Genomic DNA, 55281 nt, shown 5'->3' on the forward strand with positions numbered 1-55281 from the left:
TTCATCCACCATCCGCAGTGCAAGAAACTGCTGCCGCTCATCCTGGAAGAGGTGGGCTGCTCGTTGGACAAGACCTACTTCGACGTTCCGCGGTTGCGGACGTCCACCTCCCACGACTACCTGACCTCCGGCATCTCCTACGCTTTCCACCCGCATCGCGACTGCTGGTACTCGGCGCCCTTCAACCAGATCAACTGGTGGATGCCGATCTATCCGGTGGTGCCGGAGAACGTCATGGCCTTTCACACCCGCTACTTCGACCAGCCCGTCGCCAACGGCAGTACCCGCTACGACTACGCGAAATGGAACGCTACAAGCAGGCATACGGCCGCCCGGCACATCCACAGCGACTCCCGCGAGCAGCCCAAACCCGAGGAAGAGGTGGAGCTCGACCCTCAGGTGCGGATCGTGCCGGAGGCAGGCGGCTTCATGCTCTTCTCCGGCGCCCACCTGCATTCCACGGTGCCCAACACCTCGGGCCGCACCCGATTCAGCATCGACTTCCGCACGGTGCACATCGACGACGTGCGGGCGCGCCGGGGCGCGGTCAACGTGGACGCGGCGTGCACCGGCACGACGCTGCGGGATTTCAGGCGCTGTGCCGACCTCGCCCCCATGCCCGAGGAGCTGGCTCTGGAGTACGAGGCCGAGGCCCTGACCCGGGCGCGCCAGGCATCGGAACCGCTCAGGAGCTGATCTGAACCTTGCTGTGGTCCCCCAGCACCAGACGATGAGCCTTCGGGGTGTCGGGTGCTGGGGTGACCTCGACGTCGTGCCCGATCAGTGACGCCTCGATCCGGCGGACCCCCTCGATGGACGCGCGGGACAGCACGATCGAATACTCGATCTCGCTCCCGCTCACCACGCAGTCGGCGCCGATCGAGGTGAACGGGCCGACGTACGAACCGCTGATGACGGTCCCGGCGCCGATGACCACCGGGCCGACGATACGGGAGCGGCGCACCGAGGCGCCGGCCTCCACCACGACCCGGCCGATGAGCTCGCAGTCCTCGACGTCACCCTCGATCCGGGGCTCCAGGGACTCGAGCACGAGCCGGTTCACCTCAAGCATGTCGGTGACGTTCCCGGTGTCCTTCCAGTAGCCCGAGATGATTGACGGCTCGACGTCGTGGCCCGCGTCGATGAGCCACTGGATTGCGTCGGTGATCTCCAATTCCCCCCGCCAGGACGGCTTGAGCTCCGCCACCGCCGCGTGCACGGCCGGGGTGAAGAGGTAGACCCCCGCCAGGGCCAGGTCGCTCTTCGGCTCGCGCGGCTTCTCCTCCAGGCGCACGACCCGGCCGTCCGCGTCCAGTTCCGCGACGCCGAACTGGCGGGGGTCGCTCACCCGGGTCAGCATGATCTGCGCGCTGGGCCGCCGCGTGCGGAAGCGTTCGACCAGGCTCTCGATGCCGCCCACGATGAAGTTGTCGCCCAGGTACATGACGAAGTCGTCGTCGCCGAGGTAGTCGCGGGCGATCAGCACGGCGTGCGCCAGCCCCAGCGGCGCCTCCTGCCGGAGGTAGTCGGCCTGCAGGCCGAACCGGGACCCGTCGCCCACCGCCGCCTCGATCTCGTCCTGGGTGTCTCCCACGACGATGCCGACCTCGCTGATGCCGGCGGCCGCGATCGACTCCAGGCCGTAGAACAGGACGGGTTTGTTGGCCACCGGGACCAGTTGCTTGGCCCGGGTGTGGGTGATGGGCCGCAACCGGGTGCCGGACCCGCCGGCGAGCACGAGGGCCTTCATGTCAGTAGGCCCCCCTGCCGCCGGTGACCGCGGACCACGTCTTCCACAGGATCTGCAGGTCCAGCATGAGCGACCAGTTGTCCACGTACCGCAGGTCGAGCCGGACCGACTCCTCCCAGGACAGGTCCGATCTGCCGCTCACCTGCCACAGTCCGGTCATGCCCGGCCGTACGACCAGGCGGCGGTGCACGTCCGTGCCGTACCGCTCGACTTCGGCGGGCAGCGGCGGGCGCGGCCCCACGAGCGACATCTCCCCCCGCAGCACGTTGAGGAGCTGGGGCAACTCGTCCAGCGAGTAGCGGCGCAGCAGATGGCCCACGCGGGTGATCCGTGGATCGTTCCGAATTTTGAACAAGAGGCCGTCCGATTCGTTGGACGCGGCCAGGACCGGCTTGAGCCGCTCCGCGTCCACGACCATCGTGCGGAACTTGAGCATGTGGAACTCGCGGCCGTACCTGCCGATCCTGGTCTGCCGGAACAGTGCGGGGCCGGGACTGGTGGCGCGGACGACCGCCGCGATGGCGAGCATCGGGATGACCAGGACCAGAAGGAACGCGCCCGCCACGATCCTGTCGAAGGCGTTCTTGACGAGGCGCCGGGAGCCCTGGAGGTCGGGGTGCTCGACGTGCAGCAGCGGCATCCCCGCGACCGGGCGGACGCTGATGCGCGGCCCCGCGACGTCCATCAGCGCCGGGGCGACGAACAGGTCGGTCCCCCGCGACTCGATCCCCCAGGCGAGGCGGCGCAGGGCGGCGCCGTGGAGTTCGGGACACGCGAGGACCGCGACCGCCTCGGCGTCGACCTTGTCGACCACGGCGGGCACGTCCCTGAAGTCCCCGAGCACGGGCACGCCGTCGACGTCGGAGCGTTGCCTCCGGTACTGCGCGCTCGGCAGGCAGGCCGCCACCACCCGCATGCCGTGGTACGGCTGCCGCCTGAGCTGCAGCACCAGTTCGTGGATGGACTGCCGGTGCCCCACGGCCACGATCGGCCGCATGTGATGTCCCTTGGAGCGCAGGCGGTGCAGCCGTTTGCGCATGCGGTGCCGGAACAGCAGCGTCAGCACGGTGGCGAGCGGCAGCATCGCCATGACATAGCTGCGCGCCACGTTGGTCTGGGTGAGGTACGCCCCGATCGCGACGGCCGCGACGAGCCCCAGCCCCGCCTGGGTGACCGAGCGGAACTCCTCCGTGCCCTCGCCGTAGGCGCGTCTGCGGTAGCCGCCGGCGACGCCCACGACCGCCGGCCAGAAGATCGCCAGAGTCACGCCGAACGCGATGTCGTACACCGGGATGAAGGCGCCGAACCACAGCCGGGTCAGCTCGACGCAGGCGAGGGCGAGAACCGCGCAGAGCAGGTCTCCCACCAGGAGGATTCTCGAATAGGAACGCGTCGGCACGCCCATCGGCAGCCGTACATGGACTTCATGGGGAAAAGACCCCGATTCCGCCAACTCCGCCTGCGATTCCATCTCACCGCGCCTAGGTAGCCGGACCGTCCAGGTGATTGACGCCCCTCAGGTCACAATGGTTGACCCACGCCTCAGTCAATTTGGGGCGCGCCCGCACGAAGATGATGTTAGACAGCGACCGCCCGGTAGGGAACGTACGCCTCCTGTCCACAATTGGTCGCAATGAGCCCACCTGAAGGACTTGACGGGAACGGTCCAAGATGCCGCCCCCGACCACCATCAGGTCATATACCAGTATTATTCACTCGATCGTAAGGGTTAAGCCAGACCTTCTCCGCCACTCCCACGGGGAGTATTGCCATATTCGTGCTTTTATGTCACCGATGCGCCGAAAACTCCCTTTGGTCGAATCGACTCTGAAATCGCACTCGACATTGCCGGTGCCGTCAATGACGTGGATTAGGGCGGGCGGACGCGGAGAGCGCGTGCGACCCGAGGGTGGCCGCCGAGGACGGAGGAGCCGACGTCGAGCGCTTCCGACGCCGACCTGCACGCGGTGGACTTCTAGTCGTATTCCAGGTCCGGTAACGGGGACGGCGGCTCCGGGCTGCGCCACACGACGACGTAGTCGGAACGCGCGCTCGCGACCGCCGTGCTCAGCCGGTCGAGGTCGAAGTCCGGCAGGTAGCGCAACCGGGCCAGGAAGCTCGCGTCGGTCGCCGAGTGCGGAACGACGCAGCCCTCGCCCTCACGGTCCAGCAGGACGATGAAGACGTCCTCCGGCTGGCCGGGAGGATCCTGGTCGGCATGGGCGCCGACGCGGACCTCGACCACGTCCTCCCAAGCGAGGGCCTCGACGCTGCCGTCGGCGTAGTGACGTGTCACGCCTTCTTCGGTGACGTACACATAGGTGTCCGGCACTGGGTTGCCGTGCATGGCCGCGATTGTGACGACTTGAAGCGGCGGCGTGCAAGAGAATCCGCAACCAAGAGAAACCCTGAAAGGCAATCCGCGCCCAAGACAGAACGTGCGAGACGAATCGCCCGGATCTCCTGCGGGTCAGGGGTGCCGCCACCGCAGATGCTCGCGCACCGCGTGGACGGCGGCGTCCGCCGGCCCCTCGGCGATGACGCGCAGCAGCGCGGCGTGCTCCGCCGCGAGCTCATGAGGATCCTCGTACGCGTGCCTGAGCCCGACCAGCCCGAGCCGCGTCTCGGCCGCGAGCGTGGCGTACAGGCGCTCCAGGCGGGGGCTGCCGGCCGCGGCGACGAGCGCCTCGTGCAGCGCCATGTGCTCGGCCACCACGGCCGCCCAGGGCGCGCCCGGCGGCAGGGCGGACAGGCGGTCCAGCGCCTCCTCCGCCGCCGTCACCCGGCGTCCCGCGACGGCCTGCGCCATCAGTTCCTCCAGCGGCCCGCGCACGTACATGAGGTCGGCCAGGTCGGCGGAGGTGATCACCGGGACGTACGCGCTGCGGTTGCGCTCGCGCCGCAGCAGTCCTTCGTGGACGAGCAGCGCCAGCGCCTCCCGCACGGTGGGGCGAGCCACGCCGTACCGGGCGGACAGCTCCTGCTCGGGCAGCGCGGCTCCCGGCTCGATGTCCCCGGACAGCACCCGCTCGCGCAGCGCGGCGGCGAGCGCCTCGACGGTGGAGACGGGCCTCAGCGTGGTCACGGTGCCGAGCCTAGTGGCGGCTTCCAGCCGCCGCTTTCGGCGTCTCGGGTGCGGAGGAGTCCGGCGTGCGCGCCCTGGCGGGCAGCGCCACCACGACCAGCCCCAGGGCGAGCAGCACCAGACCGGCCCACGAGACGAGGGACAGGTGCTCGCGCAACGCCACGACGCCCAGCAGGGCCGCGACGGCCGGCTCCGCCAGCGCGAGCGTGGCCGCCGTGGCGACGGGGGTCGTCCGCAGGCCCCGGCCGTACAGGAGGTAGGCCAGCCCGGTCGTGGCGCAGCCCAGGTAGAGCGCGGTCAGCAGGCCGCCCGGCCGCGCGAGCCAGCCCGGTCCGGTCAGCACGAGGACCGGCAGCATGAGCACCGCCGCGCCGCCGAACAGAACGCCCATGACGATCCCCGACTCCATGCCCCTGCCGATGGCCCGGGCCGCCACGACCGCGTAGAAGGCGTACAGGAGCCCGCCGAGGAGGGCGAGCGCGACGCCCCCCGCGTCCGCGCCACCGTTTCCCCCTCCTCCGCCGGTTCCCCCGCCGGTGACGAGCACCGCGCATCCGGCGACGGCGGCGGCCGTGGCCAGCGCCCAGCGCCCGCTCGGCCGCTCGTGTCCGACGATCCAGGACAGGATCCCGGTGAAGACCGGGCCGCTGCCGATGGCCACCACCGTGCCGATCGCCACGCCCGTCCTGCCGACCGCGGCGAAGAAGCACAGCTGGTAGGCCGCGACGGCGGCGGCGCCCAGGACCAGTGCCCAGCGCGTCGGAACGTTCCCATGGGAGGCGCGGCGGGTCCGGCAGTGCGTGACCAGCGCCAACGCGCCCAGCAGGGCCCCGCCGAGCACGAGGCGGGCCGCGGCCAGCGAGACGGAGCCGGCGGCGGCGAGGGTGCCCACGGTGCCCGCGGTCCCCCACAGGACGGCCGCCGCGACGACCGCGAGCGGGCCCGATCTGGAGTTCATGGAAGGATTGTCTGACAACTAGACAACCATAGGCAAGAGCTTTCTTCCGGAACGTCGAGACTGTCCTGATATGGGGCTGTGGCCCAAGTCGTTAGGAACGATCCCTGGTGGCCCAGCTTACGGATTGCTATGGTTTCGCCACTGTTAACACATGTGTAACCGACGGGCAGGTCTGATGGCTGGTCGGAAACGGTCCATCCGCTTCAAGATATTCGCGATCCTGCTGGTGCCTGTGACCGCCCTGGTGGTGATCTGGGGGTTCGCCGCCACCCTGACCATCGAGCAGGGGCAGCAGCTCCTGCGCATTCAGAAGGTCTACGACAACATCGTCTATCCCGTCAGTGAGGCCATCAACGAGCTGCAGAGCGAGCGGTTCGTGTCGGTGAGCTACCTCGCCTGGCGCACCTCGACGCTGCGTACCGACCTCCAGGTGCAACGCCGCAAGACCGACGCCACCGCGGTCCTGCTGACCCGCCTGTCGGAGCAGGCCCGGAACGAGACGCCTCCCGCCATGTGGGACCGGGTCCAGGACCTGATCAGGCAGATGGACCGGCTCGACGTCCTGCGCGGCCAGGTCGACGACCAGCGGCTCACCCGCCTCGACGTGATCGAGGAGTACAGCGCGGTCGTCGAGACCGCCCACCAGGTCTACGACCGGCTGATGATCTCCCCGGACATCGACATCATCGAGCAGACCAAGGCGCTCATCCTGATCACCCGCAGCCGCGAGCTGGTGAGCCAGCAGTCCGCGCTCGTGCTGGGCGCGCAGGCGTCCGGGCGGATGACGCAGGACGAGCGGGACGCCTTCTCCGGGATGGTCGGCAAGCGCCGCCTGCTCTACCAGCTCGGCACGAGTCAGCTCGACGCCGGCCTGCTCAAGCAGTACGGCACGCTGAACTCCACCCCGGTCTACACGGCGTTCGTCTCCCTCGAGGACGACGTGATCGCCAGGGTGCGGCCGGGCCAGCCGCTCCCGCCGGAGGCGATCGCCTGGCCGACGACGGCCCAGGCCCTGACCCGCCAGCTCACCGAGACGACCAACGCGGCCGCCGACGCCACCGCCGCCCGCGCCGTGCCACTGGCCCAGGGCGTGCTCTGGAACATCGGCGTCGTCGGCGCGCTCGGCCTGGCGGCCGTGCTCGCGACCGCGTTCATCTCCTTCCGGTTCGCCCGTACGGTGACCGGCGAGCTGAGCACCCTGCACCGCGCCGCGGCCGACCTGGCCGGGCGGCGGCTGCCCGACCTCGTACGGCGGCTGCGGCGCGGCGAGGACGTCGACGTGGCGGCGGAGACGCCGCCGGTGGCCCAGGCCAGCGACACCGTCGAGATCGAGAACGTCGGTCGCGCCTTCACCTCGGTGCAGCACACCGCGATCGAGGCGGCCGTCGGCCAGGCCGAGCTGCGCAAGGGCGTCAACAAGGTCTTCCTGAACCTGGCCCGGCGCAGCCAGTCGCTGCTGCAGCGCCAGCTCGGCATGCTGGACGGCCTGGAGAAGGAGATCACCGACCCCGACCTGCTGGAACGGCTGTTCGGCGTCGACCACCTCACCACCCGCATGCGCCGCCACGCGGAGGGCCTGATCATCCTGTCCGGCGCCGTGCCCGGCCGCGGCTGGCGCAACCCGGTCCGGCTGTACGACGTGGCCCGCGCCGCCACCGAGGAGGTGGAGGACTACCTGCGGGTGGACGTGAACATGCCGCACGGGTACTCGCTCGTGGGCAGCAGCGTCACCGACGTCGTCCACCTGCTCGCCGAGCTGATCGAGAACGCCACGGTCTTCTCCCCGCCGCAGACCCGCGTGCTGGTCAGGGGGGAGATGGTCGCCCGGGGCTTCGCCATCGAGGTCGAGGACCGCGGGCTCGGCATCCCCCCGGAGGAGCTGGCGCACCTCAACGCGCGGCTCGCCGACCCGCCGGAGTTCGACCTGGCCGACAGCGACAGGCTCGGGCTGTTCGTGGTCGGGCTGCTGGCCCGGCGGCACAACATCCGCGTCTCCCTGCGCACCTCGCCGTACGGCGGGACGAGCGCCGTGCTCCTGCTCCCGCAGGAGATCGTGGTGGAGAACGAGAACAGGGAACCGGTGGTCGAGCGCCTCGCCCAGCCGGAGACCTCGCCCCCAGCCCTGGCCCTCACGCCGCCCATCGGCGGCGCCGGGGACTCCCTCCCCCGCCGGGTGCGGCAGGCCAACCTGGCACCGCAGCTCAAGGAGGAGCGGGGCGACCTGTTCTCCTCCTTCCAGGCGGGCTGGCAACGCGCTCAGGAGGACTCGTGACCGAGCACGAGGACGGGCCGCTGCTGCGTCCCTACACGCTCACCCGTGGCCGTACGCGCCCGAGCGGGCCGGACTTCGACCTGATGACCATCATCAGGACGGCTCCCGCGGCGTACAGCGGGATCTCCGGGCTGGCCCCCGAGCACTGGCGGATCCTGCAGCTGTGCCGGATCCCCCTTTCCGTGGCCGACCTGGCCTCGGAGCTCGGCCTGTCGCTGAACGTCGTGCGCATCCTGCTGAGCGACCTGCGCGACCAGGGGCTGATCACCGCGCGGCCACAGGCCACGGTCGCCCAGCTGCCCGAGGAACGCATCCTCCGTGAGGTGATCCAGGGACTCCAGGCGCTGTGAGGCGTCAGGAGTCCGCTTCGCAGGACTCGAGAAGCCTCTGCACGTGCCAGCGGGCCGGTGTCGTCAGCTCGTCGACGTACCGGTCCAGCATGGCCGCGCACGCAACCGGGTCGGCGGTCTCGACGGACGGCAGGACCAGGATCTGCTCCTCGCCGTCCAGCACGAGGTCGCCCCGCACGCTGAACGTCCCCTCGGCGACCGCGACGGCGGTCTCGAACACGAGGTCGTGCCCCGGGAGCGCCAGCGCGGCGCCGAGCCGTACGGCGGGCCCGGCCAGGTCGGAGACGGGCTCGACGCGGACGTGGGGGAAGAAGTCGCGGGAGACGGACCGCCCCATCTCGCTGAACCGCGCCGCCGTTCGCATCAACGCTTCCAGGAGTTCGGCGGCACCCTGACTGTTGGCGTCCACCCCCGCAGGGTAGATCACGGAAAGTTGCGGTTTGGCCAAATATTTAGGTTGGACCGGAGATTTCGCCGAAAAGGGCGACCTCAGCGGAAGGCGTAGCACTCCACCTCGGCCCGCCGGCGGGTCAGCCCGCCGCTCACCGACTCCTCGACGCAGGAGCGCTGCGCGGCGCTGAGTTCGAGCACGCCGCACACGCTGACCCCGGAGTACGTGCGGCAGTCGAGGTTCGGGTTGAACGCGCCCACCTTGTACTGCTCGCGCACCTGCGTGCGGCAGCGTTGCCGCGCCTCCGGCGTCTTCGGGTAGCGGCATTGGCCGATGAGGATGTCGTACTGCTTCTGGCTCACCTCCTGCCGCTTCACGCCCCCCTTGGGCGGCACGGGCGCCTGCGGCGGACTCCCGGCCCACGGGCCGGTCCTCGGGTGGCCGCCGGTCCCGGCGGCCACCGAGGCGACCGCGGAGACCGTGCCGAGCATGGTCATCGCAGCGAGCACGGCGACAGCGACGATCTTTCTCATGGCGATCCTCCCGAGCAGGAACGTACCCACGGGCGAACGGCCGCCCCCGGCGCCGCGCCGAGCCCCGCATGGACGGTCGTGACCTTGTGTCATACCGACGTCGACACATTCAATACGAGGAGTAAATACAACATTGCGGAGTGTGATGGAAGACGATCAAGGGTAGGTGTGGCCACGGAACCGACGGGGACGGCGTTCGCGCCATTCACACCCGATTCTTCGGTTCGAAATCCGGTCATTTCCGACACAACGGAGCTTTTACGTGCGATTTGTTCACGCAATCACGACGGGCGCGCTGGTCATCACCGGGCTCACGATCACCGGCGCGGGCGCGACCGCGCTGGCCGACGCGGGCCCGCAGACCACGTCCCGCGCCGTCGTCGACGGCTACCAGGTCGTGACGCTGTCGAACGCGAACGTGCCGAACTTCACCCGGCGCACCGTGTACTGCCCCGCGGGCAAGCGCGCGGTGGGCGGCGGCGGCGAGGCGCAGGGCAACGACGCGGTCCTCGTGGGCAGCTTCCCCACCCCGGACGGCACCGGATGGATCGCACTCGGCCGGCAGAACTACTACAACACCGTCGGTATCAGCGTCTACGCCATCTGCGCCAACGCCTGATCGGATCACGCGAATCGCTTCACCCGGGGGGAACGGGCAGGCCCGCTCCCTCCGGGTGCGCGTCCGCGCCCGTACGGCCACGCGTACGGCGACGACCAGGACCGCCGCGCAGAGCAGGACCGCGAGCAGCACCGCGACGCCGTCGTCGTCGGGCAGGCCCGCACTCCAGCCCAGGAACGGCAGGAAGACGGCGGCGAACGCGGCGGGCGCCGCCACCGTCCCGACACGTCGCGTAGGGCGACCCCGTCGGTTCCGTTCGCCACGGCGACGACATGGCCGCCGGGCACCGCCTGGACGGCGACGGCCAGGGAGGCGGCCGGGCCGCTTCGCTCGCCCAGAGGATCGGGATTCTCGTAGACCCGGTCGAGCCAGCCCTGCCCGCCCCTGGAGATCTCCCAGGCGACCGTCCAGGTCGCTCCCCCGTCCGTGGTCTGCTCGACCCCGAGCCGGCCCGGTATGACCCGATAACAGCGCCTCGGCTCGGCGGGGACGCAGGCCCGGGTCGCCGGAGACGAGGACGGGGACGGCGAATCCTTCCACTCGTGCCAGGACCTCCCGCCGTCCTCGCTGGCGATCGCGGACCGGTCCCGCACCATGACCACGATCTCCCCGTCGCGCACCTCGACCGCCTGGGCGGACGTCGAGGCGGGCACCGCGCTGGTCGCGGTCACGGCGAAGACCGCAGCGGGCAGCACCGCCAACACGCGGGCCCGTGCGACGTCGCGGCGCGCGATCCCGGCCGCGTACGCCGCGAGCAGGGCCGGCAGCGGGGGTGCGACGAGCATGCCGGCGAGGTCGCTGAGCTTGCCGGTGAGCACGCCCGGCCACTGGGGTTTCAGCACCCGGTCGTTGACGATCAGCACGCCGATCGCCGCCACGGTCGCCGGGTGGCCGAGCCAGGCCGCCTGCGGGGCGCTCGGAACCATATCCAGGTGATTGCGGTCGCTCTGAAGACGATCACGCATTCGCCGATCGAAAGCGGCATTTACCCGCATGGCAGTAACTTTTCGGATAAGCCGCCCCGGCTCTGAAACAGGGCGTTTGTCGAACAATCCCCCGGTGCGCCTAGGGGGTGCTGACGGGCGACGGCGCCGGGCTCGCGGCCGGCTCCTTACTGATGAAGGGGGAGGATGTCCCGCCCAGGGCCAGACGCGCCGGCAACCCCGTCGTCCAGCTCTGACGCGCGCGCGCCAGCCCGCTCACCGTCAGCGTCCCGTCGCACGGCCACTCGTCGGCCCGCTCGCCCGACCGGTCCCATACGGCCAGCGGGCCGTCCAGGCGCGCGGTGAGCAGATACTGCAGCGGGGTGCGCGGCAGGAACAGGTCGACGTCGGGCGTCGCGCGCCGTACGGCCCGGGGAAGCACCGGCTCGCGCAGCCGCACCAGCGTGGCTGGCTCGGCACGCTCGACCAGCGCGCGCATGTCGGGCGCGGACAGGTTCGCCACCTCCCGGGCCATCGAGACGTTCCTGACCAGCACGCGTACCGGTCCGGACGCGCCGTCCATACGGGCCAGCGCCTGCTCGGATCTGGCGTCGCAGACGACCTGGTCGGCGAACAGGTCGCGCAGGCCGGCCACTCCCCCGGCCCCGATCGCGGCGACGGCCGCCGTCAGCGCGTCCGCACCCGTGATCGCCTCCCAGCGGAGGGCGGGGCCGCAGGCCGCGCAGCCCGCCGCGACGGATCCGGACCTGCGGACGTCCGGCTCCCGGCTCTCCCGTCCGCAGTCCTCGCACAGGACGACGGAGGGCACCTCGGCCGCGGGCGGCCGGCAGTCGTCGCAGCAGACGAGCGGATACAAGTACCTGCGGCCGGCCCGGTCGAACAGCTCACGCACGCAGGCCGAACAGAGCCCCCGCTCGTTTCGCCGAGCGGCGGGGGAAGCCGAGTTGACCATGGAAGCGGCACTGCCCCCGGCCGGTCGCTCTAATCACAGCCGCCACATGATTCTCAGAAGTGCCCTACCTGCGGTCATGCCGTACGGGGCCCGCTCAGCCGTCCGCGAGGGCGCGCAGGGACGGGCGGAGGGTCTCGGCGATCCGTTCTGGGGACGCGTCGCGCAGGGCCGTGAGGCCGAGCAGCTGATGGGCGATCGTCACGCCCAGCATCGTGCTGACCATCAGGGCGGCCCGTAGTTCGGCGTCGCCGGAGCCGATCGCGTCCGCCAGTTGCGCCACCTGGCCGTCGAGCTTGCCACGCACCTCCTCGGCGGCGTCGGGGTGGGTGAGCATGGAGCGCATCATCGCCAGCGTCGCCTGGGGCAGCGGCCCCATCTTCATGCCGATCCTGCCCAGCAGTTCCTCGACCGGCTCCAGCTCGCCGTCCAGCGGCGGGATCGACGGGATCCGCACGGCCTGCTCGAACAGCTCCTGCTTCGACCCGAAGTACTGCATGACCAGGGCCGGATCGACCTCCGCGGCCGCCGCTACGGCCCGGATCGTCGTGCGCTGGAAGCCACGCTCGGCGAAGATCGCCCGCGCCGCGGACAGGATGCGCTCCTCGGTGCGGCGCCGGCGCTCTGCCCGGCTCGTCGGCGTCCCCTCCACGTGACGACTCTACCGGCGTTGACCACATCGCCCCGTTCGCTCTACAGTCGTTGAGTCAACAATCGTTGAGCGAAAGCGTTTTTCGAGTGATTGGAGCGAACGCATGCAGCTCACCCCGCGCGAGGTCCTGGCCCGCTATCACCGGGCGATGGTCGACAGGTCGGCCGACGACCTCGCCGACCTCTACGCCGCCGATGCCCTGCACACGTTCCCGTTCCGGGCGCCGCTGTTCCCCGCCCGCCTGGAGGGACGGGAGGAGATCCGCGCCCTCTACCGCGCGACGTGGGGCGCGAGCCCCGTACGGCTCGCCGAGATCCACGACGTCGTCGTCCACGACGCGGCCGATCCCGAGGTCGTCACCGGGGAGTGGGAGGGCACCGGCACGGTCGAACCGGACGGCCGGCCGTTCCGGGCCACGGGCCTGCTGACCCTGCGCGTACGGAACGGCGAGATCGTGGAGACGCGCGACTACATGGACGTGTTCGGCACCTACCTTGCGATGGGCCGGCTGAAGGACGTCGTGGCCGCCGCGGAGAACGGCGCCGCGGAGAACGCCGCCGGGGAGAACGCCGCCGCCACGGCCTGATCGGGATCGCGCGCCTGCCCGCGGGCGCGGTCACAGTGACTCCTCCGCTCCCTGAAGGGAGCGGCTTCTCGCTAGGCCGCTTCCGCAGCGTCGCGAAGGGCAAGCCCTGCCCTGAGAATGTTGGTGGCCGCGTTCACGTCGGCGTGCGCCTCGTGGTCGCACGCCTGGCATCGGAACCGGGCTTGGGTGAGGCGGTTGTCCTTCGCGCGGTGCCCGCACCGCGAGCAGGTGCGGGAGGTGCCGGCGGGGTTGACTGCGATCAGCTCGCGACCGGCGCTTTCAGCCTTGTGCGCGAGTACACGCAGGAACACCCCTCAACCCGCGTCCAGGATGCTCCGGTTCAGCCCCGACTTGGCCGCGACATTCCGCGCAGGCTGGACGATCGTGCCCGACGCGGACCGGGTCATGTTCGCGATCCGCAGGTCCTCGTGCACGATCACGTCATACGCGCGGACCAGCGTGAGCGCCTGCTTGTGCGCGTAGTCCAGGCGCTGCCTTCGCACCTTCGCGTCCAGCGCCGCCACCCTCGCCGCCGCCGTGCGCCGCCGCCTGGACCCCCGTTTCTTGCGAGCGAGATCCCGCTGGACCGCCGCCAGACGGCCGGCGAACGCGGCCAGATGGCGCGGGTTGTCCAGAGGGTCACCGTCACTAGTGGTGACCAGCGAGGCCACGCCCATGTCGATCCCGACGGCCGCGCCCCGCGTGAAGAACGCCGCGAACGCCTTGTCCAACCGCCGCAGCGTGGCCTGCCGAGAGGAGAACGACCACCGGCCCTGACCCTCGGCGTCATCGGCCCGGATGTGCTTCAGCTCTGCGGACTGGTCACCGTACCGAACCGTGACGCCAGCCTTACGATAGGCCGTGCGGCGGTGCTCCAACGCCGCGTTGTAGAGCTGCCGATGATCGTCAAGACACGTGGCGAGCGAGATCTGCTGATGCCGGGTGGGACGCAGCAAGAACGTGAACGACCGCCGCACGCCCACCCCCTACGCTCAGTAGCCAGATCACCACAGTACTGGAAGGCGCCGACAAAACCCGGAGAGGGAGGAATCACCGGTCAGCAACAGCAGGCCGTCTCCTCCGCGCGACATGGATAGACGTGACCTCCTGGTATCTCGACCAGACCAGCCCCGCCGGCCTGCGGCCGGAACGGCCGCCCGCGCTCCCCGCACCACGTTGCACCCGAGGTCATACGCCGCCCCAGGGAGACGCGCACCTGACGAGTCACACGATCATCATGAAAGCGTCGTCCATCCAATCCATCGGTGAAAGGCATCCGCGATGAGCCCAGAGAGAAAACCAGACAGGGACGGCATTCCCCCGTCGCCTGAAGGCGACGGTCCCCTGCCGAGGTTCTGATGGTGACCATGACGATCTCGGGGATCGTGGTCCGGCGTGCGGGAGCGGCGGACGCCGCGGCCCTCGTCCGCCTGCGCGCCGTGATGCTGGAGGACATGGGGGCGGAGGTCGGGGACGAGAGCGCGCCGTGGCGGGCGTCGGCCGAGGCGTGGTTCACCCGGCGGCTGCGCGATCCGGGGGACTTCGCCGCTTTCGTGGTCGACGACCCGGAGCTCGGCGTCGTGAGCTGCGCGGCGGGCACCTGCGACCCCCACGCGCCGGGGCCGACGAACCCGAGCGGCCTGCAGGGCCACGTCTTCAACATCTGCACCGACCGGCGGCGCCGCCGGCTCGGCCTCGCGCGCGCCTGCCTCGACGCGCTGCTCGTCTGGTACCGCACCGAGACCGAGGTCCGGACGATCGACCTCAACGCGACGTCGTACGGGATCGAGCTGTATCAGTCCTTCGGATTCGACGCGCCGCGCTATCCGGCGCTCCAACTGCGGCTCGGCCCGCCGCTCGGTCACGGTTTCACGAGTAGCCGTTGATCCGCTCACGGATCAACGGGATTCACCGGAAGTCCTGCGCGGGCAGGGCCGACAGGACCCGCAGCGCCCGCAGGAACGCCTCCCTGTCGCCGTCCGGCAGCCGGGCGAGCACCCGCTCCTCCATCCGGCGGATGCCCGTCTGAGCCGCGTCCCGCACGCGGCGGCCCTCCGGCGTGATGGACAGGAGCCGGACGCGGCGGTCGGCCGGGTCCGGGCTCCGCTCGATCAGCCCTCTGCGCTGGAGGTCGTCCAGGACGCGGATGATGCGCGTCTTGTCCGCGCCGATCGACTCCGCCAGCGCGGCCTGGGTGCGCACCGGCCGCTCGTCAAGGCCGAGCAGCACGGCGTACGCCCACATCGACAGGTCGTGCTCCCGCAGGATCGGCGTCTCGGCGGCCATCAGCGCCCTGGTCAGGGGGGCCGCCATCGCGGCGAGATCGGGGCGGTCGGGCATGCCCACAGCTTAGGCATTGACATAGAAATAAGCATACACATATCGTCTGCAGGCGCTTACGATATTGGAGGAGAGATGGACATCAGGGAACTGGACCGGCGGGCCGTGCAGGCGAGCGTCGAAGTGGTGGCCGAGGTGCGCCCCGGCGACCTGGAGCGCCCGACACCCTGCGCGGGCTGGACCCTGGCCGACCTGCTCGCGCACATGACCGCCCAGCACCTCGGCTTCGCCGCCGCGGCGGAGGGCCGCGGGGCCGACCCCGACGCGTGGCGGGAGCGGCCCGCCCCCGACCCCGTCTGGGCCTATGCCGCCGCGGCCGAGCGCGTCACCGCCGCGTTCGCGGCCGAGGGGGTGCTCGACCGCGGGTTCGTCCTCCCCCCGCTGGGGGTGGACGCGCCGTTCCCGGCCGTGCACGCCATCGGCTTCCACTTCATCGACTACCTGGTCCACGGGTGGGACGTCGCCCGCGCGCTGGGGATCGCCTACGATCCCGACTCCGACCTGGCCGAGGCCGCCTGGCCGATCGCCCTGGCGGTGCCGGATGGCGACTACCGCGAGAGCCCGGGCGCCGCGTTCGCGCCGAGCGTGCCCGCCGCCCCGGAGGCCTCCCGCTTCGACCAGATCCTCGCCCGCCTCGGCCGGACCCCCGCTCACGGGAGCAGCAGGCCCCAGTAGAGAGACCATGGGAGGAACACGGCGCCGCCGGCGAGCAGGAGCCCGAGACGCGCCCGTTCGGTCCTCGTCCCGGCCCGCCGCCACGCCCGGACGGTTCGTACGAAGGCGGCCATCGTCGTCAGCGCCAGGATCTGCAGGGCCAGCCAGACGACCGGACGGCCGAGCAGCACCGGCCCCGGCGCGGCCAGCTTGCCTCCCGTCATGAGCAGGTAGAACAGGAAGGCGAACGACCCGAGCACCGCCACCAGCCCGGCGGCGCTGAGCACGCGCGGCGCCGCGGGCAGGACCGTACGGGATCGTTTCCGCAGCCGGCGGACGAGGGCGGTCACCGGGTAGGCGGCGAACGCCACGATCAGCAGCAGCATCACGGCCGACTGCACCGGGGCCGACTCCCACGGCGCCGGACGGTCCACCGGCACGGTGGGCGTCGCCTGCTCGGGCGCGGGGCCCGAGGTGCTCGCCAGCGGCGGCCGCCCCGCGCCCACCTCGCGAACCCAGGAGCCGACGAGGTCGGCGTACCCGGGAGCGAGGGCGGGAAGCCGGGTGACGCCGCCGTCGGGCGTGAGGTGGGCGGCGTGGTCGGCCCCGGGGAAGAACCGGAACGTGTAGTGCCGGTTGCCGCCCTTCTCCAGCGCCCGCGCGAAGATCGGCGGTGTCTCCTCCGGCGGCGTCAGCAGGTCGTGGACACCCCAGATGGCGAGCACCGGCTGCCGCACCGCGGCGAGGGTCGGCTCGGGGTCATACCAGGGCTCGGGGAACATGCCGCCGTCCGCGATCACCCGGTAGAGGTTCGGCTCGGCCCGTTCGACCAGCGATCCCGCCACCCCCACCTTGCGCAGGCCCGCGGCGACGGCCCAGGTCTGCTGCCGCAGCGGCGCGAGCGCGTTGGCACCGACGACCACGACGAACGCGACGTCCCGCGAGCGGGAGGCCGCGAGGGGCGCGACCCAGCCGCCCTCACTCAGCCCCCAGACACCCACCTTCGCCGGGTCCACACCCGGCTGCGACCGCAGCGCGGCCACCGCGCCCAGCGCGTCGTCCGCGAGCGCCGAGTAGGACCGGTGGAAGGTCGAGTAACCCTCCGATCTCTTGTCGTAGACGAGCACGGACACGCCCCTGCGGGCGAACTCCACGGCCTCGCCCATGAGCTTGGTGCGCGGCGTGCCGGTGCCCGCTCCGTGGACGAGCACCATGCCGGGCCGTCCGGACGGCACCTTCGCGGGTGACAACACCGTGCCGTGCAGGGTGAGGCCGCCGCTGCCGGGGAAGCTCACCTCCCTTCCGGTCAGGTCGGCGGGAACGGCGACCGCCTCTCCGGCGGCGGGGGGTGGCGGCGCGGCGGCGGCCGCAGCGGGGGCCGCCGTCAGGGCGAGAGCGAGGCCGAGGGCCAGGGCGATTCGACGCATGTGCCGACACTAATCTGCAGAGAACTATCGGCAAAGCGATCTCTGCAGATATCGTTCTGGAGGACTAGGGTGATCCTCATGAAGGACGAGGAGCCGTTCCTGCTCGACGATCCGGCCCGTCTCAAGGCGCTGGCCCACCCCATGCGGCGGCTCATCCTGCGCCACCTCGACATCCACGGGCCCGCGACCTCCACGACGATCGGCGAGCTGCTCGGCGCGAAGACCGGCACAACCAGCTACCACCTGCGCCAGCTCGAGAAGTACGGCTTCATCGAGGAGATCCCCGAGCGCTCGGGCGGCAGGGAACGCTGGTGGCGCAGGGCCGAGACCCCACGCGACATGCGCGCGCCGGCCCCCGCGCAGCTCGCCCCCGAGCACCGTCCGGTGCTGGAGGAGTTCCACCGCGTCGGCTTCGAGGAGGATCGGGCGCTCCTGGAGCGCTTCCCCGAGGCCTACCGGCGCGATCCCGACTGGGCCAAGGGCTCCCGCGGTCTCGGCCGGATGACGAAGGAGGAGTTCGCCGAGTTCTTCGACGCCTACGTCGCGCTGCTGCTCAAGTACAGCCACCGGGCGCAGGACGCCCCGCCCGGCGCGCGACCCCTCTACATCCGGATGTTCGCCCTCCCCGCCGACGAGTCCTGAGCCCCCTCGCACTCACACGGCCCAGCCTGTGAGCTGGGTTATCGTGAAAATGCCGCCGATGTCCGGACGCCGCCCTGCCGGTCACGGCGCACGCGCCATACGGCCGCTCTCGTCGGGGGAAGGGAACGTCCGATGTCCGAAGTGCTCCGTGCCGTCGACAGGCTGAGACAGGCCATCAACCGTCATGACCTCGACGCCTTGGCACAGTGCTTCGACGAGCGGGCCGTTCTGGTGGCCCCCGACGGCGTCGCCGAGAACAGGGAGGAGATCGCCTCCTACTACGGCGAGTGGATGGAGGCGTTCCCCAACATGGTGATCACACCGCAGTCGGTGACCATGTTCGGGGACACGATTGCGGCGGAGTTCACGATCAGCGGCACGCACAAGGGGCCGCTGCTCGTCCCCGGCGGGGACGTGCTGGAGGGCACCGGGCGCTCCATCCTCGTGCGCTCGTGCAGCTTCTCCACCGTGGAGGACGGGCTGATCCTCAGCCATCGGCTCTTCTACGACCAGCTGGAGATGGCGGCCCAGATCGGCGGCTGCCTCTGGTTCGGCGACGCCTCGTAACGGGCCACCGCGCGGGAAGGCTCCAACCGGCCGCGAACTCATTCCCCCTCATCGGGTGAAAGCGGGTAGCCGGATGGATGGAGCCCCCACGTGATCCCCGAAGCACCACCCAACCACGTCCACGACGCCGAGCTGATCAGGCGGTCCCGGCGCGACCCCGAGGCCTTCGCGGACCTGTTCGACCGGCACGCCTCCGCCCTGCACCGGTACGTCGCCCGCCGTCTGGGCGCGTCCCTCGCCGACGACGTCGTCTCCGACACGTTCCTGACCGCCTTCCGCAAGCGCGACCGCTACGACCTGACTCAGCCGGACGCGCGCCCGTGGCTGTACGGCATCGCCGCGAACCTCATCGGACGGCACCGCCGCACGGAGATCCGGTTGTACCGGGCGCTGGCGAGGACCGGGGTGGACGAGGTCGCCGAGCCGTACGCCGACCGCGTCGACCAGCGGGTGTCCGCGCAGGGCACGCAGCGCGGCCTGGCCGAGGCGCTGGCCGGGCTGTCGGCGGGTGACCGGGACGTGCTGCTGCTCGTCGCTTGGGCCGACCTCACCTACGAGGAGATCTCCAGGGCGCTGGACATACCGATCGGGACCGTGCGCTCGCGATTACACCGGGCGCGGACGAAGAGCCGAATCGCGGCCGCGACCGGCCGTGCCCCGGCCGGACCAGTGGCACTACACCAGGACGCTGGACAAGCAGGCCAACGAGGATCCCGGCTCCCCCGGCACGACGCGGGAAGGCTGGATCCGCTACGACGGGAAGCAGGCCGCCGGCTACGGCGAGGACGGCCGGATGCACGTCAGCGACGTGCCACCGGACCCCGGCGACGACGACCTGTCCCCCCAGCAGTACGACGCGAAGCTGCGCCGGCTCCCCACGGACCCGGAGAACCTGCTGGCCCACGTCAGCGGCGACCGGCACTGGATCGACCTGCCGGTCGAGGAGGGTGTGAAGAAGAACGTCGAGCCCCCGAACGCGCGGGCCTTCCGCGTGATCTTCCTCTACCTCGAACGGCACGTGGTCATGCCGCCGAAGCTGGAGGGGGCCATGTTCCGGGCGCTGATGAAGATCCCCCGGATGGTGGTCGAGAAGGACGTCGCCGACGCGGCCGGACGGCGCGGCCTGGGGATTCGCTTCGACTGGGGTGGCGATCCCGGCACCCTGAGCTACCACATCCTCGATCCCCGCACCTACCGCTACCTCGGCAGCCGCAGGGTGTGGCTGCGTGACGAGCACGTGGACGGCGATCCGGAGCCGGCCTTCCGGGCGGGCTCGGTGTGGACGACCGCCCTGCTGGCCTCCGGCATCGTGGACCGGCCCGGCCAGCGGCTCTGACTGCGGACCGTCTGCTATGTACAACGTTGAATACAACGTTGTACAAAGGCTGGCACAAGGATCGTCCGCACGCGGGAGACACGTATGGGTGCCAGGGTCGTCCAACGCAGGATCGTTCAACGCATGGTCGCGGCGTGCGCCGGACTCGTCTGCCTCCTCACGGCCGCTCCGGCCGCCGCCGCGCCGCCGGGACCGGCGGGTCCCGGTTCCTACGTCAACCCGGTCAGCCGTCCCTTCGCCGACACCTTCGCCGACCCCTCGATCATCAAGGGCGAGGACGGCTGGTGGTACGCGTACGGGACCAGCGACCCCCTGCGGGAGGGCGAGCGGACCCCCCACTACCTGCCGATCTCCCGGTCGCGGAACCTCAGCGACTGGACGTACGTGGGCGACGCCTTCTCCCCCGCGACGCTGCCGAAGTGGGCCGACACGGCGGGGGGCGCGAGCCTGTGGGCGCCGGACGTCCGCCGCGTGAACGGCGAGTATCGCCTGTACTACGTCGTCACCCAGACCACGGTCACACCGGAGCCGAACGACAACGCGATCGGCGTCGCCACGGCGCCCACCCCCGCGGGGCCGTGGACGGACTCCGGGGCGCCGGTCGTCGGCCCGCGCCACGGCCCCGGCGGCACGGGCGACTTCAAGTGGACCTTCGACCCCGCGCACGCGGTCGACACCGACGGCGCCGAATACCTGGTCTACGGCTCCTACTACGGCGGAATCCTCATCACCCGGCTGGACGCCACGGGCACCCGCGCCGTAGGCGAGCCGACGATGATCGCGATCGACAACCGTTTCGAGGGCGGCTACCTGGTGCGCCGGGGCGGCTATTGGTACCTGTTCGCCTCCTCGGCCGACTGCTGCGCGGGCCCGACCACCGGATACAGCGTCTACGCCGGGCGGTCCCGCTCGATCACCGGTCCGTACGTCGACCGGGAGGGCGTGCCGCTGAACACCTCGCGGGCCGGCGGCACGATCGTGATCGCGCCGAACGGCAACCGCTGGGTCGGCACCGGGCACAACGCGGTCGTGACCGACCCGGCCGGCCAGGACTGGCTGGTCTACCACGCCATCGACCGAGACGATCCCTACCTCGACGAGCCGTACGGCATCAACGAGCGGCCCATGCTCATCGACCGGCTCGACTGGGTCGACGGCTGGCCGACCGTACGCGGCGGGGCCTGGGCGTCGGAGGACCCGCAGCGGGCGCCGGGCCGGAAGGTTCCCGTGAAGGCGGCGCCCCTTCCCCGGCTCGGCCCGCTCGACCCGAGCCGCAGCGACGAGTTCGACGGGCGACTGCGCCCGGGCTGGACCTGGGTCCGCGCGCCGCAGGGCGAGCTGTCGGGCGGGGCTCTGCGCTGGCCCACCCAGGACGCCGAGCTCAACAGGGAGAACAACACCGCATCGGTGCTGCTGCGCGAGGCCCCCGAGGGCGACTGGACGGCCGAGACCAAGCTCACCATCGACCTCGGGACCGACACCGTGCGCAACTACCAGCAGGCGGGCCTGATCGCCTACGCCGGAGACGACCTCTACACCAAGCTCGTCCACGTCGCGATCTGGAACACCCGGCAGACCGAGTTCGGCAAGGAGATGCCGTACGCCGGGCGGATCGCGTACGGGGGCACGATCGTCGGGCCGCCCGCCGACACGACGTGGCTGCGCCTCGTCCACCGGGTCGACCGGCACAACGGAGAGCACGAGCTGCGGGCCGCCACCAGCCGTGACGGCCGCACCTGGACCTACGGCGGCGTGTGGACCCTGCCCGCCGACGCCGATCTGCGCGTCGGTCTCATCTCGCTGGGCGGCGCGGGAGCCACGGCCGAGTTCGACTACTTCCACCTGCACCGCCGCTGAATATTTCACCGAATTCGGCGCCGGCCGGCGGATCCCGTACGGCGTTTCCCGAGGTGCCGCACGACTTCGACCAATTTGCTCGGGAAAGGGATATTTCCGCTTCGGCGAATCGTGTACATGAGCCGGGCGATTGCCGAATCTGGGGAGCGTCGGCGCCCTGCGCGAACCGGAACGGGCGCCGGACGCCACCGGTCACCTCACCCGGGAGACGATCGCCCATGCCCTTCGGCCACCACCGGTTCGTCCGCAGGATTCTGACGGCCGCCGCGGCGGTCGTGCCCGCCGCGGCGGCGGCCGCGGCGGGACCGGTCCTGGGCACGACGTCCGCGGACGCCGCGGTCACCTGCCAGGTGACCTACGCGAGCACCCAGTGGGGAACGGGTTCCGGCGGCTTCACGGCCGGGATCACCGTCAGGAACACCGGCGAAACGCTGTCCGGCTGGAAACTGACCTTCACGTTCCCCGGCTCGCAGAAGCTCACGCAGGGCTGGTCGGCCCGGTGGACCCAGCTCGCCGACCACGTCATGGCCGAGAACGAGCCCTGGAACGGCACGGTGGCGTCCGGCGGGTCCTTGCAGCTCGGGTTCAACGGCACCTGGACCGGGAGCAACCCGCCGCCCACGGACTTCGCCTTCAACGGGGTGCCCTGTCAGGTCACCGTGCCGGGCACGTCGCCGAGCCCGTCCGCCAGTCCCAGCGCGAGCCCCTCGCCCGGCCCGCTGCGGATCGTCATCGAGCCCAGGACGGTCACCGTGCCCGAGGGTGGCACGGCGAGCGTCCAGGTGTGGCTCAACCGCAGGCCCGAGGGCACGGTGCGCGTCGGCACCGCCAACGTGTCCGGCGACAAGGATCTGACGGTCGTCACCAGCCCGTCCTTCACCCCGGACAACTGGAACGTCCCGCAGTCCCTCACCGTGGCCGCCGCCGAGGACGACGACGCGGTGAACGGCAGCGCCACCTTCGACACGCGCAGCAGCCAGGCCACCGCGCCCAGCGCCGTGCTGTGGACCGCCACCGAGCAGGACAACGACACCGCCGGTCCGTCCCCGAGCCCGAGTCCGAGCGGGGACGTGCCGGTGGACAACCCGTTCATCGGCGCCAAGGGGTACGTCGACCCCGATTGGGCCGCCGACGTGGAGTCCTCGGCGGCGAAGGTGGACGACGCGACCGCGCAGAAGATGCGCGGCCTGAAGAAGACGCCCACCGCGGTCTGGCTGGACCGGATCGCGGACGTCAGCGGCGGCGCCGGGGCCGCCCGTACGCTGAAGGACCACCTCGACTCCGCGGTGGAGCAGGGGGCCGGATACATCACGCTCGTCCTCCACGACCTGCCCGACCGCGACTGCCGGTCGCTGGTCTCCACCGCCGAGCTGCACGAGCAGGAGAACGGCCTCAACCGCTACAAGGCCGAATTCGTGGACCCCGTCGCCGCCCTCCTGGCCAGGCCCGAGTATCGGAACCTGCGCGTCGCGGCCGTCGTCGAGCCGCGGGCCCTGACCGACCTCATCGTGGGAGGCGTGGACACCTACCCGTGTAACCAGGCGGCGCAGTCGGGCGTGTACGTGATGGGCATCCGCTACGCCCTCGACAAGCTCTCCCCCCTGCCCAACGTCTACACGTACCTCGACGCGGGCAGCGCGGGATGGGCCGGCTGGGAGACGAACCTCACCGCGCTCGCGACCTCCATCACCGAGACCGTGCGCGGCACGACGGCGGGCCTGAACAGCCTCGACGGCATCGCCACGAACGTCGCGGACTACGTCCCCCTCGAGGAACCCTTCCTGACCGACCCGGAGCAGACCGTGGCCGGCCAGCCGATCAAGCAGAGCAGGTTCGTCGACTGGAACCCCTACCTGAACGAACGGGACTACGCCGTCGCGATGCGGAGCGCCCTGATCGCCAAGGGCTTCTCCAGCCTGCTCGGCGTGGTCGTCGACACCTCCCGCGACGGCTGGGGCGGGCCGGCTCGGCCCACCGCGGTGAGCACCTCGCTCGACGTCAACACCTACGTGGACCAGAGCCGTGTCGACAGGCGTCCGTCGCGGTCCGCGATGTGCAACCAGAAGGGCGCGGGGCTGGGGGCGCGGCCGGTCGCCGCTCCCGTCCCCGGCGTCGACGCCTACCTGTGGATCAAGCGGCCCGGCGAGTCGGACGGCGCGGGCGGACCGATCCTGCCCGAGGGCTCCGACCGGCTGCTCGACCGCATGTGCGACCCCAATGGCTCCCTCACGCCCTGGTCGAACGGGTTCCGGCCGACCGGCGCCCTCCCCGACGCGCCGCTGGCGGGCGACTGGCACCACGCGCAGTTCGTGATGCTGGTGAACAACGCCTACCCCGCGCTGTGAGCCCGTGTGAGTCCTACTTGTCCACCCGGCCCAGCAGCACCTGCGCGTCGGCGCTGATCGGCGTCTGGGCCGAGGTGTCCACCTGAGAGGTGATGTCGATGCCGTTCTTGAGCTGGCTCCACAGCCCGAGGATGGCCGCCGCCTGCGCGACGATGAGCGCGATCCCGCTGCCCGCCGTACCGAGCCGGTAGACGACGGCCACGGGGGTGAGCCGCGACGCGAGACCACCCGGGCGGGTCTGGAGGGTCCGCGCGTCCATGAGGACGGCGACGACGGTGAGCACCAGGAACAGCAGCAGCACCCGCACGAGCGAGCCGCGCACGGGGGCCTGGCCGATGACGTTGTTCAGTACGGCGTGCGCCCCCGTCGCCGCGGCGTACGCGAGGACCGGTACGACGCCCTTGAGATAGCCGCGCCTGCCGGGCAGGCGACGCCACAGCGCGCCCAGCACGAAGCCCGCCACCGGCCAGATCAGCAGCCCGCCGATCAGGTCGCCGGCCAGGCCGTAGAACCCGTTGGGATCGCCGAGCCGGTCGAGCCAGCCGTCGCGCCCCCGGCTGTCGGTGCTCCAGGTGGCCCAGATGAGGAACACGGCGGCGGGCGCGCCCACGTAGGACGCGTACCGGGCGGCGAGCCGCGCGTTCGCCCACCACGACACGCCCGGGCCGCGCGACAGCGCCACGTCGAGCGGGCTGAGCCCGTCCTCCCTGTCGGGATCGAGGCCGATCTCGATGCGGAGCCGGCGGATGCGGTCGACGACCGGCCCGTTCTCCTTGGTGTGTTCCGCGTCGTCGATCTCCCCCGCCGCCCAGCGCCGCCGCAGCCCCTTCTCCCTCTGCTCCAGGTCGCGGTACTCGTCCACGATCATCGCGAGCCGGCGGCGTGACACGCCCGGGTCGGCGACCTCGGCCCGTCGCGTCAGCCGCAGCAGCAGGGGCAGCGCGGCCAGCCCCACGAGCCCGGCGAGCGGAAAGGGCATCCCCGCGTACGTGTTGAGCCACCTGATCGTGCCCACGACGAACACGAACACCAGGAGCCACACGGTGGACGGCCCGACGGAGTCCGTACGCCGCCCGTGCAGGCGAAGCAGCAGCAGAAGCAGGAGCACCACCAGCGGCCACATCAGGGAGGAGAGGCCACGCAGCAGGAAATAGGGCGACGCCGCCTCGTCCGGCAGGACGCCCGAGCGCGATCCTGTGACGACCGCGTGGGCCACGTAGGCCAGGGTCATCAACGCGAGGCCGGGGACGCTCCAGCGCAGCAGGACGCGTACGGCGCGCGGCGTCCTGCCCCGGACGCGGGCGGCTCGGACCGCGATCGCCCATGCCGCCCCGGAGAGCAGCAGCGCGGTCGCCACCGCCGACGCCACCCACAGGGGGCCCCATGGCTCGGCGTAAAGGGCTCGTGCGGCCAGGATCCCCAGGCTGCCGGCGACGGCGAGCACCGCGCCGGCGAGCATCGGGCCGCCCCGCCTGAGGCCGGTGCGCCACAGCCCCCACACCGCCAGGCAGAGCGGCGCCCCCACGACGAGGATCGCCAGCGTGTCCAGCACGCCGATCAGGATGGCCAGGAACAACGTGCCGGTGAGCCCACCCGCGACCAGCATCGTCTCCGCCGCCGTGATCATCGCCAGGGCGCCGAGGGTGATCCGGATGAGGACGCGCTCGTCCCGGTCGGCCGAACGCCAGTGGAGCAGCACGAGCAGTACGGCCAGCAGCAGGTAGGGCAGCGCGAAGCCCAGGTAGGTCGCGACCAGGAGCACGTTCTGCCCTCGCAGGCCGACCCAGCGCTGGAACGCCTCCCGCGCCGACAACGACAGCGCGACCTCGACGCGCGGCGGTTCGGCGCCGTTCCGCCAGACGTAGGTGCCGCCGGGCAGCACCTCCGACGGCAGGGGCGTCACAGTGCGCACCCGGGACTCCGGCGTCTTGACGGCAACGGTCCGCCAGCGCGCCCCGGCCAGCCCGGGCGGCATGGCCCCGAACGCGGGCAGCAGCGCGACGAACCGGGTTCCGCCCGACTCGCGGCTCGACCACAGCCCGGCGGACTCCCCGCCCCCTTGGATGTCGTACAGGTCCAGACGACTCTCCTGCGTGCTCTGGACCACCACTTCGGTGCCGTCGGCCGACATCGTGACGCTCGGCGTGCCGCCGTCCGGCAGCAGGCAGCCGACCGCGCTCCCGTCGCCGAGCAGGGCGGCGGCTCCGGGCCAGTCGCGGGGCACGCCGACCCGCGTCGTGCTCGTCATCACGGTGGTGTCGTGGCCGCGTTCCGCGACGGTCACGGACGTCTCCACCCACGACGAGCGGGGAGGCCCGAACCCGCAGTCCATGTCGTCCGCGAGCGCCGGACGCGGGTTCAGTGACAGCAGGCCGAACACCACCGCGATGAGCAGCGCGGCTTCGCGTAGCAGCGCGAGGGGCTTCGTCCCGGCATCCGTCGTCAGCCGCCGCACAACCGACCTCCCGTACGCGATCGATCCCCAAAAGATGAGTCGCACGGAAAGCGGCATTGGTTACGGACCCGGCCGGCGCGCCGGGCGAGAACTCCCGACGCCACCCTGTCGTCAGGGGCCGGTCAGGCGGCGCTCGCCCTTCGTCGTGATCACGTAGACCTGCCAGGTGTAGTAGGCGTAGTAGTTCCTGATGTCCCGCTTCATCTGGCGCGCGTGCAGCAGAACCGCGTCGACGTACGCCTGGGAGTGGTTGTAGGCGTACAGCGCGCGCCGGTAGTCGCCCGGCGCGCCCGACGCGTGGAGGTAGTTGGCCGCGGCGAGCAGGGCGTCACCGGTGTCGTTGATGTCGCCGCCCATGCCGTACGCCTTCCAGGTGCCCGGCATGAACTGCATCGGCCCCTTGGCTCCCACGTAGCTCGGCGAGCGCACCCGCCCGAACTTGGTCTCCACGAGCATCACCGCCGCCAGCACCTCCCACTCGACGCCGAACCTGCGCTCGGCGCGCCGGAAGCCGGCGAGCAGGGCGTCGGCGGGCTCCGGCGACTCGACCTTGATCTTGATCGGCCCGCTGACGGGATGGGCGAGGGAGAGCAGGTCGCGGATGGCCGTCACGTTGTCCCGCGCCCGCGCGGCCGCCTCCTTCGGCAGTTCGCCGTAGGTGCGGGACGCGACCTTGGGATTGCGGGCGAGATAGCGGTAAACGCGCTGCTCGTACAGGGACAGCAGGACCACCGGCTCGGGCGCCTCCCCCTTGGCGGGGTCGCCCGTACGCCTCCAGTCGTCGATCGCGTCACGCAGTCGCTCCCCCGTACGGGTGAGAGCGTCGGCCAGCCGCTTGGGGTCCTTGGGGATCGCCTCGTCCGGCGCGGGCAGGTCGTCCCGTACGGACGGCTCCGGCGCCGGCCCCTCCGGACTCGCGGAGGAACGTGCCGACGCGGGCGGGGTCACGCTCTCGCGGGAGGCGACCGAGGCGGCCTCCCCCGCTGAGCCGGCGCATCCCGAGAGCGGGACGACCACGGCGGCGAGGGCGGCGGCCAGCAGCGTGCGGCGCGGCATCGGCGGTGAGATCACGGCAGGCTGATCGTTCATCATCGTCACCAACGTATGCCCAGCGGCGACGTTCCATGCCCCTCTTCGCGGCGAAGCGCCGCGCCCGCGAGACGGGAACGTTTTACGGCCGACCCCTTTTTCCCTTCTGTGGAATTCAGTGTTGACTCGTGCAGTTATCGACCAGTAATCGTCGTCACGTGCGACTGCCCCGCGTGAAATTCGAACACCGGCCTCATCGATACGAGGACGGCACCATTCGCATCGGCGGCGAGATTTACGGGATCGCCGCCGAAATCGCGGACCCGTACGGATGGGTGTGGACGGCCCTCACTCTGATGGACGGCACCCGCTCTCGCGACGAGATCGCCGAGCGGCTGCGTCTGACCCATCCGGAGTTGCCGGACGCCACGCCGATCGTCGAGCAACTGGTCGCCACCCGATATGTGGAGGACGCCGCGGCAGTGCCGCCCGCCGGGCTGAGCGAGCGCGAACTCGACCGTTACAGCAGGAACCACGCGTTCTTCCGCACGGTCGACACCATGCCGCGCGCCCACGGCTGGGAGACCCAGCTCCGGCTGAAGTCCGCGCGGGTCGTGGTGCTCGGCCTGGGCGGCACGGGCTGCCACGCGGCCTGGGCGCTCGCCGCCGTCGGCGTCGGCACGATCCACTGCGTGGATCCCGACCTGGTCGAACTGTCCAACCTCAACCGCCAGGTGCTCTACGGCCAGGACGACGTCGGGCGCCCGAAGGCGGAGGCGGCCGTCGACCGGCTCCGGGCCGTCAACTCCGATATCTCCGTCACGGGCGAACGCCGCCGCGTCGGCAGCAGGCGCGAGCTGGACGACCTCATCGCGGGCTACGACGCGCTCGCCCTCTGCGCGGACCGGCCCACCGGGCACGGCATCAGGGTGTGGGCCAACCGCGCCTGCGCCGCCGCGAACATCCCCTGGGCCGGCGGCGGATACAACGGGCCGCTGGTCACCGTGGGGTGCTTCGCGCCGGGAGCGGGCGCGTGCTACGAGTGCCTGAGCAGCGGCGAGGAGGCGCGGCGCCGCCCCGGCACGCCCGTGGACCTCGGCGGGCCCGGCGTGATCGCCACCTCGGCGGGTGTGTCCGGCCAGCTCGTCGCCCACGCGCTGCTCGGGCTCCTGACCGGCGTGCCCGTGCCGCCGGTCGGCACCATTCAGGGGGTCAACCTGATCGCCGCGGACCACCACGTGTGGGTCCGGCATCCGCCTCGCCCCGGCTGCCCGGTGTGCGGGACCCGGGCCGGCGAACCGGAACACAATTCATCGGGGCGAATGACCGAAATCGACTCCGGCTGAATGAATAACGAAAGTCTTGACTTTCTCCAGTCAATGGACGAACCATGAACGGGTTCTCGCGAGAACATCCATGTCCCCTCCAGAGAGAGGAAGCGGATGAACACGTACGAGCACGAAACCGAACCCGTCGACGAGGCCGCCGCGCCGGCGAAGACAAAGATCGTCATCCGGCTGCTCGACAAGATCGAGACCACGACCAGCAGCAACAGCGTCGGTAACTGATGAAGCACCGGCCGTGGCGTGCGGGGATGCCGCGGGGCCGCCCGCACGCCGCGACCAGCGTGAGCCAGCAGCCGAAGCCCAGGGAGGGAAGGGTGGCAGACGCCGGCACCGTCTTCGACGACGTACGGCAGGCCGAGGCGCGGGTCCTGTCCGCCGAGGCCTACCAGGCCGAGTTCACCGAGGAGTTCGAGCGGGCCCCCGATGAGGTGTGGAAGCTCGAACGCGCCCAGGAGTTCTTCGAACCCGACGTGGCGAGCTGGCGGGCGATGATGGCCGGCGACTGGGACGGCTCGCTCGCCATGCTGGAGGAACTGCGGGAGTTCCTCGCCGGCTACTACCGGACCCGGCCCACAGCCTGCCGGGTCCGCATCGTGGAGACGCCGCTCACCCCCTATCTCCAGTGGGAGCTGCACGTCCTGGCCGTACGGGCGACGGCGGGCGAGCGCCCCCGGGTGCTGCACGTGGACGCCGTGCGGGAGCTGGAGCACACCGCGCCGCTGCCCGAGATCGTCGTGCTCGGTCCCGCGCTGCTCTACGAGGTGCTGTACGACGAGATCGGCGCCCATGTGGGCGCCCGGCGGATCACCGATCCCGCCCTGGTCGTCCCCTGCCTGGCCGCGATCAAGGATCTCTACGGCCGGGCTGAGGACGTGCGGGCGTACGTCGAACGGGAGGTCGCCCCGCTGCCGCCGCCCGAGATCTCCGACCGGGCACGCGACCTCCTGCCCGGCTACTCGCACCACACCGGGACCTTCCGCCCCTGACCCCGCGTCTGGAGGCCCGCGTTGGGAGATGCGACCGTGGTCCGGCTGCGCGACCTCGCGTTCCGCCAGGACGGCTCCCAGTGGATCGTCGGCCGCCCGGACGGGGACGCGTTCGTCGCCGTGCCGCAGGAGGGGATGCGGGCCATCAGGCTGCTGTCGGGGGGCGCCACGGTCGAGGAGACGGAACGCCGGCTGCGTGCCGAGACCGGCGCGAATCTCGACGTCCGCGGCTTCGTCCGTGCCCTGGGCGAGCTGGGCTTCCTGGAGGAGCCGGACGGGCCGGCCGCCCCCGCCGATCCACCGACCTTTCCATGGCTGCGCCCCCGGCACGTGCGGTGGACGCTGCATCCGTTGCTCCACCTGCTGGTCGCCGGCCTGATCGCCGCCGGGATCGTGACGGCGGTCATGCGGCGGGAGACGCTGCCGGGCTGGCGTGACCTGCTGTGGAGCGAGCGCGGCACGCTCGTGCTCGCGTCGCAGATCGCCGTCGGCTGGACGCTGATCTTCCTGCACGAGATGGCCCACCTGTCCACCGCCAGGGCCGCCGGGGTGCCGGGCCGGATCCGGCTCGGCACGCGGCTGCAGTTCCTGGCCGTCCAGACCGAGGTGTCCGGCGTGTGGCTGGCCGAGCGGCGCGTCCGCCTGACGGTTTACCTCGCCGGGATGGCGACGGACGCGGCGGCCTGTTCCGCCGCGCTCCTCCTGACCGCCGCCCTGGGGCGCCATGCCGCGCTGTCGCTGGTCGCGCTGACCTCGCTCGGCATGCTGGCCACGCAGTTCCTCGTGTTCATGCGCACCGACGTCTACTTCGTGCTGCAGGATCTGACCGGGTGCCGCAACATGTACGGCGACGCCTCCGCCTACGCTCGCCACCTGGCGCTGCGGCTGCTCCGCCGTCCCTCCCCCGACCCGCTCGCCGGGCTGCCGCGCCGGGAGCGCCGCGCCCTCCGGGCGTACGCGGTGCTGCTGGTCGCAGGCACCGCGGCCTGCCTGGGGATGGCGTTCGCGGTGACGGTGCCGGCGACGCTGACGCTGCTCGGCCGGGCCGTGGGCGCGCTCGTCACTCCCGCAGGCCCGCTCGCCGAGCTGGACGCCGCGGCCGTGCTGCTGTCCGCGGTCGCGTTCCAGGTGCTCTGGGCGCGCGCGTGGTGGCGCAGGCACGGCCCGCGCGTACGGCGCGCGCTGCGTCCGAGACCGTGCCCGAGAACGGAACGAGCCGTTGATCAGGACTACGCGTAGGAGCCGGTCGTCAGCTCCTCGATCAGTCCGGGCCGCTCCGGGGCCCACCCGAACAGCCTCCGGGCACGCGAGGCGTCCATCGGCGACGAACGGGTGAGCGTGGCGGCGAGCGGCCCCATCGCGGCCACCCCCTGCTCCAGCCTCAGCGACACGGCCTGGGCGCCGGTCAGTCCGGCGACCGCCTCGGCGATCCGCCGGATCGGAGTCCGCTCGGCCGAGGCGGCGTTGACGACGACCCCGGGTTCGCGGCGCTCCAGCGCGGCGACGTACAGCGCCGCGAGGTCGTCGACGTGCACCGACGACCACTCGTTGGCGCCGTCGCCGATGTAGGGCACCATCCCGTTCTGCCGGCCGGCGCCGATGAGCCCCTGGAGCAGGCCCGACCCGCCGCGCCCGTAGACCAGAGCCGCCCGGATCACGGTGCCCGCCACGTGCCCGGCCGCCAGAACCTGCCGCTCGCCGAGGACCTTGTACGGCTGCGGCGACGCCTCGGGGGTGACGGGGTGGTCCTCGTCCACCATGGCGCCCTGCCGGTCGGGGTAGACCAGGCCCGTGCTGGTGTAGACGAACGCCCCTCCGTCGTTCAGCCCGCCCAGCAGCGCCGCGAGGGCGTCGCGCTCGATGTCGCCCATCTCGGGATTCGTGTAGTCGACGGCGGTGTGCACCACGGCGTCGGCCCCGGCGGCCGCGCCGCGCAGGACGTCGAGGTCCCGCAGGCTGCCGCGCACCGCCTTCGCGCCCAGCCCTTCGGCCCGCTCGCGCGCCCGGTCGGACCGGGCCAGGGCGACCACCTCGTGCCCGGCCCGGACGAGGTGCTCTGTCACGACGCCGCCGACGTAGCCGCTCGCGCCCGTGAGGAGAATCCGCATGATCGTATGCCTTCCATGAGGTCGGTGACCGGCGGCGCGTCCGTGTCTCGCCGCCGGTCGGTGCCAACCCCACGGTCACCCGGGCCGTCCCGCACAACCAGGGACCAGGAGTCCATGGCTACGCGGTGCGTGCATTCGATTCCAGACGTACCGTCACAGGCATGGACAAGCATGGCCTGGCGAAGTTCCTGCGCGGCAAGCGTGAGCAGGTCAGCCCCGCCGACGTCGGCCTGCCGGAGGGACGCCGCCGCCGCACCCCCGGGCTGCGGCGCGAGGAGGTCGCCCAGCTCGCCTACATCTCGGTGGACCACTACACCCGGCTGGAGCAGGCGCGGGGCCGGCACCCGTCACGGCGCGTGCTCGACGGCATCGCCCGCGCCCTGCGCCTGTCGGACCAGGAACGGGCCCACCTGTTCCACCTGGCCGGGGAACGGGAGGAGAGCCGGTCCGCCGAACCCGTACGCGAGGTGCGGCCGAGCACGCTGAACCTGCTCAACCGGCTGACCGACGCCGCCGCGATCGTCGTGGACGACACCTGCGGCGTGCTGGCCTGGAACCCGCTGGCGGCGGTCCTGTTCGAGGACTTCTCCGCTCTGGCGGGCCAGGAGCGCAACGTCATCCGGCGCTACTTCCTCCACCCGGACCCGGAGCGGCGGCACTACGGCATGGGCAGCCCGGAGCGGTTCGTCGTCACGGCGGTCAGCTACCTGCGCGTCGCCGTCACCCGCTATCCCGACAGCCGTGAGCTGAAGAGCCTGGTCGAGGAGCTGCTGGCCGGAAGCGAGGAGTTCGCCCGCCTGTGGAACTCCCAGCGGTTCCACATCGAACGGCACCTTCGCCAGACCGTACGGCACCCCCGCGTCGGGCCGATCGAGCTGGACTTCGACGTGCTGACCGTGCCCGACCAGGAGCAGCAGGTGGTCATCTTCACCGCCGAGCCCGGGTCCCCGGCCTACGAGTCCCTTCAGTTTCTCAAGGTCATCGGCGCCGAGCAGGTGCCCGCCGACGCCTGACGACCTCCCCGGTGTAAAAGATTCTGTACACGAGGTCAAAGATTCGCTACCTTAGTGATGTCAAAGATTTTGTACATCGAAGGGTGCCGATCATGACTCACGTGGAGAAGCGCGCCTGGATCAGGCTGGTCGTCGCGGTGCTCGCCTACGCCGCGTACGTCGTCGCCGTCCTCAGACGGGCGGACGGAGGCCCGTTACCCGACGTGCCGTACACCGCCGCCCTGCTGTGGTCGGTCGGCGGGGCCATCGCCGCGTCGATCGTGGCCGAGATCGGAATGGCGATCGTCAGGCCGGGGGCCTCGCGGGTCGTCGACGTCCGCGACAGGGAGATCGGACGACTCGGCGACCACACCGGTCAGGCGTTCGTCGTCATCGGCGCGCTCGCGGCGATGCTCATGGCCATGGCCGGATGGGACCGGTTCTGGATCGCGAACGTCGTCTACCTCTGCTTCGTGCTGTCGGCGGTCCTCGGCGGAATCACCAAGATCATCGTCTATCGCAGGAGCCTTCCGGAGTGGTGAAGCCCACACGCGTGACGAACCGCATCCGCGCGCTGCGGTTCGCCCACGACGAGATGACCCAGGCCGAGCTGGCCGAACGCATCGGCGTGACCAGGCAGACCCTCATCGCCATCGAACAGGGGCGATACTCCCCGTCTCTGGAGATGGCCTTCCGGATCGCCCGGGTGTTCGGTGTTCCGCTCGACGACGTGTTCCAGTATCCCGACCTCCCGGAAGGAACGTCATGAAAGCCATCGTCCAGGACGCGTACGGCCCGGCGGACGTGCTCCGCTTACGCGACGTCGACCGCCCCTCGATCGGTGACGAGGAGGTGCTCGTCGAGGTCCGCGCCGCCGCGGTGGACCCCGGCGTGTGGGTCCTCATGACCGGCCGTCCTTACCTCATGCGCCTCGCGGGCTTCGGGCTGCGCCGGCCCAAGGTCGCGGTCCGCGGCCGTGACGTGGCCGGGGTGGTGGCGGCCGTCGGCGCCCGGGTGACCCGCTTCCAGCCCGGTCAGGAGGTGTACGGCACCTGCGAGAGCGGCTCGTACGCCGAGTACGCGAGCGCGCGGCAGAGCAGGCTCGCGCCGAAGCCGGCCGGCCTCACGTTCGAGCAGGCCGCCGCGATACCCGTCTCGGGCATGACGGCGCTGCAGGCCGTCCGCGACGTCGCCCGCGTCCGGCCGGGACAGCGGGCGCTGGTCATCGGCGCCACGGGGGGCGTGGGGTCGTTCGCCGCGCAGATCGCCAAGGCGTACGGCGCGAGCGTCACCGGCGTGTGCTCGGCGGCGAAGGCCGGGCTCGTCCGGTCGCTCGGCGCCGACGACGTCATCGACTACGCCCGCGAGGAGATCGACCGCGACGGCGCACGCTACGACGTCGTCATCGACACCGCGGGAAACAGGCCGCTGTCCCTGCTGCGGCGCGCCCTGACCCCGCGCGGGACGCTGGTGATCGTCGGTGGCGGGCACGCGGCATACCGCTTCACCGGGGGCATGGGACGCACGTTCCGGGCGCCACTGCTGTCGATGTTCGTCGGTCAGCGGCTGCGCCCGGTGATGAGCAGGGAGCGCGCCGAGCACCTGGAGGAACTCACACGGCTCATCGAGTCGGGCGCCGTCACCCCCGTGATCGACCGCGCCTATCCCCTGAGCGAAGCGCCCGACGCGATCCGCCGTCTCATCGAAGGACACCCCGCCGGCAAGGTCGTCGTCACCTTGTGACCGGCCTGCCGGCCCTCGCCGGCGGCGCGGCGTGCGGTCAGCTCCAGGTCGCGCCCTTGAGCACTCCCGGCAACGCCGGCGTGTTCCAGACGTCGATGATCAGGATCTTGGACGAGGGCAGGAACCATTCCCGCGTGGTGAAGCTCTTCGTCCGGTGGGCGCCGTTGTTCGTCACGCACGCGTTGGGCCAGGCGGCGTACTTCGCCTTGTGGCCCTTGCCGATCGGGAACAGGCCTCTCGATCCGGCCTTGTCGCCGGGGTTCCAGCCGGTCTTGGGGTCGAACGGACAGGGCACCGGGGCGCTGAACGGATACCACTGGTATTTGCCCGTATAGGTGAAGGAGCCGCCCCCGACCGGCACGTCGGTGAACTCCTTGGGGCCGAGCACCCAGAACGACCGGCAGTTCGCGGCGAAGGCTTCCGGCCGCTTGCACGCGCCGGTCGTCACCACGACCTCGTCCCCCTTGCGGTGCACCTTCCAGCTTGCGGGGATCCTCAGGTTCATCCCGCGGAAGGCGAAGGTCTTGGTTCCCGAAGCCGACGAGCCGGAGAGAGCGGTCAGGGCTTCCGCCGAGGCCGCGGTGGGAGCGGCGAGGACGGCCAGCCCCGCGAGTGCGGCCACGGCGACAGATCGTTTCGTCATGGCGCGAAGCTAGCGATCTCCACTTGAGAACGACTGAGGGTTCGGTTGCGTCCCCGGCGACCAGACTGGGTCTGGCAAAAAGTGATATCACTTTGCTAGTGTCGTGCTAGACACCGAGGAGAAGACATGACAGACCTGCAGATCGCCGTCGACATGCCGGCCCCCCAGACCCACGAGCGGACGGCGCGAGCGGCCTCGGGGTGGCCGATGCTGATCCTGGCCCTGATCGGCCTGCTGAGCCCGGCCGCGCTGATCCCGATCGGAGCCGGCCTCGCGGCCGACGGCAACGGCGGAGCGGGAGCCGCCCTGATCGCCGCCGGGGCGCTGCTCCTCCTGGCGGCCCTCGTCGTCCTGACCGGGCTCGCCGCGGTCGCCCCCGGTGAGGCGCGGGTGATCCAGTTGCTCGGCCGCTACGTGGGCACGGTCCGCACGCCCGGCCTCCGGTTCGTGGTGCCCTTCACGCAGAAGCGCCGGGTGTCGACCCGGATCCGCAACCACGAGACCGACGTCACCAAGGTCAACGACGCCGACGGCAACCCGATCGAGATGGCCGCCGTGGTGGTGTGGCAGGTCGAGGACACGGCGAAGGCCGTCTTCGAAGTGGACGACTTCGTGGAGTTCGTCGCCTTCCAGACCGAGACCGCGGTGCGTCACATCGCCGGCAGCTACCCGTACGACGGGCACGACGACATGCTGTCCCTGCGCCAGAACGCGGACGAGATCACCGGCCGGCTGTCGGCCGAGATCCAGGCCCGGGTGGCGTCGGCGGGAGTCAAGGTCATCGAGTCGCGCATCACCCGCCTGGCGTACGCTCCCGAGATCGCACAGGCCATGCTGCGCCGCCAGCAGGCCGGAGCGGTCGTCGCGGCCCGCCAGCGGATCGTGGACGGAGCCGTCGGCATGGTCGAGGCCGCCCTGGCCCGCCTGGACGAGCACGACGTGATCGAGCTCGACGAGGAGCGCAAGGCCACCATGGTCAGCAACCTGCTCGTCGTCCTGTGCGGCGACCGCGACGTGCAGCCCGTGGTGAACACCGGCTCCCTGTACCACTAGACCGTGGCGACCGAGAGAAAGAGCATCCTGCTGCGGCTGGACCCCGCGGTGCACGACGCGCTGGCCCGCTGGGCCGGCGACGAACTACGCAGCACCAACGCTCAGATCGAGTTCCTGCTGCGCCGGGCGCTGTCGGAGGCGGGACGGCTCCCGGGCGACGCCGGTCGCATCCCCCGGCGCGGCCGGCCCGCCAAGAAGGAGACCCCGCCTCCCGAGGCTCCCACCGCCGATCCGCCCGACGACTGAGAGGAAGGCAACCCCGTGGACGTCCCCGGCTCCCTGACGGCCCAGCTCTACCTGCTGGCCTACGACCCCCGCAAGGAGCGGGTGGTGACGAACTACCGCTTCCCCTACCTGCTCCGCGCGGCCGCGCTCACCGACCTGCTGCTCACCGGCCGGATCGCCGACGACGGGGGCAAGGTGCGCGTGGTGTCGGAGGCCCCGCTCGCCGACCCGGTCCTCGACGGCCTGCTGCACCAGATCGCCCAGTCAGGGCCCCGGCCATGGCGGCACTGGATCAGCAAGGACGGCCGCGCGACGGTCCGGGCGGTTCGCGACGAACTGGAGACGGGACGCTGGGTCAGGGTCGAGCTGCGCCAGCCGTTCCTCATCTTCAACAGAAGCTACGTCCGCGTACGCGACACGCGCGTGGTGAAACGACTCACGACGCAGGTCGCCGCCGCTCTCACCGGCCCGGTCTCCCGGGTCGGGGAGCGGGAGGCGGCCCTTGTCGGCCTGGCCGCCGCGGGAGAGCTCGGGACGATCCTCCCGCGAGCCAGACGACGGGCGCACAAGCAGCGCATCGCCCTGCTGGCCGAACGCGGCGGCCCGGCGGCGCCGGCCCTCCGCAAGGTCATCCAGCAGGCCCGCGCCGCGAGCGGCGGCTGACCTCGGGACGGACCCGCGCCCGGACTGCCTTCCGTTCACCTCCCGCAGGTGCGGAGCATGTTGAGCAGGGCGACCTTCTCCGCACGGGTCACCAAGAGCCGGTAGTGGTGCTTCACGGTGATCCATGAGGTCGCGTAGCGGCACCAGTAGGCACGGCGCGGCGGACGCCAGCTCTGCGGTCCCTGGCCTCCCTTGGCCATGTTGACGGAGTGGCTCACCACGACAAGCTCGGGACGGCTGAGGTCGTTGGCGAACGCCCGCCGCTTCGCCTGGCTCCATCGCTTGGCGCCGGAGCGCCAGGCGTACGCCAGGGGAACGACGTGGTCGATGTCGATCTGCTTCACGCTCTTCAGCACCTTGCCGTCGTACGGGCTGTGCCAGACGCCCTTCACGGCCTGGCACGCCCCGTTCCTCCGTACGCCCCGGCCCTGGCGGGTGAGCACCACCTCCCGCGCGTCGCACTCCCCCTTGTGGTGCGCCCATCGCGGCTGGAACCGCCGATGGCTGTAACCGCGAAGCGACAACGGCTGCGCGACCTTCAGCTGCGCCAACATGCGGCGGGCCGGCGCCCCGGCATCGGCCCGCCCGCGGGCGTCGGCCGCGGCCTGCGGGGCGATCGCGACAGCGGTGATCGGGAGGACCGCAAGGGACAGTACGGCGACCTGGAGGGTTCGACTTAAGGAGATCATGGTTCCAGCCATACCAGTCCCTCCCCACTGGCCGTGACGATATGCGGGCGCAGGGCGATCCGCGGGCGGGAATGTCCGGCGATCTCGGGTGGTTGCAAGGCGACGGAAGTTGAAGATTCAATTAGGAGGGCGGCCATGCCCGCTGTCACCGCCGACACTCTGACGCTGCCACGAATCGCCGCACCGGATCCGGCCGTCGCGGCCCCACGCCCCGTTCGCTCGGTGACGACCGCGCCCAGCGGCTTCGAGGGTGAGGGCTTCCCCGTACGGCGCGCGTTCGCCGGGGTGCCGCAGTCCGCGCTGGACCCGTTCATCCACATGGACCAGATGGGCGAGGTCGAGTACGCCCCCGGCGAGCCGAAGGGCACGCCATGGCATCCGCACCGCGGCTTCGAGACCGTCACGTACATCATCGACGGCGTCTTCGAGCACCAGGACTCCAACGGAGGCGGCGGCACCATCACCAACGGCGACACCCAGTGGATGACGGCCGGGTCCGGCCTCCTGCACATCGAGAAGCCGCCGGAGCACCTGGTGGTCTCGGGCGGGCTCTTCCACGGCATCCAGCTGTGGGTGAACCTTCCTCGGGCGCACAAGTTCCACCTGCCCCGCTACCAGGACATCCGGGGGCGGGAGGCGGTGCTGCTCGCCTCGGCCGACGGCGGCGCACTGCTGCGGGTGATCGCCGGGGAGCTGGACGGGCACGCCGGACCGGGCGTCACGTTCACCCCGATCACGATGGTGCACGCGACCGTCAGCCCCGGGGCCCGGCTCGACCTGCCGTGGAACCCGGAGTTCAACGCCCTCGCCTACGTCCTGGCCGGCCAGGGCTCCGTGGGCGCCGAGCGGCGGCCGGTCCGCAAGGGACAGCTCGCCGTCTTCGGGCCGGGCGGGTCACTGACCCTCGCGGCGGACACCGCCCAGCCCCAGGCCGAGCCCAACCTGGAGGTGCTGCTGCTCGGCGGGCAGCCGATCCGCGAGCCGGTCGTGCACTACGGGCCGTTCGTGATGAACACCCGCGCCGAGATCATCCAGGCGATGGAGGACTACCAGGCGGGCCGCCTGGGCGTCATCCCCGCCGAACGGGTTCCGCACGCCGACGGACCCCTGACCGCGACGGACTGACACGCCCGCCGAGAGAGGCCTGCCGGGGAGCGCACCCATCCGCCGCCCGGCCGGCCTCAAGCGGCAGAGCCACGATTCCCGCCGGTCACTCCGTCCCGAGCCCCGCGCTGATCGTACGCAGCGCTTCGAGGAGATCGCGGGCCGACGGAGCCTGCTCCGGATCGACGAGCCACTGGGCCGCCATCCCGCCGAGCAGTGCCTGGTAGAACGCGCCGACGGCCATCGCCTGGCGTACGTCCGCGGCCGGATCCAGGTGTTCGAAGATCGCCGCCAGCCCCAGCTTCGCCTGCCGGTTGGCGGTCGCGAACGCCTCGCGCAGCTCAGGGAGCCGATCCATCTGGGCGATGAGCTCGAACTGGATGGCCCACAACGGTCTCATCCTGGCGAAGGACTCGATGATCCGCGTCCAGGTCGCCTCGAATCGCTGCGCGGGGGCGCCGCCGAGTGACGCGTCGGCGGCGAGAGTCTGCTCGATCTCCTTTCCCCATTCCTCCATCGCCTGGATGAGGGCCGCGTCGAGCAGGGCCTTCGTCGATCTGAAGTGATAGCCGATGGCGGCGAGGCTCGTGCCGGCGGCCGCCGCGATGTCACGCGCGGTGGTGCCGGAGTATCCCTTCTCCATCAGGCACCGCTTGGCGCCCGCGAGCAGATCTTCCCGGTTTCCCATGCTCAGAGCCTAGCCCATGCCAGCACAAATGTCTTGGACATCTGTACTAGACAGATGACTGAGACGCTTGTACAGTTCACGGCATGGCGAACATCTTGATCTCCGGCGGAAGCGTCGCCGGACTGACGCTGGCTTTCTGGCTCCGCGAGCACGGCTTCGCGGTGACCGTCGTGGAACGCGCACCCTCGCCGCGGGACGGCGGCTACAAGATCGACATTCGGGGAGCGGCACTCGACGTCGCCGCCCGCATGGGCCTGCTGGACGAGGTGCGGCGGCACAGCACGGACATGCGGGTTGCACGCTTCGTCGACGCGCGCGGCCGGCAGATCGGCACGATGAGCGCGCAACTGTTCGGCGGCCGCGAGGGCGACGACGTCGAGATCATGCGCGGCGACCTCACCCGGCTCCTGCACGCGGCGACCCGAGACGGCGTCGAGTACGTCTTCGACGACTCCATCACCGCCCTGCGGGAGACCCCCGAAGGCGTGCACGTCACCTTCGCGAACGGCTCCCCTCGTACGTTCGACCTGGTGGTGGGCGCCGACGGCCTGCACTCCAACGTGCGGGCACTGGCCTTCGGCGAGGAGTCCCGGTTCGTCCACGATCTCGGGCACTACATCTCGATCTTCACGGTGCCCAACCATCTCCGCCTGGACCGTACGGAGATGATGTATCCGGCACCGGGCAGAAGCACCGGGATGTACAGCACCGGGCGTGGCGACGACGCCAAGGCGATGTTCCTCTTCTCCTCGCCGCCGCTGGAGTACGACCGGCGGGACGCCGCTCAGCAGAAGAAACTGCTCGCCGACGTCTTCTCCGGCCAGGGCTGGGAGGTCCCGCGCCTCCTCGACGCCCTGGAGGACGCGCCGGACTTCTACCTGGACTCGATCAGCCAGGTGCGCATGGACCGCTGGTCGTCGGGCCGGGTGGCGCTCGTGGGCGACGCCGCCTACGCGGCCTCACCCGCGTCCGGCCAGGGCACCAGCCTGGCCCTGGTCGGCGCCTACGTTCTCGCGGGCTGTCTCGCCGAGGCGGCGGGCGACCATGCCGCGGGGTTCGCCGCCTACGAGCGCGAGATGCGGCACTTCGTGGAGGAGAACCAGAAGCTCGCCGCGAACAACCTCAAGGGCATGGTGCTGAAGTCCGCGGCACAGATCCGGTTCCAGATGCTGATGTTGCGGCTGATGCCGCATCTGCCGGGGAAGAACCGCATGATCGAGCGGGTCACCGAACCCATCCGCAGGGCCGCGACCGCGATCACGCTCAGGGATTACCGAGCGCCGGCCTCGTAGCCGTGCACACCGTCATCCGCACGATCGCCGGGACGGGGAAGAGCATGAGATACAGGTTCGGTATCCACCAGGCGAGGGAGAAGTCTCCGCGCAGGGTCCAGAACGCGATCGCCATGAGCCCCGAGGCCGTCGTCAGCACGAGCGAGACCAGCATCAGCGGCGTACCGCTCGGCGAGCCGCGGCGCAGGAGGCGGAGGCTCGCCAGGCCGGTGGCGCCGGCCGGCAGGTCGATCCAGAGGAAAGACCAGTTCCAGGCGACCATCAAGGGGTCGGCGTAGTCGGCGAACGCCCACTGCGGGGGAATCAGGCCCAGGCCGGTGATCGTGAAGTAGGCCACGAAGCCGAGGTCGGTCACCAGCATCAACGCCTTAGTCACGCGCAGCATGGTCGATCGCCTCCATCAGGTAGCGACGGGTTCGCTCGTGGAGCTCCGGCCCGGGTTCGCTCAGTCCGAGCAGCCGGACGGCCCACCAGCCGTCAACCGCCAGTCGTACGGCCGTCGCGACGGCCGGGTCGATGCCGTCGTCGACCAGCCGGGCCTGCCAGGCCGCGAACCGCTCACGCAGCGGCTCGAGAGCCGCCGGACAGACCAGCACTCCCGCCAGAAGCGCCGCGGTGACGCGGTCGGCGGGGACAGCGGGGGCATGCCTCTCGGGGATCGTGGCCTCGACGTACGCGCGCAGGAAGTCGCCCGGCCGGCCACCCGCCTGCGCCAGCGCCTCGTCGAAGACCTTCGTCAACCGCTCGACCATGGCGGCGACCAGCGCCTGCTTGGTCGGGAAGTGATAGAAGAGCCCGCCCTTGGACACGCCCGCCCGCCGGGCGACGGCGTCGAGGGTGAGCGACTCGGCCCCTTCCGCCAGCAGGACCTCGGCGGCGGCGTCGAGCAGTCGGTCTTTGGAACTCGGCCTTGGCACAGGGCCAAACTATACCGGCCGACCGGTGTAGTTTCGGGCCCGGCAACATTGAGGGGTTATCCGGCATCTCACCCCATATGAGATTGCGTACGGTTCTCGCGACACTTCTCCTGACCGCTGTTCCGCTGAACGGACAGCCCGCGGCGGCGGCCACGCCGGTCACGATCGCGTACGCCCAGCGAACGCAGACCTGGGAACTGGTGCTCACCAACGGAGACGTGGTGAAGGTGCCCGAAGCGCTCGCCGTGGCGCCCCGCGACACGGTCAACGCCGGGACCCGGACGGCGTTCCTGATCAGCGGGGACGGCCGGCACTTCTTCTACTTCCGTAAGTCGGACGGACTGTTCGTCGAGCGGACTCTGCACGGCGAGGAAAGAGCGATCCGGAACATCGAGGCGTACACGACCGGCGAGGAGTGGCCGTCGGTGTCGGACGACGGCAGTTTCGTGGTCACCGGGACCTCGGCGCCGGGACTGGGGGTCTTGGTGGACCTGCGGAAAGGCAAGACGTTGCCGCTGCCCGGAGGGACGGACCAGTGGGGCTTCGCGGGCTTCAGCCCGGACAGCAACCGGCTGCTGATGGAAGGGGTGGGGGGTCGGGTGACGGTGTTCGACCGAGGGCTGCGCACCCGGCTGCGGTCGAAGACGCGGCTGTCGCCGATGGCCCTGGCGAACGACTACGTGACAGCGGCGGCGCCTGTCGGTTCGTGGCCCAAGTCTCGCAAGCTGCGCCTGCTCAACCTGCGTACCGGCAAGGCGAGCGGCACCGTGACCGTGCGGTTGCCCCGGGGACAGTACGTCGACGACCTCGACTTCGATAAGGCGGGACGCCTGATCGTCCGGTCGAAGACCAGGACGGGCGTCGCGGTCTACCGGGTCTCGAAGACGACCGGAAAGGCGACACCGCTACGGACGATCACCAGGCCCGACGTGAAGGTCTGGGTGCTCCCCGGGGACGACGACTACGAGCCGTGGACGGAGAAGAAGTGAGTCCGGCCCTTGCCACCGGCGACGTGTGAACGGCTCCCCTCCATCAGACGTCGTACTGGTGAGCGGAAGGGGAAGCATCGTGCGTACCGTATTCGTCTCGACCATGACGGCGCTCGGGCTGGCGTGCCTGCCGGCCGTGGCGGCCCACGGCGTGAGCCGGCAAGGCGGCCAGACCGGGGAGAGCGCGCCGGCGTGGCGGCTGACCAGGGTGAACACGCTGCCCGGGGACGACGCCCTCAACGACGTGACGGCCCTGGGCAACGGGTCGGTGTGGGCGGCCGGACACCGGGTCGTGAACGGCGGGCAGCGCGGCCTGGTCCAGTGGTTCGACGGCGGATCGTGGAAGGTGCTCCCCGGCAGCCCGCCGTACGAACTGACGGCCGTGACGGCCAGCTCGAACAGGGACGTGTGGGTCTTCGGTCCGGGGAAGGCCGCTCGGTGGAACGGCCGCGCGTGGTCCACCGCCTCGCTCGGCAGCGGCTTCTCCGCGACGGACGCCGACGGAACGGGCGCGAAGGACGTCTGGGCGGTCGCCGAGTCCTCGGCCTCGGCCCGGCACTGGACCGGGTCCTCCTGGAAGAGCGTGCGGTTGCCGGCCCGCGCCGCCGCCGTCGACGCGTACAAGGCCGGTGACGTCTGGGCGGCGGGAACCAAGGGCGATCGTCCCGCGATCATGCGGTGGAACGGAAGGTCCTGGGCGCTGGTGCCCACGCCCGCGATCACGCGTCCCGCGCCCGACGCCGCCGCGGTCCTCAACGACATCGCCGTCGTGAGCCCCGGCAACGTGTGGGCCGTCGGCGGCGTCACCTGGGAAGGCGCCGACGACGAGGGTGACGACGTGACCTACAGCCGCACCCTGGTCATGCGCTGGAACGGCCATTCATGGCTCGCCTCAGTCGGTGCCGTCAACGCCCAGCCGTACACGGAGGTGGAGCCCGACGGCAAGGGCGGCGTGTGGGTCGTGCAGGGCAGCTGGAACCCCACCCTGTGGCACGTCACGGGTTCGGCCTGGCGGAGCACTCCGCTCCCCCGGAAGGCCGGCACCGACGCCGCTCTGTTCTCGATCGCGCGCAGGCCCGGGACGGCGACGGTGTGGGGTGCGGGGTTCACCGTGCCGCAGGGCGACCCCGACGACCCCTCGGCCGACGGCACCTTCTGGCGTACGCGCTGACCGGCTGAAATCGCCATACGGTGAACCGGTAGGAGTGGCCGAAGGCGGAGAGGTGAGCATGCGGGGGAGCGAAGTCCCTCATCGCGCGGGGCGTCCTGACGCCGACTCTCGCAGCCGCCGCCTTCGGCTCGGCGTGCTCGGCCGGGTCCCAGACCACACCACCGCAGACGCGGACAGGTCTTCCCACTCCGTCGGCCACCCTCCGTCCCGCCACGACCGTCTATCCGGGAGCGGAATGGCGTCGCATCAGCCCGGATGACGCCGGTTTCGATCGCGCCGGGTTGGAGAAGATCGCTCTCGATGCCGGGAGGAGAGGCGCGAACTGCCTGGTCGTGATCCGGCATGGGCGACTCGTGGCCGACTGGCACTGGAACGGCACCGACACGACCACCAGCCAGGAGGTTTTCTCCGCGACCAAGTCCTACGCCGGCACCCTGGTCGGCATCGCCGAAGCGGAGGGCAGGCTTTCCATCGACGACAAGGTGTCTGAGTACGTCCCCGAATGGGCGGGCACCCCCTCCGCAGACGTCACTATCAAGGACATCCTGACCAACGTCTCCGGCCGGCACTGGGATGTCGACACCGACTACCGCCGCCTCGTACGGGCCGCCGGTCGCACCGGCTTCGCCGTCGGTCTCGCCCAGGACGCGGCCCCCGGGGACGTCTGGGCGAGGCGGCGACCGGCCGGCCGTCGCAGAAGCTGAACGCCGCGTACGGCTACCTGTGGTGGATGAACGCCCGCGGTCCCGTCGTCGACCCGCTGAAGCCCAGCACGCGAGAGCGGAGTTCCGCCGCCCCGCGCCGGCGCCTGGTCGACGGCGCACCTCACGACATGCACTGGGCACTGGGTTTCGGCGGTCAGGTCGTCCAGGTCGATCCCGGCTCGGACACGGTCGTCGTACGGCTCGGACGGAATGTCCCGGGAGACCGTACGGGCCTGCCGAAACCGCCGAAGTAGTGACCACGGCCCTCGTGAAGCCGTAGGGAGACCAGCGCTGCGCGAGCCGGGGCGATCGACGGCCAGGGTCGGCGAGTCATACCAGTTCGTGCAGGGCGGTGATCACCCGCCGACCGGTGGGTGTGGTGAAGTCGCGCACCATGTCGGCGGCGAAACCCGCCACGGAGGTCACCACGCCGCCCGCGGCCTCGATCTGCCGCAGGGCGGCGTCTTCGGTGCGGGCGGTGACGCCTCCGCAGGCGTCTACCAGGACCTGTACGCCGAGGCCGTGCGTGAGCGCGTCGAGGGCGGTGCGCAGCACCACGATCTCCGTCGTCACCCCGCAGATCACCAGGGTGGGACGGCCCGCGGCCAGGACGGCCTCACGCCAGACGGCGTCGTCCCAGCAGGACGGTCCGGTGCGCACGTACGGCTCACCGTCCGGCACCTCCTCGATCATCACCGGGCCGCCCGGGCGAGGTGCGGCAGAGACGGTGAACGGTATGCCGAGGGCTGTGACGAGTCCGTTCAGAACCCTGGCCGCGCGGCGGACGGACGAGGCCGGATTGGTGGCACTGACGTCGACGATGCCGTCCTGGAGGTCGGCGAACACGACGTGGACGGAGGCGGGATTCAGCACCGTTCTGACTCCTAATCGTTCATAGTTTGAATGATATTGAGACGGTAGCATTATGGGCATGAACGATGTCAAGCTGACCTCCACGCTGGCCTTCCGGCTCGGCACGCTGGGGGCCGTCATGACCGAGCGGTTCTCGGCACGCCTGGCCGACCACGGCCTCAAGCCCAAACACGTGGGGTTGCTGGCGCTGCTGGAGTCCGGAACGGCGACCTCTCAGCTCGACATCGCCAAGCTCATGAACGTGGCACCCAGCCTGGTGGTGTCGCTCGCCGACCGGCTGGAGGAGCTCGGCGCCGTACGACGTGAACGCGATCCCCTGGACCGCCGCAGGCAGACACTCGCGCTCACCGGCGAGGGCCGGGAGCTGCTGGCCACATGCGCCGCGGCGGCGGCCGAACTCGACACGGAACTGACCGCCGGCCTCAGCCCCGAGGAGACGGAGGCGCTGCGAAGCACCCTGGGCACTCTGGCCCGCCGCAACGGCCTGCCCGCCGACTAGGCGGCCGACATCCCCTCCCTGCCCAACCTCAGCACGTACGACTCACAGGAGACGTCGGCCAGGTCGTTCCGGCGCGCCGTTCGCTGGCTATACGCGCGTGCGTTGACGGCCCGCAAAGCGCTCGACGCGTGTGACGCGCATCACACTCCCCGCCGTGCAGACACTCCTTGACCTGCGGTTTTGGGCTTTTGATCCTTTTTACGCGATCCTTACCCGTTTGGGGCCTTTGCGACAATATGGGGCAAGTTGGTAGTTTCCTTGCCCTACGACGGGGTCCACGTGACGCCGCCGTTACGAACCCGGCCGGTGTTCGAAATCGACCATCCACTGTCACCGTCGCCACGCCCTCCCGCCCCCCTGGGCGCCGGTGATGCCGAATCCGTGCAGCAAGGAGGCCCGGAGCCGGGGAACCAATCGACCTTCGACGAAGGTCTGGGGTGAATCGGCGCGTCAGCGTCGTAGGGCGACTTCCCCGCCCGAATCCGTCAGCTAACCCGGTAGGCACAAGCGGAAGACCCTAGGGAGAGATCCCCTGTCTACCAACTCCACCACTCTGCTCCGCATCGCCTGCGTCACGATCAGTAGCGCAGCACTCACCGCCTCCGTAGGAGCCTTGAGCGCGCTCCCCGCGGCCGCCGCGTCGGGGGCGGTGGCAGCCCCGCCAACGGCCTCGACGGTCATCCCACCCGAGCCCCCCGCCACGGTGACCACCCCGTACAACGGCGCGGCCCCCGCGGCGTCCACGGCGGATGACTCCGCGAACACGAAGGTCACCAAGTCCGCTCTCCAGCAGGAGAAGGCCGAGCACGCCATCAAGGTGGCGAAAAGGCACCTCGGCGATCCGTACATATGGGGCGCCACGGGCCCACGGGCGTTCGACTGCTCCGGGCTCGTCCAGTTCGCCTGGCGCAAGGCCGGCGTCAAGCTCCCGCGCACGACGTGGTCGATGCTCAGCGCCGTCAAGAAGAAGGTCTCCCTGGCGCATCTCAAGCCCGGCGACCTCATCTTCACCAGTGGCGGCGGCCACGTGGGCATGTACATAGGGCACAAAAAGGTGATCAGCGCCCCCCACAGCGGCGCGGTGGTCAGCGTCGACAAGCTCAACGGCTACTGGAGGAGCAGCTTCCTCACCGCCGTACGCCCCGGCGTCTGACCCCGGGGCCGCGGATACATCCTCGGCGGAGATGTCCCTGGGCGTGCCGCCGCCAAGGGCATCTCTGCCGATCGGACTACGCGCCATCCGCGATGAGGCGCAACGACCCCAAACTGCTCCGTCGACTGAGGCGCGTCGACGTCCCCACTCTCCTGCAAGCGCTGCGCTTCAGCCTGTGCCCGGCGGGGGCGGGACCTTGCGGGCGGAGGCCGCGAGCCGCTCCGCGAGCGCGACGACGAGACCGCGGAGCTCGTCCGGTCGCTCGATGACGAACGGCCGGTCGAGCGACGCGAGCACCGGAGGCAACCAGTCGAGCCGCTCCGCCCGCACCTCGACGCGGAGCCAGCCCTCGGTCTCGGGATCCGCGCCTTCCGTGGACGGGGACTCCTCCACGGTCGCGACGCCGGCGGGAAGCCGGGCGCGGATCTGCTCGACCGTTCCCTGCATTCGCAGGACCACTTCATGCCGATACCGAGCCTTGGCGAACCCCGACAGGACGTGCTGCGCCGGATCGAGCCCGGCGGGCGGCTCGAACGAACCGGGCAGGGTCCTCGCGTCCGCGATGCGATCCAGCCGGAAGGTCCGATCCTCGCCGATCTCGGGATCCGCACCCGTGACGTACCACCGGCCCGAATGGGCGACGAGCCCGTACGGATGCAGCGTGCGTTCGCTGCGCCGGCCGTCGGCGGCGGTGTACCTGATCGAGATCGGCCGGTGATGACGCACGGCATCGGCGACGGAGAGCAGGACCGCGGTCTCCGGGGCGGCGAACTCGCCGGGCGGAGCCGTGAAGGCGAGGGATTCGAGCACGGTGCCGAGCCTGCGGGCGAGCCGCTCGGGCAGGACCCGCCGGATCTTGGCCGCCGCCGTCTCACTCGCCGTGCCCGTCGTCGTCGTCAACCCTGACCGGCGGCCGGCGACCAGGCCGAGCAGCACGGCGAGCGCTTCGTCGTCGCTCAGCATGAGCGGAGGCATGCGATATCCGGGGGCGAGCCGATACCCGCCGTAGCGGCCGCGCACGGACTCGACGGGCACGTCGAGGTCGATCAGGTGGTCCACGTATCGCCGCACGGTGCGCTCGTCGACGCCGAGCCGGTCGGCGAGCTCGGCCATGGTCCGGATGCCGCCCGACTGCAGAAGCTCCAGCAGTGTGAGCACGCGATGAGTAGGTCGAGCCACGTCACAACAATCTAGTGAAAATACTGGGCGGTTTCTGTCCGGTATTCGCTCTAGTGTGCCGCGGGAGGACACCCCCACGAACCAGGGAGATCACCATGGACTTCGTATCGATCCGCATCATCACGGGCGACGTCGCGCGCCTCGTCGACTTCTACGAGCGAGCCACGGGAGTGCGGGCCAGTTGGTCCAGCGAGGACTTCGCCGAGCTCAGGACCGCCTCCGCCACCCTCGCGATCGGCAGCACCCGCACCGTCCCGCTCTTCGCCCCCGGCGCCGCCCGGCCTGCCGGCAACCGCAGCGTGATCATCGAGTTCCTCGTCGACGACGTGGACGGCGTGCATCAGAACCTGGTCGGCTTCGTCGAGGAGTTCGTCAACGAGCCCACGACGATGCCCTGGGGCAACCGGTCTCTCCTGTTCCGCGACCCCGACGGGAACCTCGTCAACTTCTTCACTCCGGTCAGCCCGGCCGCCATCGAGAAGTTCGCCCGCTGACGACGCGACACCGCCCCTCGTTCGACCGCCCGCGCCAAAATCGTCCAGGTGTTTTCCAGGCGACAAATGCCGACGATCGGCGCCACCGGGTGATGCCAAACGCCCAGCCGTTCGGCGATGGGATGACGGAAACGGCACCGCGCCGAATGGCGGCCTCGTCTCCGGAGTAGCCGAGGCGCCGACGATGAAAATTTCATCCCGGCGGCAACGGCAGCCGCTGCTTCTTTCCTGGTCAGAACCGCGGGAATGGACGGTTACCGGCGAGGGACTCCCGAGGAGAAGGCGAAATTCTTGACAGATCTCATGACTTCATATTTGCTCCGCTTCGCCACCACCTCCAGTCGCCCGGCAGAGAGGAGCATTTGGCCGCCCCCGTCACTGTTAGCGTTAACATGTCTGCTGGCTCAACGCCAGACGGAACTGATCGGGATCGGCAGATTCCGGCGAACGCCATGCCAGCGCTAACGGGCATCTGAACTCGCCATGCTCTTCTGCAGCAGGAGGGAAGGCGAGCACGCGCGCGCCGACGATGGTCGGTCGCCGCGCTCCTGCGGGTCGACTGACGGTGGGCTCACTTAGCGTTCGAATCCGTCCGGGGAGGCCGCACGGCCGGCATCCACATGCCGACTGCGGACGATCCACCGGGTGAAGGAAAAACAAATGGCTTCCCTATCGACGCATGTCGATTTTCGAACGGCAAAAGGAGTTGCGTGAAGTTGAGACAGAGATCCATCTTTACCGCCATCGCGGCCGCCGCACTTCTCGTCCTGACCACGGGACGTATGGCACTGAGCGACAGCCTCGGCGCGACCACGCCGTCCTCGATCAGCGCCGTCGCAGCGGCGACCGCCGGATGCGGCAAGACCCCGACGCTGAGAAGCGGTTCACAAACGATCACGACCAGCGGCAAGAATCGCACCTGGATCCTGAGGATTCCCGACAACTACGACAACAACCACCCCTACCGATTGATCTTCGCGTACCACTGGTTGAACGGCACCGCCCAGATTGTCGACACGGGCGGATCGGACGGAGCCGTCTGGTCCTACTACGGGCTCAAGCAACTTTCGAACAACAGCACGATCTTCATCGCGCCCCAGGGCATCAACAATGGCTGGGGCAACACCAACGGTGAAGACCTGACCTTCACCGACGACGTGCTGAAGCGGGTCGAGGGCGATCTCTGTGTCGACACGACGCAGCGCTTCGCCATGGGATGGAGCTACGGCGGCGCGATGAGCTTCGCGGTCGCGTGTGCCCGGCCGACGGTCTTCCGTGCGGTCGCGGTCTACTCCGGCGCGCAGCTCAGCGGGTGCAACGGCGGCACCCAGCCGGTCGCGTACATGGGAATCCACGGCACCCATGACTCGGTGCTCAACATCTCGCAGGGACGGTCACTGCGTGACAGGTTCGTCACGAACAACGGCTGCACCCCCATGACTCCGCGGGAGCCGGCGCAGGGCAGCCTGACGCACATCATCACCGCCTACTCGGGGTGCCGGGCCGGATACCCGGTCGTGTGGGCCGCGTTCGACGGGGATCACACCCCCTCCCCGAACGACGGGTCCACCTCCACCAGCGGTGCCAGGACCTGGACTTCGGGAGAGGTGTGGAAGTTCTTCACGCAGTTCCAGTCCGGTCCGTCGACGTCTCCCTCCCCCTCGCCCTCCCAGTCCCCGTCCCCGTCGTCGTCCCCGTCGTCGTCGCCTTCCCCGTCACCGTCGCCCAGCGGCGGTTCGGGCGCCTGCCGCGTCAGCGCCACCGTGAACGCCTGGAACAACGGGCTGACGGAGAACCTCACCATCACCAACACCGGCGCTTCCACCATCAACGGCTGGTCGCTGACCTTCGCCCTGCCCGGCGGACAGACCATCACCAACGGATGGAACGCCACCTACTCCCCCACCAGCGGACAGGTCACGGCGACAAACGTCAGTTACAACGGCACGCTGGCGCCCGGAGCCTCCACTGAGATCGGCTTCCAGGCCACCCACACCGGCAACGCCGCCAAGCCCACCGCGTTCACCCTCAACGGAAGCCCCTGCGTCATCGCCTGATCGACGAGGATCACCGGGGGTGGCGTCCGGCCGGACTCCACCCCCGGGCCCTCCCGGCGTAGGCGTCATGTCGCGGAAGGTTTGCGATCAGGTCACCAAGGCGGCCAAGTGGCCTCACGCTGACTAGCCTCACCGGCATGCCCCTTGCCTCGATTCCCAGCCCTTCCCAAGGGGTCTGGTATCTCGGATTCGTTCCGATCCGGGCCTACGCATTGTGCTTCATCCTCGCGATCGTCTTCGGCACCTGGCTCAGCGAGCGCCGCTGGCGCGCCCAGGGCGGCGAGAAGGGCGGGATCAGCGACATCGCGGTCCCCGCAGTCATCTTCGGCCTGATCGGCGCACGCCTCTACCACGTCATCACCGACTGGCAGACCTACTTCGGCCCGCGCGCGATCAAGGAGCCCTACCGGGCGCTGTTCATCTGGGAAGGCGGGCTCAGCATCTGGGGCGCGGTCGCCCTGGGAGGCGTGGGCGTGTGGCTGGCCTGCCGCCGCCGGGGATTGTCTCTGGGCGCCGTGGCCGACACGGTCGCGCCCGGCATCGCGTTCGGGCAGGCCATCGCCCGCTGGGGCAACTGGTTCAACCAGGAGCTGTACGGCAGTCCGACCACGTTGCCGTGGGGCCTGGAGATCGACCAGGCGCACGGCGGCGAGCCAGGCGTGCTCTACCACCCGACGTTCCTGTACGAGTCGCTGTGGGACGCGGCACTCGGGTTCGGACTGATCCTGGCCGGCAGGCGGTTCACGCTGCGCCACGGTCGCCTCTTCGCCCTCTACGTCGCCGGCTACACGTTCGGGCGGTTCTGGATCGAGGGGCTGCGGATCGACCCGGTGGGCGGAGTGGACCACGCGGTGACGCTCCTGGGGCTGCGGATCAACCAGTGGACCTCGATCGTGCTGTTCGTCGGCGCGCTGGTCTATCTCTGGGTGACTCGTGACAAGGGCGCCGAACAGCTCGTGGTGCCGGCCTCACACCACAAGGCCTCACACGAGGAGAACGACGGGCAGGCCTCCGATCCGATCGAGAGCACCTGACGAACGCGCTGGTGCCGTTGCTCCCTCATGACCGCCCGGTCGCCGGGCCGAGCGTGAGCCCGGCGGCCAGAGCGTCGAGCATGCCCTGGCGGAACGCGCGCATGGACGGCACGGTCGCGTGGTGGTCGAAGTCGGCGCCGTGGTACATGCCGGGCTCGACGACGAGGTCGACCGGCACACCGGCCGCCCTGAGCCGTTCGGCGTAGCGCAGGTTCTCCGAGTAGAACAGGTCGAGGTCCCCGACGCCGATCCACGCGGGCGGTAGGCCGCGGAGATCCTCACGGCGGCCCGCCGCGGCGTAGACGAGGGGTTCGGCGACGCGCGACCCACGACCGAGATAGCAGGTCCAGGCGTACGTGTTGGAGCGCGGCGTCCACCCGATCCTGCCGCGTCCCCGATGGTCGCGCACCAGGGCCGTACGGTCGTCCAGCATGGGATAGAGGAGCATCTGGAACGCCACCGGAAGCCCGTGATCGTGCGCCTTCTGCACGACCGAGGCCGCCAGTCCGCCGCCGGCGCTCGCTCCGCCCACCGCGACGCGCGCACCGTCCACGCCGAGTGCGGGGGCGGCGTCGTGCAGCCAGCGCAGCGCGGCGAAGCAGTCGTCGAACCCGTCCGGGAAGGGATGCTCCGGAGCGAGCCGGTAGCGTGCGCTCACCACCACGATCCGCAGGTCGCGGGCGATGCGGCTGCACAGTTCGTGGTCGCTCTCGGGGTGGCCGAGAATCGTGCCACCCCCGTGGATCCACAACAGCGCCCCGCCGGGGCGCCGGCGGCCCGGCGACTCGTACACGAAGGCGTCCCGTCCGCCGGGGACATCGTGCCGCGTGACCGCCACCCCGGCGACCGGGTGCGTCGTGCGGCGTGAAAGCCGCCGGGCGAGGGTCAGGCTCAGCCTGCCGGTGACCGGGAGCGGCAGCCACAGCGCCGGTGTCCTCAGCTCCGGCGCGACGGCCGACAGCGTGTGGTGACGACGCGCCACCGACGCCGCCACCGAGGCCGCGACGGCGGCCGCCCCGAGCACTCCCGCCGCCGCGCCGCGCGACGTGCTCAACGCCCTGCTCCCGTGGACACGGGAACGACCACAGAGGTGGCGGCTTCGCGCAGGGTGAGTTCGAGAACCGGCGCGATCGTCCCGCCGAAGGCGCCCCTCGCCTCGGCGGGCCCGGCCTTCCACGGATCCGGCCCTCCGACGGAGCGGTAGTTGAGGAAGCTCACGACCTTCAGGTCGGGCAGAACCAGCCAGGCGTACGCCTGGTCGGGCTCTTCCGCGGGGTTGCGCAGCACGAGCCCCGAGCCGTTGAGCGGCGTGTAAGGCCCGGTGAGGCTGGGGGCGACGAAGCCGTAGAGCCCCGTGGGCGCGCTCCCCGGCGGGTGGAACGAGTGACGGTGTGTGGAGAAGAAGAGGTAGTACGACGACCGGTACACCACGATGTGCGGCCGTTCGATCTCGTGGTTGACCCCCTCGGCCACGAGGAGGGGCGGCCGCAACGACCAGCCATCCGGCCCTGCGGCGGCGAGGGCCACCGCACCCATGAAGGCGTGGTCCGCGTCGGCGGACGGGGCGACGGACGCCGCGACGAGCAGATACTCGCGCCCGTCGGCCGGGTCGCGGAACCAGCCGGGATCGCGGAATGCCCTGATCCGCCCTGGTCCTCCCTCGATGTCGTCGGCCGGCAGGTACGTCACGCCGTCCGAGCGGAGGACCTCCCGGTGCTCGGCGGCCTGTTCCAGCAGGACCCGGCCGCCCTCGGTCACCAGCCGGGCGCGGGCCTCGACGACGGTCTGGGCGAACGTCGGGCGGGCCTCCCCTCGCCGGCCCGCCGCCGTGTAGAACACCGACACCGTGCCGTCCGGTCTGCGGACCGCCGATCCCGACCATTCGCGGCTGCCCGGCGAGGCGCCGTCGGCGAAGGCGTGGCCGAGGTCGGTCCAGCCGTCGCCATCCCTGGCGAGCAGCCGGAGGCGGGCGCGGTCGTGACGCTCCTCGGGGTGGCCGAGGGCGGGCGCGGAAAGCGCCATCCACAACTCGCGGCCCCGCACCACGGACGTCGAGCCGTCCTCCTCCTGGATCGGCCACAGATCCCAGACGTCGTCGTGGGGCAGCACGCGCGGCGGCGCCGGAAGGCCGATGACCGGTGCCGTCGTCGCCGCACCGCCGGTCGGCTCGGCGAGGTGCCGCCGCGTCCAGCGCGCGGGCTCGCCGTTCACGCGGTTCCCCTGTCACGTCGCCGTCCGCCGGCGAGCGCCTCGTACGCGCCGGACCGGATCTCCGGTCCGGGCGTGCCGTCTCGCCGCCCCCATGGAGCCATTCGAAGAACCTCCAACTCAGTCGCGCGGGGCGTTTCCCGGCGCGTCACGGAAAACGGATGAATTCGGCGCGGGCCCCACCGCGCGTGCGAGTTCCACGGCTCCGACCACTCCCGAGCGGTCGCCGAGAGATGGGCCGGTGACGTACTCGTCCATCGCCGCGGGGCCGACGGGCACCGGCGCCCCCGGGTAGCCGGCGGCGAGGGCGAGCAGCCGCGCCCGCACAGCCGGCAGCAGCGCGGGGTGCTTGGCGACGCCCCCACCCACGACGATCCGCTCGGGCGACAGCGCGTAGGTCAGGTTCATGACGGCGAGGGCGACGTACTCGGCCTCGAGTTCCCAGGCCGACGGGTCGTCCAGACGCTCGGCGGGGCGCCCCCACCGAAGGCGCATCGCCTCACCCGACGCGAGCCCTTCCAGGCAGTCGCCGTGGAACGGACAGCTCCCCGCGAACGGGTCCCTGACCGGGTCGTGGGGGACGCGGATGTGGCCGAACTCAGGGTGCAGAAGTCCGTGCAGGAGCCCGTCGTTCACCACCACACCCACGCCGACGCCGGTGCCCACGGTCATGTAGGCGAACGTGCCGAGGCCCGCGCCCGCTCCCCGGCGCCATTCCCCCAGCGCCGCG

61 protein-coding genes, 1 pseudogene and 1 riboswitch (2 of these 63 running past the window's edge) are annotated in these 55281 nt (G+C 70.8%); of the genes and pseudogenes, 35 read left to right on the forward strand and 27 right to left on the reverse strand.

The window, feature by feature from the left end:
* Positions 1–696, forward strand: the 3' portion of a protein-coding gene (locus IL992_RS24665) for a phytanoyl-CoA dioxygenase family protein (RefSeq protein WP_193205735.1). The gene continues 225 nt to the left of window position 1, outside the view; the window shows 696 of its 921 coding nt (coding positions 226–921); its start codon lies off the left edge, out of view; its stop codon occupies positions 694–696.
* Here the strand turns inward: IL992_RS24665 and IL992_RS24670 are convergent.
* From IL992_RS24670 to IL992_RS24690, 5 genes are all read right to left on the reverse strand, one after another.
* Complete coding sequence (locus IL992_RS24670; protein ID WP_193205736.1) at positions 686–1750, reverse strand: glucose-1-phosphate thymidylyltransferase; 1065 nt, start codon at positions 1748–1750, stop codon at positions 686–688. The genes IL992_RS24665 and IL992_RS24670 overlap by 11 nt on opposite strands.
* A 1-nt stretch (position 1751) precedes the next feature.
* A complete protein-coding gene (locus IL992_RS24675; protein WP_319018797.1) occupies positions 1752–3116 on the reverse strand; it encodes a sugar transferase in 1365 nt (454 codons plus the stop codon).
* 609 nt (positions 3117–3725) lie between these two features.
* The gene (locus IL992_RS24680) at positions 3726–4097 is read right to left on the reverse strand and encodes a hypothetical protein (protein ID WP_193205738.1); all 372 of its coding nucleotides are present in this window, start codon (positions 4095–4097) and stop codon (positions 3726–3728) included.
* A 123-nt stretch (positions 4098–4220) separates the two neighbouring features.
* Entirely contained in the window at positions 4221–4835 is a 615-nt protein-coding gene (locus IL992_RS24685; RefSeq protein WP_193205739.1) for a GntR family transcriptional regulator, read from the reverse strand.
* A 10-nt stretch (positions 4836–4845) separates the two neighbouring features.
* Positions 4846–5793 (reverse strand): DMT family transporter, encoded by a 948-nt coding sequence (locus tag IL992_RS24690; RefSeq protein ID WP_193205740.1) that lies wholly within the window; start codon positions 5791–5793, stop codon positions 4846–4848.
* A 175-nt stretch (positions 5794–5968) separates the two neighbouring features.
* On the opposite strand from IL992_RS24690, the gene IL992_RS24695 reads away from it, so the two are divergent.
* Together IL992_RS24695 and IL992_RS24700 are read left to right on the forward strand one after the other, a co-directional pair.
* A complete protein-coding gene (locus tag IL992_RS24695; protein WP_193205741.1) occupies positions 5969–8065 on the forward strand; it encodes a sensor histidine kinase in 2097 nt (698 codons plus the stop codon).
* On the forward strand, positions 8062–8415 hold the full coding sequence (locus tag IL992_RS24700) for a DUF742 domain-containing protein (RefSeq protein WP_193205742.1): 354 nt from the start codon (positions 8062–8064) through the stop codon (positions 8413–8415). The genes IL992_RS24695 and IL992_RS24700 overlap by 4 nt, the downstream gene beginning before the upstream one ends.
* A gap of 4 nt (positions 8416–8419) precedes the next feature.
* On the opposite strand, the gene IL992_RS24705 is transcribed toward IL992_RS24700, so the two are convergent.
* Together IL992_RS24705 and IL992_RS24710 are read right to left on the reverse strand one after the other, a co-directional pair.
* Positions 8420–8824 carry a hypothetical protein gene (locus tag IL992_RS24705; protein ID WP_193205743.1) on the reverse strand — a complete coding sequence of 135 codons (405 nt, stop codon included), beginning with the start codon at positions 8822–8824 and terminating at the stop codon, positions 8420–8422.
* Between the two features lie 80 nt (positions 8825–8904).
* On the reverse strand, positions 8905–9339 hold the full coding sequence (locus tag IL992_RS24710) for a hypothetical protein (protein ID WP_226873686.1): 435 nt from the start codon (positions 9337–9339) through the stop codon (positions 8905–8907).
* Between the two features lie 262 nt (positions 9340–9601).
* Here IL992_RS24710 and IL992_RS24715 point away from each other — a divergent pair, with 262 nt between their 5' ends.
* Positions 9602–9958: a hypothetical protein gene (locus tag IL992_RS24715; protein ID WP_319018798.1), complete on the forward strand. Its 357-nt coding sequence runs from the start codon at positions 9602–9604 to the stop codon at positions 9956–9958.
* A gap of 5 nt (positions 9959–9963) precedes the next feature.
* Here the strand turns inward: IL992_RS24715 and IL992_RS24720 are convergent, their stop codons facing one another.
* The 3 genes from IL992_RS24720 to IL992_RS24730 form a co-directional block, all read right to left on the reverse strand.
* On the reverse strand, positions 9964–10923 hold the full coding sequence (locus tag IL992_RS24720; RefSeq protein ID WP_193205744.1) for a hypothetical protein: 960 nt from the start codon (positions 10921–10923) through the stop codon (positions 9964–9966).
* Between the two features lie 100 nt (positions 10924–11023).
* The gene (locus tag IL992_RS24725; protein ID WP_226873687.1) at positions 11024–11854 is read right to left on the reverse strand and encodes a carbamoyltransferase HypF; all 831 of its coding nucleotides are present in this window, start codon (positions 11852–11854) and stop codon (positions 11024–11026) included.
* Positions 11855–11948: 94 nt separating this feature from the next.
* On the reverse strand, positions 11949–12503 hold the full coding sequence (locus IL992_RS24730) for a TetR/AcrR family transcriptional regulator (RefSeq protein WP_193205746.1): 555 nt from the start codon (positions 12501–12503) through the stop codon (positions 11949–11951).
* A gap of 103 nt (positions 12504–12606) precedes the next feature.
* Here IL992_RS24730 and IL992_RS24735 point away from each other — a divergent pair, with 103 nt between their 5' ends.
* Positions 12607–13089, forward strand: coding sequence for a nuclear transport factor 2 family protein (locus IL992_RS24735; RefSeq protein ID WP_193205747.1), 483 nt, complete (start codon positions 12607–12609; stop codon positions 13087–13089).
* 71 nt (positions 13090–13160) lie between these two features.
* Here IL992_RS24735 and IL992_RS46485 read toward each other — a convergent pair whose 3' ends face one another.
* Both IL992_RS46485 and IL992_RS48515 read right to left on the reverse strand, forming a co-directional pair.
* The gene (locus tag IL992_RS46485; RefSeq protein ID WP_319018799.1) at positions 13161–13400 is read right to left on the reverse strand and encodes a transposase; all 240 of its coding nucleotides are present in this window, start codon (positions 13398–13400) and stop codon (positions 13161–13163) included.
* A gap of 3 nt (positions 13401–13403) precedes the next feature.
* A complete protein-coding gene (locus IL992_RS48515; RefSeq protein WP_319018800.1) occupies positions 13404–14066 on the reverse strand; it encodes an RNA-guided endonuclease InsQ/TnpB family protein in 663 nt (220 codons plus the stop codon).
* A gap of 390 nt (positions 14067–14456) precedes the next feature.
* On the opposite strand from IL992_RS48515, the gene IL992_RS24745 reads away from it, so the two are divergent.
* The gene (locus IL992_RS24745; protein WP_226873688.1) at positions 14457–14975 is read left to right on the forward strand and encodes a GNAT family N-acetyltransferase; all 519 of its coding nucleotides are present in this window, start codon (positions 14457–14459) and stop codon (positions 14973–14975) included.
* A gap of 22 nt (positions 14976–14997) precedes the next feature.
* Here IL992_RS24745 and IL992_RS24750 read toward each other — a convergent pair whose 3' ends face one another.
* Positions 14998–15429: a MarR family winged helix-turn-helix transcriptional regulator gene (locus IL992_RS24750; protein ID WP_193205748.1), complete on the reverse strand. Its 432-nt coding sequence runs from the start codon at positions 15427–15429 to the stop codon at positions 14998–15000.
* 75 nt (positions 15430–15504) lie between these two features.
* Between IL992_RS24750 and IL992_RS24755 the strand changes: the two genes are divergently transcribed.
* Positions 15505–16104, forward strand: coding sequence for a TIGR03086 family metal-binding protein (locus IL992_RS24755; protein ID WP_193205749.1), 600 nt, complete (start codon positions 15505–15507; stop codon positions 16102–16104).
* Here the strand turns inward: IL992_RS24755 and IL992_RS24760 are convergent.
* Entirely contained in the window at positions 16080–17510 is a 1431-nt protein-coding gene (locus tag IL992_RS24760; protein ID WP_193205750.1) for an alpha/beta hydrolase family protein, read from the reverse strand. The two genes, IL992_RS24755 and IL992_RS24760, sit on opposite strands and share 25 nt — an antisense overlap.
* A gap of 78 nt (positions 17511–17588) precedes the next feature.
* On the opposite strand from IL992_RS24760, the gene IL992_RS24765 reads away from it, so the two are divergent.
* The 6 genes and pseudogenes from IL992_RS24765 to IL992_RS24785 all read left to right on the forward strand — a co-directional run bounded on the left by IL992_RS24765 (position 17589) and on the right by IL992_RS24785 (position 24257).
* On the forward strand, positions 17589–18152 hold the full coding sequence (locus tag IL992_RS24765; RefSeq protein ID WP_193205751.1) for an ArsR/SmtB family transcription factor: 564 nt from the start codon (positions 17589–17591) through the stop codon (positions 18150–18152).
* Positions 18153–18284: 132 nt separating this feature from the next.
* Positions 18285–18719, forward strand: a complete 435-nt coding sequence (locus IL992_RS24770; RefSeq protein WP_193205752.1) for an ester cyclase — start codon at positions 18285–18287, stop codon at positions 18717–18719.
* A 90-nt stretch (positions 18720–18809) separates the two neighbouring features.
* Positions 18810–19286 (forward strand): annotated as a pseudogene (locus tag IL992_RS46490) (RNA polymerase sigma factor); the annotation flags it as partial.
* Positions 19287–19371: 85 nt separating this feature from the next.
* On the forward strand, positions 19372–20055 hold the full coding sequence (locus IL992_RS46495) for a CU044_5270 family protein (RefSeq protein WP_226873689.1): 684 nt from the start codon (positions 19372–19374) through the stop codon (positions 20053–20055).
* Between the two features lie 84 nt (positions 20056–20139).
* Positions 20140–21912, forward strand: a complete 1773-nt coding sequence (locus IL992_RS24780) for a family 43 glycosylhydrolase (protein ID WP_226873690.1) — start codon at positions 20140–20142, stop codon at positions 21910–21912.
* Positions 21913–22130: 218 nt separating this feature from the next.
* Complete coding sequence (locus IL992_RS24785; protein ID WP_193205753.1) at positions 22131–24257, forward strand: glycoside hydrolase family 6 protein; 2127 nt, start codon at positions 22131–22133, stop codon at positions 24255–24257.
* Positions 24258–24270: 13 nt separating this feature from the next.
* Here the strand turns inward: IL992_RS24785 and IL992_RS24790 are convergent, their stop codons facing one another.
* Both IL992_RS24790 and IL992_RS24795 read right to left on the reverse strand, forming a co-directional pair.
* Positions 24271–26712 (reverse strand): DUF6185 family protein, encoded by a 2442-nt coding sequence (locus tag IL992_RS24790; protein WP_193205754.1) that lies wholly within the window; start codon positions 26710–26712, stop codon positions 24271–24273.
* A 111-nt stretch (positions 26713–26823) separates the two neighbouring features.
* Complete coding sequence (locus IL992_RS24795; protein WP_193205755.1) at positions 26824–27804, reverse strand: lytic transglycosylase domain-containing protein; 981 nt, start codon at positions 27802–27804, stop codon at positions 26824–26826.
* A gap of 170 nt (positions 27805–27974) precedes the next feature.
* Here IL992_RS24795 and IL992_RS24800 point away from each other — a divergent pair, with 170 nt between their 5' ends.
* The 4 genes from IL992_RS24800 (at position 27975) to IL992_RS24810 (ending at position 31312) form a co-directional block, all read left to right on the forward strand.
* Positions 27975–29087 carry a HesA/MoeB/ThiF family protein gene (locus IL992_RS24800; protein WP_193205817.1) on the forward strand — a complete coding sequence of 371 codons (1113 nt, stop codon included), beginning with the start codon at positions 27975–27977 and terminating at the stop codon, positions 29085–29087.
* Positions 29088–29183: 96 nt separating this feature from the next.
* Positions 29184–29309 (forward strand): hypothetical protein, encoded by a 126-nt coding sequence (locus IL992_RS47795; protein ID WP_264295082.1) that lies wholly within the window; start codon positions 29184–29186, stop codon positions 29307–29309.
* A 92-nt stretch (positions 29310–29401) separates the two neighbouring features.
* A complete protein-coding gene (locus IL992_RS24805; RefSeq protein ID WP_193205756.1) occupies positions 29402–30073 on the forward strand; it encodes a DUF6879 family protein in 672 nt (223 codons plus the stop codon).
* Between the two features lie 21 nt (positions 30074–30094).
* Positions 30095–31312 (forward strand): hypothetical protein, encoded by a 1218-nt coding sequence (locus tag IL992_RS24810; protein WP_193205757.1) that lies wholly within the window; start codon positions 30095–30097, stop codon positions 31310–31312.
* Here the strand turns inward: IL992_RS24810 and IL992_RS24815 are convergent.
* Positions 31303–32181, reverse strand: coding sequence for an NAD-dependent epimerase/dehydratase family protein (locus IL992_RS24815; RefSeq protein WP_193205758.1), 879 nt, complete (start codon positions 32179–32181; stop codon positions 31303–31305). The genes IL992_RS24810 and IL992_RS24815 overlap by 10 nt on opposite strands.
* A gap of 161 nt (positions 32182–32342) precedes the next feature.
* Between IL992_RS24815 and IL992_RS24820 the strand changes: the two genes are divergently transcribed.
* The 4 genes from IL992_RS24820 (at position 32343) to IL992_RS24835 (ending at position 34916) form a co-directional block, all read left to right on the forward strand.
* On the forward strand, positions 32343–33194 hold the full coding sequence (locus IL992_RS24820; protein ID WP_193205759.1) for a helix-turn-helix transcriptional regulator: 852 nt from the start codon (positions 32343–32345) through the stop codon (positions 33192–33194).
* Between the two features lie 92 nt (positions 33195–33286).
* A complete protein-coding gene (locus tag IL992_RS24825; protein WP_193205760.1) occupies positions 33287–33715 on the forward strand; it encodes a hypothetical protein in 429 nt (142 codons plus the stop codon).
* The gene (locus tag IL992_RS24830) at positions 33709–33942 is read left to right on the forward strand and encodes a helix-turn-helix transcriptional regulator (RefSeq protein WP_079319533.1); all 234 of its coding nucleotides are present in this window, start codon (positions 33709–33711) and stop codon (positions 33940–33942) included. Before IL992_RS24825 ends, IL992_RS24830 begins: the two co-directional genes overlap by 7 nt.
* The gene (locus tag IL992_RS24835; protein ID WP_193205761.1) at positions 33939–34916 is read left to right on the forward strand and encodes an NAD(P)-dependent alcohol dehydrogenase; all 978 of its coding nucleotides are present in this window, start codon (positions 33939–33941) and stop codon (positions 34914–34916) included. Before IL992_RS24830 ends, IL992_RS24835 begins: the two co-directional genes overlap by 4 nt.
* A gap of 37 nt (positions 34917–34953) precedes the next feature.
* On the opposite strand, the gene IL992_RS24840 is transcribed toward IL992_RS24835, so the two are convergent.
* Complete coding sequence (locus IL992_RS24840) at positions 34954–35559, reverse strand: hypothetical protein (RefSeq protein WP_193205762.1); 606 nt, start codon at positions 35557–35559, stop codon at positions 34954–34956.
* 126 nt (positions 35560–35685) lie between these two features.
* Between IL992_RS24840 and IL992_RS24845 the strand changes: the two genes are divergently transcribed.
* From IL992_RS24845 to IL992_RS24855, 3 genes are read left to right on the forward strand one after another with little or no spacing between them, the layout of a single operon-like run.
* Positions 35686–36612, forward strand: coding sequence for an SPFH domain-containing protein (locus tag IL992_RS24845; RefSeq protein ID WP_193205763.1), 927 nt, complete (start codon positions 35686–35688; stop codon positions 36610–36612).
* Between the two features lie 3 nt (positions 36613–36615).
* Positions 36616–36858, forward strand: a complete 243-nt coding sequence (locus IL992_RS24850) for a hypothetical protein (RefSeq protein WP_193205764.1) — start codon at positions 36616–36618, stop codon at positions 36856–36858.
* A gap of 15 nt (positions 36859–36873) precedes the next feature.
* On the forward strand, positions 36874–37500 hold the full coding sequence (locus IL992_RS24855) for a GOLPH3/VPS74 family protein (RefSeq protein ID WP_193205765.1): 627 nt from the start codon (positions 36874–36876) through the stop codon (positions 37498–37500).
* Positions 37501–37535: 35 nt separating this feature from the next.
* Here IL992_RS24855 and IL992_RS24860 read toward each other — a convergent pair whose 3' ends face one another.
* Positions 37536–38189, reverse strand: a complete 654-nt coding sequence (locus tag IL992_RS24860; RefSeq protein ID WP_193205766.1) for an HNH endonuclease family protein — start codon at positions 38187–38189, stop codon at positions 37536–37538.
* Positions 38190–38324: 135 nt separating this feature from the next.
* On the opposite strand from IL992_RS24860, the gene IL992_RS24865 reads away from it, so the two are divergent.
* On the forward strand, positions 38325–39314 hold the full coding sequence (locus IL992_RS24865) for a pirin family protein (protein WP_193205767.1): 990 nt from the start codon (positions 38325–38327) through the stop codon (positions 39312–39314).
* 85 nt (positions 39315–39399) lie between these two features.
* Here IL992_RS24865 and IL992_RS24870 read toward each other — a convergent pair whose 3' ends face one another.
* Entirely contained in the window at positions 39400–39981 is a 582-nt protein-coding gene (locus IL992_RS24870; RefSeq protein WP_193205768.1) for a TetR/AcrR family transcriptional regulator, read from the reverse strand.
* Positions 39982–40064: 83 nt separating this feature from the next.
* On the opposite strand from IL992_RS24870, the gene IL992_RS24875 reads away from it, so the two are divergent.
* Complete coding sequence (locus IL992_RS24875) at positions 40065–41273, forward strand: FAD-dependent monooxygenase (protein WP_193205769.1); 1209 nt, start codon at positions 40065–40067, stop codon at positions 41271–41273.
* On the opposite strand, the gene IL992_RS24880 is transcribed toward IL992_RS24875, so the two are convergent.
* Positions 41245–41658 carry a DUF5360 family protein gene (locus IL992_RS24880; protein ID WP_193205770.1) on the reverse strand — a complete coding sequence of 138 codons (414 nt, stop codon included), beginning with the start codon at positions 41656–41658 and terminating at the stop codon, positions 41245–41247. The genes IL992_RS24875 and IL992_RS24880 overlap by 29 nt on opposite strands.
* On the reverse strand, positions 41642–42190 hold the full coding sequence (locus IL992_RS24885) for a TetR/AcrR family transcriptional regulator (RefSeq protein WP_193205771.1): 549 nt from the start codon (positions 42188–42190) through the stop codon (positions 41642–41644). The genes IL992_RS24880 and IL992_RS24885 overlap by 17 nt, the downstream gene beginning before the upstream one ends.
* Positions 42191–42267: 77 nt before the next feature.
* Between IL992_RS24885 and IL992_RS24890 the strand changes: the two genes are divergently transcribed.
* The 4 genes from IL992_RS24890 to IL992_RS24905 all read left to right on the forward strand — a co-directional run bounded on the left by IL992_RS24890 (position 42268) and on the right by IL992_RS24905 (position 45308).
* A complete protein-coding gene (locus tag IL992_RS24890) occupies positions 42268–43179 on the forward strand; it encodes a WD40 repeat domain-containing protein (RefSeq protein WP_193205772.1) in 912 nt (303 codons plus the stop codon).
* A 79-nt stretch (positions 43180–43258) separates the two neighbouring features.
* Positions 43259–44350: a hypothetical protein gene (locus IL992_RS24895; RefSeq protein WP_193205773.1), complete on the forward strand. Its 1092-nt coding sequence runs from the start codon at positions 43259–43261 to the stop codon at positions 44348–44350.
* Between the two features lie 281 nt (positions 44351–44631).
* Complete coding sequence (locus tag IL992_RS24900) at positions 44632–45054, forward strand: serine hydrolase (protein WP_193205774.1); 423 nt, start codon at positions 44632–44634, stop codon at positions 45052–45054.
* 26 nt (positions 45055–45080) lie between these two features.
* On the forward strand, positions 45081–45308 hold the full coding sequence (locus IL992_RS24905) for a hypothetical protein (protein WP_193205775.1): 228 nt from the start codon (positions 45081–45083) through the stop codon (positions 45306–45308).
* Positions 45309–45384: 76 nt separating this feature from the next.
* Here IL992_RS24905 and IL992_RS24910 read toward each other — a convergent pair whose 3' ends face one another.
* Entirely contained in the window at positions 45385–45927 is a 543-nt protein-coding gene (locus IL992_RS24910; protein ID WP_319018801.1) for an isochorismatase family protein, read from the reverse strand.
* 58 nt (positions 45928–45985) lie between these two features.
* Between IL992_RS24910 and IL992_RS24915 the strand changes: the two genes are divergently transcribed.
* Together IL992_RS24915 and IL992_RS24920 are read left to right on the forward strand one after the other, a co-directional pair.
* Positions 45986–46426: a MarR family winged helix-turn-helix transcriptional regulator gene (locus IL992_RS24915; RefSeq protein ID WP_193205777.1), complete on the forward strand. Its 441-nt coding sequence runs from the start codon at positions 45986–45988 to the stop codon at positions 46424–46426.
* Between the two features lie 361 nt (positions 46427–46787).
* A riboswitch (cyclic di-AMP (ydaO/yuaA leader) is annotated at positions 46788–46945 on the forward strand.
* Between the two features lie 94 nt (positions 46946–47039).
* Positions 47040–47579 (forward strand): C40 family peptidase, encoded by a 540-nt coding sequence (locus tag IL992_RS24920; RefSeq protein WP_226873691.1) that lies wholly within the window; start codon positions 47040–47042, stop codon positions 47577–47579.
* A gap of 168 nt (positions 47580–47747) precedes the next feature.
* On the opposite strand, the gene IL992_RS24925 is transcribed toward IL992_RS24920, so the two are convergent.
* On the reverse strand, positions 47748–48737 hold the full coding sequence (locus tag IL992_RS24925) for a helix-turn-helix transcriptional regulator (RefSeq protein WP_319018802.1): 990 nt from the start codon (positions 48735–48737) through the stop codon (positions 47748–47750).
* A 116-nt stretch (positions 48738–48853) separates the two neighbouring features.
* Between IL992_RS24925 and IL992_RS24930 the strand changes: the two genes are divergently transcribed.
* The 3 genes from IL992_RS24930 (at position 48854) to lgt (ending at position 52343) form a co-directional block, all read left to right on the forward strand.
* The gene (locus tag IL992_RS24930; protein ID WP_193205779.1) at positions 48854–49252 is read left to right on the forward strand and encodes a VOC family protein; all 399 of its coding nucleotides are present in this window, start codon (positions 48854–48856) and stop codon (positions 49250–49252) included.
* Positions 49253–49968: 716 nt separating this feature from the next.
* Positions 49969–51309: a cellulose binding domain-containing protein gene (locus IL992_RS24935; RefSeq protein WP_226873692.1), complete on the forward strand. Its 1341-nt coding sequence runs from the start codon at positions 49969–49971 to the stop codon at positions 51307–51309.
* Between the two features lie 137 nt (positions 51310–51446).
* On the forward strand, positions 51447–52343 hold the full coding sequence (lgt, locus tag IL992_RS24940) for a prolipoprotein diacylglyceryl transferase (RefSeq protein WP_193205780.1): 897 nt from the start codon (positions 51447–51449) through the stop codon (positions 52341–52343).
* Positions 52344–52368: 25 nt separating this feature from the next.
* Here lgt and IL992_RS24945 read toward each other — a convergent pair whose 3' ends face one another.
* From IL992_RS24945 to IL992_RS24955, 3 genes are all read right to left on the reverse strand, one after another.
* On the reverse strand, positions 52369–53397 hold the full coding sequence (locus IL992_RS24945; RefSeq protein WP_193205781.1) for an alpha/beta hydrolase: 1029 nt from the start codon (positions 53395–53397) through the stop codon (positions 52369–52371).
* Positions 53394–54554, reverse strand: coding sequence for a glycoside hydrolase family 68 protein (locus IL992_RS24950; RefSeq protein ID WP_193205782.1), 1161 nt, complete (start codon positions 54552–54554; stop codon positions 53394–53396). The genes IL992_RS24945 and IL992_RS24950 overlap by 4 nt, the downstream gene beginning before the upstream one ends.
* 117 nt (positions 54555–54671) lie before the next feature.
* On the reverse strand, positions 54672–55281 hold the 3' portion of the coding sequence (locus tag IL992_RS24955) for an ROK family protein (protein WP_193205783.1). The gene runs 338 nt beyond the window's last position; 610 of the gene's 948 nt are visible here — the last part of the coding sequence; the start codon falls outside the window, past its right edge; it ends in the stop codon at positions 54672–54674.

The organism is Microbispora sitophila, assembly GCF_014892245.1.
Taxonomy (GTDB): domain Bacteria; phylum Actinomycetota; class Actinomycetes; order Streptosporangiales; family Streptosporangiaceae; genus Microbispora; species Microbispora siamensis.

Bases quoted from the DNA above. Each gene is read 5' to 3' on its own strand.
- IL992_RS24760 (WP_193205750.1), bottom strand. From the start codon at position 17,510: ATGCGTCGAATCGCCCTGGCCCTCGGCCTCGCTCTCGCCCTGACGGCG.
- IL992_RS24725 (WP_226873687.1), bottom strand. From the start codon at position 11,854: ATGGTCAACTCGGCTTCCCCCGCCGCTCGGCGAAACGAGCGGGGGCTC.
- IL992_RS24825 (WP_193205760.1), top strand. From the start codon at position 33,287: ATGACTCACGTGGAGAAGCGCGCCTGGATCAGGCTGGTCGTCGCGGTG.
- IL992_RS24890 (WP_193205772.1), top strand. From the start codon at position 42,268: ATGAGATTGCGTACGGTTCTCGCGACACTTCTCCTGACCGCTGTTCCG.
- IL992_RS24710 (WP_226873686.1), bottom strand. From the start codon at position 9,339: ATGAGAAAGATCGTCGCTGTCGCCGTGCTCGCTGCGATGACCATGCTC.
- IL992_RS24880 (WP_193205770.1), bottom strand. From the start codon at position 41,658: ATGCTGCGCGTGACTAAGGCGTTGATGCTGGTGACCGACCTCGGCTTC.
- IL992_RS24795 (WP_193205755.1), bottom strand. From the start codon at position 27,804: ATGATGAACGATCAGCCTGCCGTGATCTCACCGCCGATGCCGCGCCGC.
- IL992_RS24835 (WP_193205761.1), top strand. From the start codon at position 33,939: ATGAAAGCCATCGTCCAGGACGCGTACGGCCCGGCGGACGTGCTCCGC.
- IL992_RS24915 (WP_193205777.1), top strand. From the start codon at position 45,986: ATGAACGATGTCAAGCTGACCTCCACGCTGGCCTTCCGGCTCGGCACG.
- IL992_RS24770 (WP_193205752.1), top strand. From the start codon at position 18,285: ATGTCCGAAGTGCTCCGTGCCGTCGACAGGCTGAGACAGGCCATCAAC.
- IL992_RS24680 (WP_193205738.1), bottom strand. From the start codon at position 4,097: ATGCACGGCAACCCAGTGCCGGACACCTATGTGTACGTCACCGAAGAA.
- IL992_RS24870 (WP_193205768.1), bottom strand. From the start codon at position 39,981: ATGGGAAACCGGGAAGATCTGCTCGCGGGCGCCAAGCGGTGCCTGATG.
- IL992_RS47795 (WP_264295082.1), top strand. From the start codon at position 29,184: ATGAACACGTACGAGCACGAAACCGAACCCGTCGACGAGGCCGCCGCG.
- IL992_RS24690 (WP_193205740.1), bottom strand. From the start codon at position 5,793: ATGAACTCCAGATCGGGCCCGCTCGCGGTCGTCGCGGCGGCCGTCCTG.
- IL992_RS24930 (WP_193205779.1), top strand. From the start codon at position 48,854: ATGGACTTCGTATCGATCCGCATCATCACGGGCGACGTCGCGCGCCTC.
- IL992_RS24905 (WP_193205775.1), top strand. From the start codon at position 45,081: ATGAACGCCCGCGGTCCCGTCGTCGACCCGCTGAAGCCCAGCACGCGA.
- IL992_RS24745 (WP_226873688.1), top strand. From the start codon at position 14,457: ATGACGATCTCGGGGATCGTGGTCCGGCGTGCGGGAGCGGCGGACGCC.
- IL992_RS24670 (WP_193205736.1), bottom strand. From the start codon at position 1,750: ATGAAGGCCCTCGTGCTCGCCGGCGGGTCCGGCACCCGGTTGCGGCCC.
- IL992_RS24780 (WP_226873690.1), top strand. From the start codon at position 20,140: ATGGGTGCCAGGGTCGTCCAACGCAGGATCGTTCAACGCATGGTCGCG.
- lgt (WP_193205780.1), top strand. From the start codon at position 51,447: ATGCCCCTTGCCTCGATTCCCAGCCCTTCCCAAGGGGTCTGGTATCTC.
- IL992_RS24750 (WP_193205748.1), bottom strand. From the start codon at position 15,429: ATGCCCGACCGCCCCGATCTCGCCGCGATGGCGGCCCCCCTGACCAGG.
- IL992_RS24845 (WP_193205763.1), top strand. From the start codon at position 35,686: ATGACAGACCTGCAGATCGCCGTCGACATGCCGGCCCCCCAGACCCAC.
- IL992_RS24765 (WP_193205751.1), top strand. From the start codon at position 17,589: ATGAAGGACGAGGAGCCGTTCCTGCTCGACGATCCGGCCCGTCTCAAG.
- IL992_RS24735 (WP_193205747.1), top strand. From the start codon at position 12,607: ATGCAGCTCACCCCGCGCGAGGTCCTGGCCCGCTATCACCGGGCGATG.
- IL992_RS24840 (WP_193205762.1), bottom strand. From the start codon at position 35,559: ATGACGAAACGATCTGTCGCCGTGGCCGCACTCGCGGGGCTGGCCGTC.
- IL992_RS24815 (WP_193205758.1), bottom strand. From the start codon at position 32,181: ATGCGGATTCTCCTCACGGGCGCGAGCGGCTACGTCGGCGGCGTCGTG.
- IL992_RS24860 (WP_193205766.1), bottom strand. From the start codon at position 38,189: ATGATCTCCTTAAGTCGAACCCTCCAGGTCGCCGTACTGTCCCTTGCG.
- IL992_RS24820 (WP_193205759.1), top strand. From the start codon at position 32,343: ATGGACAAGCATGGCCTGGCGAAGTTCCTGCGCGGCAAGCGTGAGCAG.
- IL992_RS24785 (WP_193205753.1), top strand. From the start codon at position 22,131: ATGCCCTTCGGCCACCACCGGTTCGTCCGCAGGATTCTGACGGCCGCC.
- IL992_RS24720 (WP_193205744.1), bottom strand. From the start codon at position 10,923: ATGCGTGATCGTCTTCAGAGCGACCGCAATCACCTGGATATGGTTCCG.
- IL992_RS24875 (WP_193205769.1), top strand. From the start codon at position 40,065: ATGGCGAACATCTTGATCTCCGGCGGAAGCGTCGCCGGACTGACGCTG.
- IL992_RS24865 (WP_193205767.1), top strand. From the start codon at position 38,325: ATGCCCGCTGTCACCGCCGACACTCTGACGCTGCCACGAATCGCCGCA.
- IL992_RS24755 (WP_193205749.1), top strand. From the start codon at position 15,505: ATGGACATCAGGGAACTGGACCGGCGGGCCGTGCAGGCGAGCGTCGAA.
- IL992_RS24695 (WP_193205741.1), top strand. From the start codon at position 5,969: ATGGCTGGTCGGAAACGGTCCATCCGCTTCAAGATATTCGCGATCCTG.